This window comes from Crossiella sp. NPDC003009 (assembly GCF_053591555.1).
This window is the reverse complement of record NZ_JBSFUA010000055.1, coordinates 1-50517: the sequence shown is the minus strand read 5'-3', so window position 1 is coordinate 50517 and position 50517 is coordinate 1. Positions and strand designations below refer to the sequence as shown.

Genomic DNA, 50517 nt, shown 5'->3' with positions numbered 1-50517 from the left:
GCGCCCAACCCCCATTAAACCCACCCATCCGTTCCCTCTAGCACCGCCGGATGCCGGCCGGCTGAACCCCGCCCTGCCCTCCCCCCCCCACCACCAAACCCCGCCCACCCGCCAGGCCCGGCGGGGTTCCTCGGCGCGCCGCTAGCCGAGGAACCCCGCCAGCCACATCTCCAGGCATCCCGGGCGGCAGGTGCCTAGCGCCCCGGTCCGGGACACCGCTGTCCTCGGCATCTTGGCGACAGCCGTCCGCAGCATCCGGGCGACAGCCGTCCGCGGCACCCGAGCCGCAGCCATCCCCTGCCCTGGGCTCAGCGCCCCCGTCGCGCCAAGATCAATCGCAGCACGGCTCGCTCCAGCGCGTATCCGGCGTCCGCGGCGACGCCCTTCACGTCCGCGTTCAGCCCGGCCACCAGGTTCATCGCCTCGGCCAAGCCCTCGGGCTCCCAGCCGCGGGACTGGCCCAGCGCCTTCTTGACCTTCCACGGCGGCATGCCCAGCTGACCGGCCAGCGCGAACGGATCGGCTCGTCCGCCGGCCGAGACCCGCGCGATGGTCCGGACCGCGTCGGCCAGCGCGTCCGCGACCAGCACCGGCGGCACCCCGGTCTGCAGCGCCCAGCGCAACGCCTCCAGCGCCCCGGCTCGGTCGCCGGTCACCGCCTTCTCCGCGACCACGAACCCGGTCACCTCGGCCCGGCCCCGGTGGTAGCGGCGCACCGCCTGCTCGTCGACCGAGCCGCCGGTGTCAGCCACCAACTGGGAGGCGGCCGCGGCCAGCTCCCGCAGGTCCGATCCCACGGTCTCGATCAGCGCGGCCAGCCCGGCCGGGTCGACCCGCCCGCCCGCCCGGCGGAACTCTTCCTTGACGAAGGCCTCGCGGTCGGCGGGCTTAGTCAGCTTCGCGCAGGTCGTGATCTTGGCACCCGCCTTGCGCAGGGCGTCCGGCAGTTCCTTGGCGAGCTTGCCCCGCCCGCCGCCGCTGTGCACGACCACCAGCACCACGCCCTCGCTGGGCGCCTTGCAGTAGGAGCCGATCGCCTCCGCGATCTCCTTGCCCGCCTCCTGCGCGGCCTCCAGGACGATGACCCGGCCCTCAGCGAACAGGGAGGGACTCACCAGCTCGATCAGCTCCGGCGGCGTGAGGTCGGTCACCCGGACCTTGGTCAGCTCGGCCTGCGGATCGGCCAGCCGTGCCGCGTCGAACGACGCCTTCACGGCCCGCTCGACCAGCAGTTCCTCTTCCCCGATCACTAGGTGCAGCGGCTCGGGGGTGACGGCTGGGGCGCTCACACCGGCAATCCTTTCACGGGGGTCTGACAGCCCTGCGGCCTCCCGCATACTGGGCTGGCGGTAGCTCTCAGTGGCGACCGTGCCGTACGGTGAGCCACAGACAACTGAATACAGCTCATCCAGAGGGGTAGAGGGATCGGCCCTACGACACCCCGGCAACCGGCACAGGCTCAACGCGAATTCCGCGAGGGAGCAGGTGAACACGGTGCCAAATCCGCCCCGCGACAGCGGGAAAGATGAGGAGATACCTCGCGATGACGACCATCGAGGCGCCCAGCAGCGCCCAGCAGACCCTTGACCTCGGCCCGGCGCGCAGCCTGGTCTGCCGGGAGTGCGGCCACCAGGTCCCACTCGCCGCCGAGTTCGCCTGTGCCGAGTGTTTTGGTCCCCTTGAGGTCGGCTACGACTTCGGGACCGTCCGCCGGGAGGACATCGAGGCGGGCCCGCAGTCGATCTGGCGCTACCGCAACCTGCTCCCGGTGCCGTCCACTGTGGACGCCCACCCGAACACCGACCCCGGCTGTACCAGGCTGGTCCGCGCGGACCGCCTGGCCAAGGCGCTGGGCGTCCGCCGGATCTGGGTGAAGGACGACACCGGCAACCCCACCCACTCGTTCAAGGACCGCGTGGTCGCGGTGGCCCTGGCCGCCGCCCGCGAACTGGGCTTCAAGGTCCTGGCCTGCCCCTCCACCGGCAACCTGGCCAACGCCGTGGCCGCGGCCGCCGCCCGCGCCGGCTGGGAGTCGGTGGTGCTGATCCCGTCCTCGCTGGAGCGGGCCAAGATCCTCACCACCGCCGTGTACGACGGCGCCCTGATCGCCGTCGACGGCAACTACGACGACGTGAACCGCCTGGCCACCGAACTGGCCGCGGACCACGAGGACTGGGCGTTCGTCAACGTCAACGTCCGGCCCTACTACGCCGAAGGCTCCAAGACCCTGGGCTACGAGGTCGCCGAGCAGCTCGGCTGGCGGCTGCCGGACCAGATCGTGGTGCCCATCGCCTCCGGCTCCCAGCTGACCAAGGTCGACAAGGGCTTCCGCGAACTGGGCGAGCTCGGCCTGGTCGAGCAGAGCCCGTACCGCGTCTTCGGCGCCCAGGCCACCGGCTGCTCCCCCGTCGCCGCCGCCTTCAAGGCAGGCCACGACGTGGTGACCCCGGTCAAGCCGGACACCATCGCCCGCTCCCTGGCCATCGGCGCCCCCGCCGACGGCCCGTACGTGCTCGACACGGTCCGCCGCACCAACGGCGCCATCGAGAACGTCTCCGATGAAGAGGTGGTCGAGGGCATCCGGCTGCTCGCCCGCACCGAGGGCATCTTCGCCGAGACCGCGGGCGGCGTGACCGTCGCGACGGCCAAGAAGCTCATCGAGACCGGCCAGCTCGACCCGGACGCCGAGACCGTCCTGCTGATCACCGGCGACGGCCTGAAGACCCTGGACGCGGTGCAGGACCGGATCGGCCCCCGCGCCACCGTCCCGCCGTCGGCCGCGGCGGTCCGCGAGGCCCTCGGCCTCTGATCCCACGCTTCGCCGCACGGCGTGCCGGCCGGTTCTTGCGACCGGGTGGCACGCCGTGTGTGTTCGTGGCGGACGGCGTGGGGCTGCGGCGGATCGGCTGGGTCATCTGGGTGTCCGGGATTTTTCTTTGCCGTGGCGGGAAATCACCGGGCCCTGCGGGCTGGGGGCGATGGCCAGGTCGCCGTCTTGGTCGGTGCGCAGAACCTGGGTGCCCTGGGTGTGGAGGGCGTCCAGGATCAGCGGGCTGGGGTGGCCGTAGTCGTTGTCCGCGCCGACGCTGATCAGCGCGACCCGGGGCCGGACGGTGGCCAGGAACCTGGGCAGGCTGTAGCGGGAGCCGTGGTGGGGGACCTTGAGGATGTCGGCGGACAGCTCGGATCCCTTGTCCGCCAACAGGTCTGCTTGACCGGCTAGTTCGATGTCGCCGGTGAGCAGGACCCGGCCCGCGGTGGTGTGCGCGCGGATGACCAGTGAGGCGTCGTTGAGAGCGGTGCCGCTGGCGCGTTCGCCGGTGGCACCCAGCGCCGTGGGGCTGCGGGGGCCGAGGACGTCGACGGTCAGTGCGGGCCAGGTGGTGCTGGTGCCCGGGTGGAGCTCGATCACGGGCACGCCCGCGACCTCGGTGGCACGGCGAATTTCCTTGACCGCCCAAGGTGGTTGCTGAACAGAGCTGATGCCGACCGCGCCCACCGAGTGCTCGGCGAGGACCTCGGCCAGGCCGCCGATGTGGTCGGCGTGCAGGTGAGTGAGAACCAGCAGCGGGATCCGGTCGATGTCCAGGTCGCGGAGGCAGGCGGTGATGGAGATCGGGTCGGGACCCGTGTCGATCAGCACCGCGCGGCCCGGATCGGCGGTGGCTAGGACGATGGCGTCGCCCTGGCCGACGTCACAGGCCACCACGGCCCAGCCGGGCAGCGGCCAGCCGGGGCGCAGCACCCGGATGGGCACCAGGACCAGGATCGCGAGCAGGGCCGCCGCCAGGAACAGGACGCGGAACCGGCGTCGCCGTAGCAGCAGGGCGAGCACGAGCAGGACGCCGATGAGAAGGAAGGCGCCGCCGGCACCGCTGGGCCAGGGCAGGGTGGACATGGGCACCGCGGCCGCGTGGTGGGCGACGGTGACCAGCCACCACATCGCCGGACCGGTGACGTGGACCAGGAGTTCGGCGGCGCCGGGATGGATCACCGACAGGACGGCGGCCAGCACACCGAGAACCGTGGCCAGGGCGACCACTGGAGCGGCGAGCAAGTTGGCCACCACGGCCGTGAGGCTGAGTTCGCCGGTCATGCCGACCACCACCGGGGCGGTGAACAGGTGGGCCGCGGCGGGGATGGCCAGCGCTTCGGCCAGACCGCCGGGGACGCCGCGTTGACGCAGGTTGTCCGACCAGCGTGGGGCCAGCAGGACCAGGGCCGTGGTGGCCAGTACGGACAGCAGGAAACCCAGGTCGCCGGCGAGTTCGGGATCGGCGAGCAGCAGGATCGTGATGGTGCCCGCCAGGGCGGGGATCGCGGCTCGCTCCCGTCCGGAGGTCAGGGCGTAGAGGCCGATGGCGGCCATGACCGCGGCGCGGAGGACGCTCGGCTGGGGCCGGGCCAGGATCACGAATCCCAGTAGTGCCAAGGCCGCTGCCGCTGTCGCCGTGCGGGGACCGGCACGGAGGGCTTGGCACAGCAGGAGAACCGCGCCGCAGACGATCGCCAGGTTGGTGCCACTGACGGCCAGCAGGTGCGACAGGCCCGCGGCACGGAAATCGGCGACGACCCTGGGTGCGAGGGTCGTGGTGTCGCCGACCACCAGGGAGGGCAGCAGGCCCGCCTGGTCAGTGGGCAGGACGGAGCTGGCCTGGCGGAGGCCGGTGCGGATGTCGGTGGCGGCGCGTTGCCAGAACGGTGGCGTGCCAAGGAGTTCTGGCGCGTTGTGCACTCGGAGCACGGCGGCTGTCAGGTCGCCGGGGCGGGCCGGGGCCAGTTTTCCGGTGGTGCGCAGGCGTTGGCCGGGTGAGACCTCGGACCAGGAGTCGTGCAGGGCGAGCAGGAGGACGGCGCCGCCGGTGGACACCTGGTCGCCGACGGCGTGCGCGGACTCGAGGTCGAGGGTGAGGACGGTGCCGTTGCTGTTGGTGGGGCGGCCGCCGTAGGCCGGGGTGCGCATGGGGCGGGGGTCGCCGGTGATAGTGCCGGTAAGGGTCGCGGTGGCGCCTCGTTCGGCGAGGGCGTGCAGGGGGTGGGTGGCGGTGGCATGGGTTCTGAGGGCGATGCCGATGGCGGCGGCTCCGGCCAGGGCGCAGGCGGTGAGGGTTGCGGCGGCCAGGCGGTGGCGGAGGGATCGGTGGAAGCGGCGGGGCTGGGTGGCGGCCTGGGGTGTCGAGACCGAGGCGGGGGTTGCGGGGTGGGTGGGTTTGCGGGGGCGAGGAAGGAGGCGTGCGGCGGTGACCGCGGCCGCGGTGAGCAGGATCGCGGTCACGGTGGCGGAGAGCCAGCCGGTGTGGAGGCCGAGCAGGGTTACCGCCCAGGTGGCCAGGGCGGCGGGGACCAGGCGTAGGTCCGGGCCGGAGGGTGGGGGCGGCTCGGAGGCTGGGAGCTCGGGTGGCACCGGACGTGACACTTCGGGCGGCTCCGGGGCTGGCGGCTCGGTTGGCACCGGAGGTGACACTTCGGGCGGCTCCGGGGCTGGGGGCATGGGTGGGCCCGGAGGTGACACTTCGGGTGACCCCGGGGCCGGGCACGCGGGTGGGCCCGGAGGTGACGCTTGAGGCGGCTCCGGGGCTAAGGCCTCGGGTGAGCCCGGGGTCACGGGATGTGGTGGCTCCTGGGCTGGTGATGGGTCGCGGAGAACAAGTCGTTCGCGCGGTGCGCTGCTGCTTCCCCCCTTTCCGCGCCTTGTCGCCGTGGGTACGGGTGCACGCTCTCCCCTTTCTCGTGCGTCGGCCACGGCGATCTGCCGCGTCGGACGACTCGTTCTCCGCATGTGTGTCCCTGCCTCGGTGCTCGGTCCCGTTGGTTTGGTCCCTGCTCGGGACCGGCGCCCTGGGTCAGAGGCTCACCAGCTCGCGGAGCCGGGCGAGGCGGGACTCTCCAATACCCTCGATCTCCCGCAGCTGGTCGATCGAGGTGAAGCGGCCGTGCTTGGTCCGCCACTGGACAATGCGCTGCGCCGTCACGGGACCCACTCCTGGCAGTGCGTCGAGGGCGGCGGTGGTCGCGTTGTTCAGGCTGACTTTGGCGGTGCCACCGGGAGGCAAGCCCTGGCTGTCCGGGAGCTGCTCGGGTGGTGGCGGGATACCGACGTGCACTTGCTCCCCGTCGGTCAACCGGCGGGCCAGGTTCAGGCCGTTGAGGTCGACGTTCGGGTGTGCGCCGCCTGCCGCCTGGACGGCATCGGCGACGCGAGCCCCTTCGGTGAGGGTAACCAGCCCGGGTCTGGTCACCCTCCCGACCACGCTGACCACCAATGTGGCGCCGGCGCCCGTGGTGGCTGGGGGTTTGGTGGTCGGAGGGGCGGCGGGACCGGCCGACTGGGACAGCTCCGGAGCGGTCTCCCTGGCCGGCCGGTCCTGCCACACCAGCAGCGCGGTCGTCGCGACAGCCAGGACTGCGACGACCGCCACTGCCAGTGCCGCCGGTCGGCCGGGGTCCCACCTGACTCCCCTCGGACTCCTTGGCAGGAGCCGGGAAAGCCACTTCGGGGTGCGGGACAACGGCCGGGCCGGCAGTTGGTGGCCTGACTCGTCCAGCTGGATGACCTTGATGCCATCCAGTTCGGGGGGCGGGTCGGGGCCGGGTCTTGCGCGTGCGGCGGCGGCCAGTTCGGACAACCGGTTCCGGGCGAGGTCGCGTCGGGTGCTGGTTGCCGCAGTGAGGAAGCGCCACATGGGATCGACGCTAGGGGCGGGGAGGAGGGGGATCCAGCGGGGGCGGGGGTGGCTGTGGATAGGTGGGGTGTTGTGGATAAGTGCTGGTGGGGAGGGCGGAGGGAGCGGTGGTGGGGGTGCGGGTGGTGTAGGGTGCCGCGCTTCGCTGGGAGGCGGGAGGCGGGAGGCGGGAGGCGGGAGGCGGGAGGCGGGAAGCGGGAGGCGGGAAGCGCGAAGGCGGGAAGCGCGAAGGCGGGAAGCGGGAGGCGGGAAGCGCGAAGGCGGGAAGCGCGAAGGCGGGAAGCGCGAAGGCGGGAAGCGCGAAGGCGGGAGCGGCGGACCGAGGCCGAGGCTGCGGTGGAAGAGCGCTGGGCCGCTGACGATTGAGGGTGGAGCGGTGGTGGCGTTAGGCGGGCTGGCGGGGCAGGACGACTACGCCCAGGACGCCGGGGCCGGTGTGGGCGCCTACTACCGCGCCTACTTCGGAGATGACGCAGCCGTCGCAGCCGGGGATGCGTTCGTCCAGGCGGCCGGCCAGTTCCGCGGCGCGCTGTGGGGAGCCCAGGTGGTGGACCGCTACCTCTACCGGGCCTTGGCCCGCTGCTTCGGTGGCCAGGTCGACCAGGCGGGACACGGCGCGGCTGGTGGTGCGGACCTTTTCCAGGGGCAGGATTCGGCCGTTTTCCACGTGTAGCAAGGGTTTTACCGCCAGGGCAGTTCCTAGCAGGGCGGCGGTGGGGGTGATGCGGCCGCCGCGGCGGAGGTGTTCCAGGGTTTCCAGGCAGAAGAAGGTTCTGGTGTGGGTGGCGGTGTGGGTGGCGACCGCTTCGACCTCGGCTGGGGTGGCGGACTGGGTGGCGGCTTTGGCTGCGGCCAGTACCGCGAAGCCCAGGCCCATGGCGGTGGAGCGGGAGTCGACGACGCGGACCCGGTCCGAACCCACCTCCAGCGCGGCCAGGCGGGCGGCGTCCCAGGTGCCGGAGAGTTCGCGGGACAGGTGGATGGAGACGATGCCGGTGGCGCCGGTGGCCAGGGCTTCGCGGTAGGCGGTGGCGAACTCGGCGGGAGTGGGGCGGGAGGTGGTGACGGTGCGGCGTTCGGCCAGGGCCGCCGCCAGTTCGCTGGGGCCGATGTCCTTGCCGTCCAGGCCGCTTTCGCCGTCCACCGTGACGTGCAGGGGCACCTCGTGGATGCCGTGGCGGGTCGCGAAGCCCTCCGGCAGGTACGCGGTGGAGTCGGTGAACACGGCGACGGACACGGGGACGCAGCCTACGGAAGCATCGGGCGGAGCAGGGCGGCCAGTGCCGAGCCGACCTCGGCGTGTGCGGAATATCCCCAGTGCATGCCGTCCGGGTTGCCCGCGCCGCCGAAGATGTGCGGGCGGACCAGGGCCGGCAGGTCGAGCAGGGGGACCTCGGTGCGGGCGGACCAGGCGCGCAGGGCCGCGGCCGCGGGGGCGTGGCCGGTGTGCACGTGGCCGTAGTCGGGTGAGTTGTGCACCGACGGGAGGATGCCGACCACCGGGAGCCCTGGGCGGATGGCGCGGACGGCACGCAGGCAGCGGTCCAGGTAGGCCACGGTGAGGTGCGGGGGCAGGGCCACCGGGTGGCCGCGGAGCATCCTGGCCAGGTGCGGCTGGGCGGCCAGGTAGCTCGACCGGGCGAACCGGCGGAGGGGGTCCGGGCGCAGGTGGCGCAGGCCCTCGCGCAGGTAGGTCGGCAGCGGGCTGGGCAGCGTGTCCATGCTGCCCAGCGCGAGCACCAGGGCGTCGGCGCTGGGCAGCACCGACCACAGCCGGGGGTCGCCGGTGAGCGCCCACCAGCCGTGCCGGGCGGTCCAGCCGAAGCCGGCGAACAGCTCCGCCGCGCGATCCAGCCCGGCCGCGGCAATGTTCGGCCACAGCCGGGGATCGTCGGCGGGCAGCGCGTGTTCCGGGCCGTGGAAGGCCAGCGAGTCGCCCAGGACCAGCAGGCGTCCCCGGCTCAACCAGTCGCCCCCACGTTGTGGCTGATCAGCCGCCACTTGGTGTCGTCGGCGCGGCGGGCGAGCACGGTCCAGTGGCAGTTGTGCAGGCCGCCGAGGGACGGCCAGACCTCCACCGGCAGCGCCAGCAGCCTGGCGATCAGGCCGGTGATCAGGCCGCCGTGCGCGCACAACAGCGCGGTGCCGTCGGTGGTCAGGTCCAGTTCGGAGACGACCTCGACCGCGCGCGCGGCGACCTCCAGCCGGTTCTCACCGCCGGGCGGGGCGAAGGTGGGGTCGGCCCGCCAGCGATCCAGCGCGCCGGGCCAGTCGGCCTCGACCTCCGCGCCGGACATGCCCATCCACTGGCCGACGTCGGTCTCCCGCAGCCGCTTGTCCATCCTCGGCGTCATCCCGGTGGCCGCGGTGAACGCCGCCGCGGTGTCCGCCGCCCGCCGCAGGTCCGAGGTGACCAGCAGGTCCGGTTCCAGCGCCGCCACCAGGGGCGCGGCCCGCTTGGCCTGGGCCAGGCCGATGTCGTTCAACTCGACGTCGAGCTGGCCCTGGAGCCGGCCGGAGGCGTTGTGGCCGGTCTGCCCGTGCCGCCACAGGATCAGCCTGGACAGGGTCACGCCTGGACGTCCTCGTCCGCGGGCTGGTGCGCCACCACGTCGTCGAACTCGATCCGGGGACAGTCCTTCCACAGCCGCTCCAGGCCGTAGAACGAACGCTCCTCGGCGTGCTGGATGTGCACCACCAGGTCCACGAAGTCCAGCAGCACCCAGCGCCCCTCGCGGGCGCCTTCCCTCCGCACCGGCTTGCTGCCGGCCTCGCGCATCTTCTCCTCGACGCTGTCCACGATCGCCTGCACCTGGCGCTCGTTGGGCGCCGAGGCGATCACGAAGACGTCGGTGATCACCAGCTGGTTCGACACGTCCAGCACCACGATGTCGTGGGCCTTCTTGTCGGCCGCCGCGAGCGCGGCGACGTGGGCCAGCCGGCGGGCCTCCTCGGTCGCTGACACGTTGCTCCTCCCCGTGCGACCTTCGGGGTCCGCACAGGTCACTCAGGGTACCGGGCGGTCAGGGCGCCGGGTCGCGGTAGAGGTTCCGCTTCGAGATGTACTGCACCACACCATCGGGCACCAGGTACCAGACCGGCATGCCCTTGGCCACGCGCTCCCGGCAGTCGGTGGAGGAGATGGCCATCGCGGGCACGTCGACCAAGCTGACCGCGCCGCGCGGCAGGTGGTCGTCGTCGAGCTGGTAACCAGGCCGGGTGACCCCGACGAAGTGGGCCAGCTCGAACAGCTCGTCCGCCCGCCACCAGCCGAGGATCTGCTCCAGCGCGTCCGCGCCGGTGATGAAGAACAGCTGATCGTTCGGATGCTGTTGGTGCAGGTCGGAGAGGGTGTCGATGGTGTAGGTGGGCCCGGTGCGGTCCACGTCGACCCTGCTCACCGAGAACCGGGGGTTGGACGCGGTGGCGATCACCGTCATCAGGTAGCGGTCCTCGGGCGAGGACACCACGTGATGTTCCTTCTGCCACGGCCGCCCGGTCGGCACGAAGATCACTTCGTCCAGGTCGAACCGGGCCTGCACTTCACTGGCGGCGACCAGGTGCCCGTGGTGCACGGGATCGAAGGTGCCGCCCATCACGCCAAGTCGACGCCCGGACATAACAGGTCAGCGTAGTTGGCACTGGTCACAAAAGGCAGATCGGGAGAGCCGGGCCACAGCGCCGCCCGCAGGAGGCCCGCCGGTCGCTCTCCCCGACCGGCGGCCCTCCGCGCGACCGGCGGCGGTGGCTGGGGGTCCCGGCCGCCGGGTCGCGGGCTGCTCCCCCGTGGGAGCCCGCGGCAAGGAGACGCTCGATCGGGTGACGTGTGACGCGGTTGGCCGAGAAGTTTCGCGTTCACTCGTTCGGCCCTGCTTACGTCCGAAGGCCGGGACAATACTGTCCGCCATGAGGACATGGACCCCGTTGCACGGCCAGCCCTACCAACCGGTTCCGTACTCCCCCGCGCGGATCCCGGCCGAGCAGGCGCTGAAGATCTCCACCGAGTTGCGGGACCGGATGGACGAGCGGCGCACGGTGCGCAGCTTCGCCCCGGACCCGGTGCCCGAGGAGCTGGTGCTCAACGCGATCGCGGTGGCCAACACCGCGCCCTCCGGCGCGCACCAGCAGCCCTGGACCTTCGTGCTGGTCGAGGATCCCGAGGTGCGGGCGCGCATCAGGGCGGCCGCGGAGGCGGAGGAGAAGGTCTCCTACGACGGCAGGCTGGGCGAGGAGTGGCTCGCCGCGCTGCGGCCGCTGGGCACGGACGCGGTCAAGCCGCACCTGACCGACGCGCCTTACCTGATCGTGGTGTTCCAGCAGCGGTTCGGGCTGCGCGCGGACGGCACCAGCTACAAGCACTACTACGGTGACGAGTCGGTGGGCATCGCGGTGGGCATGCTGCTGACCGCGTTGCACCTGTCCGGGCTGGCCGCGCTCACCCACACGCCGAGCCCGATGCGTTTCCTGGGCGAGGTGCTGGGGCGGCCGCGCAACGAGAAGGCGTTCGCGGTGATCCCGGTCGGGTACCCGGCCCGCGAGGCGCAGGTACCCGACCTGGTACGGAAATCGATGGACCAGGTGCTGGTCCGGATCTGATCAGTCGGCGGGCGCGAGGACCTTGCCGCTGCCGACCTCGGTCACCTGGATCGCCTCGGCCGGGCACTGGTCGGCCGCGTCGGTCACCACCTCGGCCGGGTCGATCTCGGGGTGCACGGGTTCGGCGTAGCCCTCGATCAACTTGAAGAACTCGGGCGCCGCGCCCGCGCACATCCCGGACCCGATGCAGTCGTGGGTCACCTGGACCCGCCAGCGTTCACTGCTCACCACATGCTCCCGTCACCAGGCGATCGGCAGGGACAACGGGCCGCGTGCCAGCAGCCCCGCCTTCCACGGTATCGCTTCAGCCGGGACGGCGAGCCGGAGGTCCGGGAACTGCTCCGCGAGCTGCCGCAGCACCAGCCGCAGCTCCATCTTGGCCAGCAGCGCGCCGAGGCAGTGGTGCACGCCGTGGCCGAAGCCGAGGTGCGGGTTGTGCTCGCGGTCCAGCCGCACCTCATCGGGGTCGGTGAACACCTTCGGGTCGCGGTTGGCCACGGCGAGCTGGATCAGCACCGTCTCGCCCGCGCGCACCAGCACCTCGCCGATCCGCACGTCCTCGGTGGCCACCCTCGGGAAGCTGCCGGAGGTGCGCAGCGGTGTGGTCCGCAGCAGCTCCTCCACCGCGCTGGGCACCAGGTCCGGGTTATCCCGCAGCTGAGCGAACAGCGCGGGCCGGTGCAGCAGCACGTAGGTGAAGTTGGCGATCTGGCTGGCGGTGGTCTCGTACCCGGCGATCAGCAGGTTCACCCCGACCCTGACCAGCTCCTCCTCGCTGAGCCGGTCGCCCTCGTCGCGGGCCAGCACCAGCGCGCCGAGCAGGTCGTCAGTGGGCTCGGTGCGCCGCCGCTCGATCAGCGCCCGCAGGTAGTCCTCCAGCTGGTCGCGGGCCTGGTTGACCTGGTCAGCGGTGTACTTGGTGGTCGCGCCCATCACCTCGGTGAAGGCCCGGAAGTGGTGCTCGTCCTGCGCGGGCACGCCCAGCAGGTGCGAGATCACCGTGATCGGCAGCGGCAGTGCGACGTGCTCGACGAAGTCCGCCGGCGAGCCGTGCGCGACCAGGTCGTCGAACAGCCCGGTGACGATCCGCTCGGTGTCCGGGCGGAGCTTGTCCACCCGCCGCATGGTGAACTCCTTGGCCACCAGCCGCCGCAGCCGGGTGTGCTCCGGCGGGTCCATGGTCAGCATCATGCCGCGCCGCAGCGGCCACGGCGTGACCCGAGGGGTCTCCGGCGCGGTGGCCGCGTCCCCGCTGAAGCGCGGGTCCACCAGCACCTGCTTCACCTCGGCGTACCCGGTCACCAGCCAGGCGTCCGCCGGTTCGCCGTCCCGGCCACCGTAGGGCAGGCGCACCTTGGCCACCGGCTCATCCCGTTGCAGAACAGCGTATTCCGGGTACAGGTCGAGCTTGACCGCCTCCCCGAACGGGTAAGCGGGGCAGGTCCTCGGTTCGACGCTCATCTCCCCCTCCTCACCAGGTCACCGGCAGCGACAGCGGCTGCCGGGCGAGCAGTCCGGGCTTCCACGGGATCTCCTCGGCGGGCACCGCCAGGCGCAGGCCGGGGAACCGGCTGACCAACGCGGTGAGCACGAGCTGTAGTTCCAGCCGAGCGAGCAGCGCACCCAGGCAGTGGTGCACGCCGTGGCCGAAGGCCAGGTGCGGGTTGTGCTCGCGGGCCAGGTCCCGCAGCTCCGGATCCGCGAACACCCTCGGGTCGCGGTTGGCCTGGCCGACGTTGATCAGCACCGCCTCGCCCGCGCGCACCAGCACCCCGCCGACCTCGATGTCCTCCTTGGCCACCCGGGGAAAACTGCCTGCCGAGCGCAGCGGGATGACCCGCAGCAGCTCCTCCACCGCGGTCGGCACCAGGGCCGGATCGGCGGCCAGCCGCTGGTACAGCTCGGGCTGGGTCAGCAGGGTGTAGCTGAAGTTGCCGATCTGGCTGGCGGTGGTCTCGTGCCCGGCGATCAGCAGGTTCAGCCCGACCCGGACCAGCTCCTGTTCGCTGAGCCGGTCGCCCTCGTCGCGGGCCAGCACCAGCGCGCCGAGCAGGTCGTCGGTCGGGTCGGCGCGGCGCTGGGCGACCAGCTCGGCCAGGTAGCCCTCCAGCTCGCCCCAGGCGTGGTTGATCTCCGCCGGGGTGTGCGCGGTGGTCGCGGTGAGCACGTCGGAGAAGCTGCGGAACCGGTGCCTTTCGGCATACGGGACGCCGAGCAGCTCGCAGATCATGGTAATCGGCAGTGGCAGCGCCAACTGCCGCACCAGATCGGCGGGTTTGCCGTGCGCGACCATCGTGTCCAGGAACTGCGCGACGTGTTTTTCGGTGTGCGGGCGGAGCTTTTCCACCCGGCGCATGGTGAATTCCTTGGCCACCAGCCGCCGGACCCTGGTGTGCTCCGGCGGGTCCATGGTCAGCAGCGGGCCGGGGCGCAGTGGCAGCGGCTCGACCCTCGGCGTCGCCGGGTCCATCGCCAGCGCCATGCTGAACCGGTGGTCACCGAGGACCTGGCGCACGTCGGCGTGCCGGGTGGCCAGCCACGCCTCGGCCGGCTGACCGTCCCGGCCGCCGTACGGCAGGCGGATCCGGCTCATCGGCTCCTCGTCCTGGAGCCGGGCGTACATCGGATGAAGATCGAGTCGAACGGTTTCCCCGAATGGGTAAGTCCGTGCCATGACTGGAAGTTAGAGACCGCCTGATTTAACGGTCAACGAAGGAAAGCCACGCTTCAGAATTTCGGTAATGGCCGTCCACTAATTCACTCAGGTGGTATGCGCGCGGCTCACTCCGCGGTCTTCTCCAGCAGCGCGGCCACGCCGAGGCGCACGTAGCGCTCGACCACCGCGGGATCGGCGTCGGCGAACTGCTCCGACTGGAGCACCGAGCGGGCCAGCCCGATGCCCATCAGCCAGGACAGCACCAGCGCGGCGCGCAGTTCGGCGTCCGGGCCGTCGGTCAGCCCGGTCAGCGCGGCCAGGTACTTCGCGCCGACCTCCCGGCGCAGGAACGCGGCGGCCTCGTCGTGCCCGGCCGAGCGCAGCAGCGCGGCGAACGCGCGGGCCTCCGCGTCGACCTCCTTGTCCAGCAGCTGGCGCAGCATCCGGACCGGGATGTCCTTGGCCGGACCGGCCAGCAGCTCCTGCGAGCTGCCCGCGACCACCTCGCGGAACAGGTCCTCCTTGGAGCCGAAGTAGCGGAACAGCAGCGCCTGGTTGGCCCCGGCGCGGGCGGCGATGTCGCGGACCGTGGTGCGTTCGAACCCGCGCTCGGCGAACAGCTCGGCGCCCGCGGTCAACAGCGCGGCGCGGGTGGCGGCGGCATCGCGGCGGCGTGGCTTGGCAGGCTCGGTCACCCGGACATTCTGAGTGACCGAGCTGGAAAAAAGGTGCATTCCGACCTGATCGGTAGGTCAGGAGACGCCGCGCACGTGCCCTTCGCCGAAGACCAGCCACTTCGAGGAGGTCAGCTCGGCCAGGCCCATCGGACCGCGGGCGTGCAGCTTCTGGGTGGAGATGCCGATCTCCGCGCCCATGCCCAGCTCGGCGCCGTCGGTGAAGGCGGTGGAGGCGTTGACCATCACCGCGGCCGCGTCCACCCGCGCGGTGAACTCGCGGGCGGCGCGCAGGTCGCCGGTGACGATGGCCTCGGTGTGCCCTGACCCGTGCTCGTTGATGTGCGCGATGGCCTCGGCCAGCGAGTCGACCACCTTGGCCGCGATGTCCAGGCTGAGGAACTCGGTGTCCCAGTCCTGTTCGGTCACCGGCACGGTGGCGACCCCGGCCAGCGCGGCGAAGCGCTCGTCAGCGTGCAGGGTGACCCCGGCCGAGGACAGCTCGCGGGCCAGCTGCGGCACCACCTTGTCCGCGATCGCGCTGTGCACCAGCACCGTCTCGGCGGCGTTGCACACGCTGACCCTGCGGGTCTTGGCGTTGAGGGTGATCCGGGTGGCCATGTCCACATCGGCGGCGGCGTCGAGGTAGACGTGGCAGTTGCCGACCCCGGTCTCCAGGGTGGGCACGGTGGCCTCGGTGACCACGGCGGAGATCAGCCCGGCGCCACCGCGCGGGATGACCACGTCGACCAGGCCGCGCGCGGTGATCAGGTGCCGCACCGAGGCGCGGTCGTGGCAGGGCAGCAGCTGCACCGCGTCGGCGGGCAGGCCGTGCTCGGCGAGCACGTCGCGCAGGATGGCGACCAGCGCGGTGTTGGAGCGCTCGGCGGTGGAGGATCCGCGCAGCAGCACCGCGTTGCCGGACTTCAGGGCCAGCCCCGCGGCGTCCACGGTGACGTTCGGGCGGGCCTCGTAGACCATGCCCAGCACGCCCAGCGGCACCCGCACCTGCCTGGTCTCCAGGCCGTTGGCCAGCACCCCGCCGCGCAGCACCTCGCCGACCGGGTCCGGCAGCCCGGCGACCGTGCGCAGCCCGTCCGCGATGCCCTCGATCCGGGCCGGGTTGAGCGCGAGCCGGTCCAGCAGCGACTGGGTCAGGCCCGCCGCCTTGCCCGCTTCCAGGTCGGCGGCGTTGGCGGTGAGCACCTCCTCAACGCGGGTGGTCAGCGCCTCGGCCATGGCGTGCAGGACGGCGTCCTTGACCGCGCGGGTGGCCACCGCGAGCTCGCCTGCGGCGACTCTGGCCCTGCGGGCGGCGCCGAGCACCTGCTCGCGCAGCTCATCGATGGCGGGGACGGCTTCCTGCTCGGTGCTGCTGCTCACCGGTCAAGCCTACGGGGCGGCATCAACTGAGTTCGCGGGGCCGCCGCGCCGCTGTCGGGGGCATGCGGCAGGGTGGGGGTGTGGACGAACAGGTCTTGCGCGAACTGGCCGAGGAACGCCTGAGAGCACTGGCGGGCCCGGAGGCCCGGCTGCGCGAGGACCAGTGGGCGGCGATCCGCGCGCTGGTGGTCGACCGCAGGCGCACGCTGGTGGTGCAGCGCACCGGCTGGGGCAAGTCGGCGGTGTACTTCGTGGCCACCGCGCTGCTGCGCGAGCTGGGCGAGGGCCCGACGGTGATCGTCTCGCCGCTGCTGGCCCTGATGCGCAACCAGGTCGCCGCGGCCGCGCGGGCCGGGGTGCAGGCGGCCACCATCAACTCGGCCAACGCGCAGGAGTGGAACACGGTGCAGGAGGCCGTCGCCATGGGCGAGGTCGACGTACTGCTGGTGAGCCCCGAACGGCTGAACAATCCCGACTTCCGTGACTCCGTGTTGCCAGAACTGGTGCAGGACACCGGCTTGCTGGTGGTGGACGAGGCGCACTGCATCTCCGACTGGGGCCACGACTTCCGCCCGGACTACCGCAGGCTGCGCACGCTCATCGGCGAGCTGCCCGAGGACATCCCGGTGCTGGCCACCACCGCCACCGCCAACGACCGGGTGGTGCACGACGTGGCCGAGCAGCTCGGCCTCGGCGACCAGCAAGCCCTGGTGCTGCGCGGGCCGCTGGACCGGGAGAGCCTGCGGCTGTCCGTGGTCCGGCAGCCGAACGCGGCGCAGCGGCTGGCCTGGCTGGCCAAGACCCTGCATGAGCTGCCCGGCTCCGGCATCGTCTACACGCTCACCGTGGCCGCGGCCACCGAGGTGTCGGCCTTCCTGCGCGAGCACGGGCACACCGTGGCCGCCTACTCCGGCCAGACCGACCCGGCCGAGCGGCAGCAGGCCGAGGAGGACCTGCTGGGCAACAAGGTCAAGGCGCTGGTCGCGACCTCCGCGCTGGGCATGGGTTTCGACAAGCCGGACCTCGGCTTCGTGGTGCACCTGGGCGCGCCGCAGTCGCCGATCGCCTACTACCAGCAGATCGGCCGCGCCGGTCGTGGGGTGCGGCGGGCCGAGGTGATCCTGTTGCCCGGGGCGGAGGACCGGGACATCTGGAACTACTTCGCCTCGATGGCCTTCCCGCCGGAAGCCCTGGTGCGCCAGCTGCTGGACACCCTGCAGTCCGCGGGCGGCACGCTGTCCACCGCGGCGCTGGAGCCCAGGGTGGAGCTGAGCCGCAGCAGGCTCGAGGTGGTGCTCAAGGTGCTCGACGTGGACGGCGCGGTGCGCCGGGTGCGCGGCGGCTGGGAGGCCACCGGGCAGGAGTGGCGCTACGAGGCCGACCGGTACGCCAGGGTGGCCAAGGCCCGCGAGGCCGAGCAGCAGGCGATGCTGGACTACCAGTCGACCACCGGCTGCCGGATGGAGTTCCTGCTCCGCCAGCTGGACGATCCGCAGGCCGCGCCGTGCGGGCGCTGCGACAACTGCACCGGCCAGAACTGGTCCGTCGAGGTGCCCGCGGAGGCGGTGGCCGAGGCCGGCGCGCGGCTGCGGCGGCCGGGGATCGAGCTGGCCCCGCGCAAGCAGTGGCCGACCGGCATGTCGGCCATGGGCATCGAGCTGAGCGGCCGGATCGCGGGCGAGGAGTCCGCCGAGACCGGGCGGGCGCTGGGCAGGCTCACCGACATCGGCTGGGGCAACCGGCTGCGCGGGATGTTCGCCGCCGGCGCGCCGGACGAGCCGGTCAGCGACGAGGTGTTCAACGCCTGCGTCACGGTGCTCGCCGACTGGAAGAACCACTGGTCGGCCCGCCCGGTCGGGGTGGTCGCGATCGAGTCCCGCACCCGTCCGCAGCTGGTGGCCAGCCTGACCAAGCGACTGGCCGCGATCGGCAGGCTGCCGTTCCTGGGCCGGGTCGCGGTGGACGCCGGGGTGCGCCGATCCGGCGCGAACAGCGCGCACCGGGTGGCCGGGCTCACCGCGGCGCTGCGGCTGCCCGACGACCTGGTCGCAAATCTGTCCACTGTGGACGGTCCGGTGCTGCTGGTTGACGACTTCACCGACTCCGGCTGGACCATGGCGGTGGCGGCCAGGCTGATCCGCCGCGCGGGCGCGAAGGGAGTGCTGCCGTTCGCGCTGGCCAGCACTAGCTGATCACCGGAACCGGCGCTTCAGCGGCGGCACCGCGGCCGCGGTGCGCAGCACGGTGCGGAACATGAGGCGGCCGAACCGGTTGGCGGAGACGAACTGGCCGGCCGCGCGCAGTGAGTCGCGCACGGCCTGGAAGCCGTAGTCGCGCATCTGGTGCTCGTAGTCGCCCACCGCGTCGAGCAGGCCGCGCTCACCGCGGTGCGCGGCGATCAGGTTGTGGCACAGCACGTTGGCGTCGCGCAGCGCGATGTTGGCGCCGATGCCGCGGAAGGGCGTCATGCTGTGGATGGCGTCGCCGATCAGGGTGATGTTGGTGGCAGGCCAGGGATCCACCGGCACTGAGGTGCGGATCGGCAGCAGGGACACCACCGCCAGGTCGGTCTCGGCGACCAGCCGCCGCAGCAGCGGGTGCCAGTCGCCGATCAGCTCGCCCGCCCGCGCGCGCAGCCCGGCGGGATCCAGTTCGGCCAGCCCGGACTCCTTGGTGGCCAAGGCCCACATCAGGTAGCTGCTGGTGTTGTCGAACAGCGCCGCGTCCACCGCGTAGGTCTCGTCGTTGCCGCCGATGCCGGTGACCCGGTCGCCGTCGAGCTCGTGCGGGGCCAGGAACATGCCGTGGTCCCTGGTCGCGGTGACCAGCTTGGGCCCGGCGAGCAGGAGCTCGGGCAGCCAGGCCCGGTTCGCCGGGGTCAGTGGCAGCTTGCCCACGATGCCGCGCACGCCGGTGTCCACCCGTCGCGCGTGCGGCAGGAACTGGCGGCGCACCTTGGAGTTGCCGCCATCCGCGCCCACCAGCAGGTCGGCGGTGGCGGTGCTGCCGTCGGCGAAGTGGCAGGTGACCTCGCCATCCGGCGCGCGCTGGTAGCGCTCGAACACCTTGCCGTGCCGGACGATCCCGTCCAGTCCGGCGGAGAGCACCTGGTGCAGGGTGATCCGGCTGGCCGAGTGGTGCGCGTCCTGCGGGGCGGGCGGTGTGGCCGGGCCGTCCAGTAGCAGCAACGGTTCCATGTTCTCGGTGAGGAACCCGAACCCGCCGCCGTCGCGGCCCGCGGTGTCCAGGAAGGCCTGCCAGATCTCCGGCGGCAGGCAGCCGTACAGCGCCCGCGCGCCCTCCGGGTGGATGTGCACCCGGTAGCCCTGCAACCGTTCGGTGCGCGAGGGCGAGCGCTCGTACACCGCCACCTCCACCCCAGCCCGGTGCAGGCCCTGGGCCAGGCACAACCCACCGGTCCCGCCGCCGACCACCGCGACTCGAAACGCCATGACCATCTCCCCACTCGTCGATCTCTCGGTGTCACCGATAATCAACCAGTTGGATGATTAAGTCAAACGACTGGCTGATTAGTCGGAGCGGAGTGATCGGTTACCGTGGCCGGGTGGCAGATCCGCAGGAGCCCCAGCGCAGGTCACGCCGCTCCCCCGCGGCGGGCGAGCGGCAGCGCGACGCCGAGCGCACCAAGGCCAAGATCGTGGCCGCGGCCATCACCGAGTTCTCCGCCAAGGGCTACGCCGCCGCCAGGGTCAGCGAGATCGCCGCCCGCGCCGGGGTGAACAAGCAGCTGATCTCCTACTACTTCGGCGGCAAGGAGGGCCTCTACCTGGAGGTCAACCGGAGCTGGGACACCGAGAGCAGGCCACTGGCCGCCCCCGGCCTGCCACTGACCGAGGTGGTCGCCGGGTTTGTCCGGCACAGCGGCCAGAACCGCGACTACGGCCGGATCATGGTGTGGGAGAACCTGTCCGAGGACTTCCCGGACGATCCGAACCAGCGTGAGTTCTTCCAGGCCAGGGTCGCCGAAATGCGCCGCCGCCAGGACGAGGGCGAGATTCCGGCCGACATCGACCCGGACTGCCTGCTGCTGGCCTTGATGGCGGCCGCCAGCGCCAGCCTCACCCTGCCCAGGGTGGCCAAGATGATCAGCGGCGAGGACCCGGACTCACCGGAGTTCACCGCCCGCTACGCCGAGCAGCTGACCAGGATCGTGCGCCACATCCAGGGTTAGAACGGCACCAGGTCATCGGCGTGCACGACCTCGCGCCGCTGCTCGGCTGGCAGCTCGTGGCTGGACCGGCCGATCAGCGCGGGCAGCTCAGCCGCGTCGAACCCGGCCACGCCCCTGGCCACCACGTGACCGCGCAGGTCCAGCAGCTCGACCACGTCCCCGGCCTCGAAGTCGCCGTCCACGCCGGTGATCCCGGCCGCCAGCAGCGAACGGCGGCGGCCGACCACCGCGGCCACCGCGCCGTCGTCCAGGTGCAGCCTGCCCGCCGCGCCCGCGGCGTGGCCGAGCCAGAACCGGCGGGCGGACAGGCGGGGTCCGGTGACCGCGAAGGCGGTGCCCACCTCGGCCGGACCGAGCGCGCGCGCCGCGTCGGCGGCCGCGGTCAGCAGCACCGGGATGCCGGCGGCCGAGGCCAGCCGGGCCGCGGCGAGCTTGGAGGCCATGCCCCCGGTGCCCAGGCCCGAACCGGCCGCGGTCACGTCGACACCGTCCACATCGGACGATCCGGCGATCTCGCGGATCAGCTGAGCCCCTGGCTGCTGGGGGTTCCTGTCATACAAACCGTCCACATCGGACAGTAAAACGAGCGCGTCCGCGCCGACCAGGTGCGCCACCAGCGCGGCCAGCCGGTCGTTGTCACCGAAGCGGATCTCGTCGGTGGCCACCGTGTCGTTCTCATTCACCACCGGCACCGCGCCCAGCGCGAGCAGCCGGTCGAAGGTGCGCTGCGCGTTGCGGTAGTGCGCGCGCCGCACCACGTCGTCCGCGGTGAGCAGCACCTGTCCGACCACCAGCCCGAAGCGGGCGAAGGAGGCGGTGTAGGCGTGCGCGAGCTGGAGCTGGCCGACGCTGGCCGCGGCCTGCTGGCTGGCCAGGTCCCTCGGCCGCCGCCGCAGCTGCAGCGGGGCCAGCCCGGCCGCGATGGCGCCGGAGGAGACCAGCACCACCTGGCTGCCCGCCCGCTGCCGGGTGGCCAGCGCCTCCACCAGGGCGTCCAGCCGCGCCGGATCCAGCCCGCCCTCGGCCGTGGTCAGGGAGGACGAGCCCACCTTGACCACGATCCGCCGGGCGGCCGCGATCTGGCTCCGCGCCTGCGACTGCGTTGCCACCGGAGTTCTCACTCCTTGTCGTCAGCTTCCTCGTCGCCGAAGTCCTCGACGTCGACCAGCCCGCGCCGGACCCGCTTGGCGTGCTTGCGCTCGGCCGCGCCGATCCGGTCGCTGGGCTCCAGCCGGGTGTCCGTGCCACGGCCGCTGGTCGGCCCCATCGCGGCCACGCCTGCCGGGGTGGAGGGCTCCCAGTCGAAGGTCATGTCGCCGATGGTGACCGGGCAGCCCGGCACCGCGCCCAGCTTGGCGATGGCCTCCTCGACACCCAGCCGGTTGAGCCGGTCGGCGAGGTAGCCGATGGCCTCGTTGTTGTCGAAGTTGGTCTGCCGCACCCAGCGCTCCGGCCGCTCGCCGCGGATGATGAAGCCGCCCTCCCGCTCCGGGTCCGCGACCACGGTGAAGTCCTTCTCGTCCACCGCCCGGGGACGCAGCACGATCCGGGTGGCTTCCTGCTTGGGCTGGGCGGCCCGGTAGGCCTGCACCTCGGCGGCCAGCGCGAAGCTCAGCTCGCGCAGGCCCTCGCGGGTGGCGGTGGAGACCGGGAACACCTTCAGGCCGCGCGCCTCGAACTCGGCGGTGACCATCTCGGCCAGCTCCCTGGCGTCCGGCACGTCGATCTTGTTCAGCACCACGATCCGGGGCCGGTCCTCGAGCTTGGTGCCCAGCGACGGGGTGTAGCGGGCCAGCTCGTTCTCCAGCGCGTCCACATCGGACACCGGGTCGCGGCCGGGCTCGAAGGTGGCACAGTCCACCACGTGCACCAGCACCGCGCAGCGTTCGATGTGCCGCAGGAAGTCCAGGCCGAGGCCCCGGCCCTCGCTCGCGCCGGGGATCAGGCCGGGCACGTCGGCCACGGTGTAGACGGTCTCGCCCGCGGTGACCACACCCAGGTTGGGCACCAGCGTGGTGAACGGGTAGTCAGCGATCTTGGGCCGGGCCGCGGACAGCACCGCGATCAGCGAGGACTTGCCGGCTGACGGGAAGCCGACCAGGCCGGCGTCGGCCACCGACTTGAGCTCCAGCACCAGGCTGCGGGTCTCGCCCGGCTCGCCCAGCAGCGCGAAGCCCGGCGCCTTGCGGGCCCGGTTGGCCAGCGCGGCGTTGCCCAGCCCGCCGCGGCCACCCTGGGCCGCGATCAGCCGGGTGCCCTCGCCGACCAGGTCCGCGACCACCTCGCCGTCCTCGGTCATCACCACGGTGCCGTCCGGCACGTGCAGCTCCAGGTCGGCGCCTGCCGCGCCGTCCTGGTGCGACCCCTTGCCGAACTTGCCGTTGCCCGCGCGGGCGTTGGGCCGGAAGTGGAAGTCCAGCAGCGTGTGCACGTTGCCGTCCACGACCAGCACGACATCGCCGCCACGGCCGCCGTTGCCACCGTCCGGTCCGCCGAGCGGCTTGAACTTCTCCCGGTGCACCGAGGCGCACCCGTTGCCGCCGTCACCGGCCGCCGCGTTGATCACCACGCGGTCGACGAACCGAGACACTGCTCCTCCAACTTTCCTGTACTGCCTGTACACGACGCGAGGGGCGGGCCGGATATTCCTCCGGCCGCGCCCCTCGCCAAGGTCGTGCTGTGTCTCGAGACGAAGCCTCAGGCCTCGACCGGGACGATGTTCACGGTCTTGCGACCACGCTTGATGCCGAACTTGACCGCACCGGCGGACAGCGCGAACAGCGTGTCGTCCTTGCCGCGGCCAACGTCCACACCCGGGTGGAACTTGGTGCCGCGCTGACGGATGAGGATCTCCCCGGCCTTGACGACCTGGCCACCGAAACGCTTCACGCCCAGGTACTGGGGGTTCGAGTCGCGGCCGTTACGGGAGCTGGATGCGCCCTTTTTATGTGCCATGGCTAGTCAGATCCCTTACTTCGCGATGCCGGTGACCTCGACCTTGGTCAGCCGCTGGCGGTGACCCTGGCGCTTGTGGTATCCGGTCTTGTTCTTGAACTTGTGAATGCGGATCTTGGGGCCCTTGGAGTGCTCCACGACCTTGCCGGTCACGGCGATCTTGCCCAGGGCGTTCGCGTCGGTGATGACGTCGTTGCCGTCCACGACGAGCAGCGCGGGGAACGAGACCTCAGCGCCCGGCTCGCCGGTCAGCTTCTCGACCTCGACGACGTCGCCGACAGCCACCTTGTACTGCTTGCCGCCGGTCTTGACAATCGCGTACATAGGTCCGGAAGTCTCCTGCTACTCGGTGTCGGTGTTTCCTCGCAGTCAGCACCCGGACCCACAGGTCCCAATCCTGACTGATCGGGCGCGCCTTACGCCCTGGGTGATGCTCCTGGGCGGGCTGCGCTTCATGACCGAAGGCCATGATTCAGCCCGCCTGACGGCGGGCCGTACATCAGGTTACGGCCCCGCCGTCAATCGGGTCAAACCGGGGTGGCTCAGCCCTCTTTGATGCCGGTCACGGGCGGGCCCGCGGCCCGTCGGACGGCTCGCCGGGGCTGGCGCCGCTTGGCGGTCGCGGGGACCGTCACCGGCTCCCGCTGCTCCTCGTGCTGACCGCCGTGACCGTTGAGCGCTGCGCCCGCGGGCTCCTGGGCGGCCACCGCGGGCTGCTCAGGGGCCTGCTCGGCCGCCGGGGCGGGCTGCTCGGCCTTGGCGGCTTCGCGCTTGGACTCCCGCCGCTTGGCGGACTCCTTCTTGGCCGGCTCGGCCTTGGCCTGCTCCGGCCGCTCCGCCTCGCTCTTGGCGGGCGCGGTGCGCTCGGTCTCGGCCTGCGGCGTGGTCACCGGCGCGGTCTCGATGTGCGTCTCGGCGGCGACCTCGGCCGCGGGCTGGTCCTGCCCACCGCCGCGGTTGCGCTGCCGGGACCGGCGGCCTTCCTTGCCGGAACCAGCGCCTGCGCCGGACCCCGAGCCGGAGCCCCCGCTGGGCGCACCAGCCGCGGCCCCGTTGCCATTCCCGTTGCCGTTGCCGTTACCGCTCTTGCCGTTGCCGTTCTTGGCCCCGCCGTTGCCGCCGCCGTGCGAGTGCAGCGGCTCGGTGGAGACCACCAGGCCACGCCCACGGCAGTGCTCACAGGTGGCGCTGAAGGCCTCCAGCAGCCCGGTGCCGACCCGCTTGCGGGTCATCTGCACCAGGCCGAGCGAGGTGACCTCGGCCACCTGGTGCCGGGTGCGGTCCCGCCCGAGGCACTCGGTGAGCCTGCGCAGCACCAGGTCGCGGTTGGACTCCAGCACCATGTCGATGAAGTCGACCACGATGATGCCGCCCACGTCCCGCAGCCGGAGCTGGCGGACGATCTCCTCGGCCGCCTCCAGGTTGTTGCGGGTCACCGTCTCCTCGAGGTTGCCGCCCGACCCGGTGAACTTGCCGGTGTTCACGTCGATCACGGTCATCGCCTCGGTGCGGTCGATGACCAGGTAACCGCCGGAGGGCAGCCAGACCTTGCGGTCCAGCGCCTTGGTGATCTGCTCGGTGATCCGGTGCTCGGTGAACACGTCGTTGGCACCCACGTGCTTGCGCAGCCGGGAGGCCAGGTCGGGAGCCACGTGCTGCACGTAGTTCTCGATCACCTCGCCCGCCTGGGCGCCCTGCACGATCAGCGCGGAGAAGTCCTCGGTGAACAGGTCGCGGATGACCTTGATCAGCAGGTCCGGCTCCTCGTAGAGCAGCTGGGGGGCCTGCGCCTTGGGCACGTCCGCCTTCTCCTTGATGATCTCCCACTGCGCACGCAGCCTGCCGACGTCACGGCCGAGGGCGTCCTCGCTGATGCCCTCCGAGGCGGTCCGGATGATCACACCGGCGTCCTCGGGCACGATCCGCTTGAGGATGTCCTTGAGGCGCTTGCGCTCGGTGTCGGGGAGCTTGCGGCTGATGCCGGTGGCCCCGCCGCCCGGCACGTAGACCAGGAAGCGGCCCGGCAGGCTGATCTGGGTGGTCAGCCGGGCGCCCTTGTGCCCGACCGGGTCCTTGGTGACCTGCACCAGCACGCTGTCGCCGGTGGAGAGCGCCTGCTCGATCTTGCGCGCCTTGCCCTCCAGCCCGGCGGCGTCCCAGTCGACCTCACCGGCGTAGAGCACCGCGTTGCGGCCCTTGCCGATGTCGACGAAGGCGGCCTCCATGCTGGGCAGCACGTTCTGCACCCGGCCGAGGTAGACGTTGCCGACCAGCGAGCCGCTGCCGGAGGAGGTCACGAAGTGCTCGACGAGCACCCCGTCCTCCAGCACCGCGATCTGGATCCGGTCCTCGCGCTCGCGGACCACCATCTTGCGGTCCACCGCCTCGCGGCGGGCGAGGAACTCGGCCTCGGACAGGATCGGCGCGCGGCGGCGACCGGCCTCCCGGCCGTCCCTGCGGCGCTGCCGCTTGGCCTCCAGCCGGGTCGAGCCCTTGACGCTGCGCACCTCGTCGTCGGAGGACAGCGGTCCGGGCGGGGCGTCCTGGCGGTTCTCCCGCACCTCGCGGACGTGCACCACGGTGTTCGGCGGGTCGTCGGCGCGCGGCGAGGGCTCGTCCTCGCCACCGGCCTTGCGGCGACGGCGACGGCGACGGCGGCGGGTGCCCCCGGCCTCGTCGTCCTCGTCGTCGTCCTCGGCCACCGGCTCCTCGGCCGACGCGGCGGGCTGCTCGTTCTCCTCCAGCCCGTCCTCGTCCTCGCCGTCCTCGGCGGCGCCACGGCCACGACCACGGCCCCTGCGGCCACGGCGACGGCGACGGCGGTTGCCCGCCTCGTCGTCGTCGGCGTCGCCACCGGCGTGCTCGTCGTGCTGGTCCTCGTCCTCGGCCTCAGGCTCCTCAGCGGGCGCGGCCACCGGCTCCGGCGCCCGCTTGCGGGCAGGCGCGGGAGCGGGCTGGGTCGGGGCCATGAACAGCGGCTGCGGCGCGGCGAAGACCGGGGCGAGCGGGGCCGCTACCGGCTCCGGCTCGGCCTCGGCGACCGGCGCGTCCAGCGTCGTGTCGTCGAGGTCGACCTGGTCTTCGTCGGGCAGCAGCGCTTCGGCGACCCGTTCGGCCACGTCCCTGCTGATGCTGGACTGGGCACTGCGCACGGTCTCGCCGAGCTGCTCGAGCGTCGCCATGACGTCCCGAGAGCTGGCGCCGAGCAACTTGGCCAGCGCGTGTACCCGCAGCTTGGGGGGCAGACCTGCCAGTTCCCCGGATGCGGTGCTATCCCCGCCGGTGTGGCCGGCAGGGCTTTCCATGTTCGACATGCAGCTCCTCCGCCCCCGGGCGCGTCCAACTCGGACGCGGCCGCGCAGGGGCCTTTCTGTTCAGTCACCGCCGCGCCGCTTGGGCAGCCCGGCAGGAATCCTCCACAACCCCCTGTGTCCCCGCACGTGTGTCCGGGCGCCAGGCGGTCAGGTCATTTGACGACGTTCTGCGCCGTCTTCCACTGACCTACCGCGGTGCGTCGAGCACCGGCGGGGTTGCCTCCCGGTCAGGGGCGAGCGGATCAGTGAGGTCACCGCGGTCGTCAAGCCGTCCTTGGGCCAGTCGGCTCGCTTTCGCGGGTACCGGTGACACGAGGTCGGCGACGACGCGCAGCGCGCTCAGCACGTCATCCGGCCGGACGGTAGGTGTTGTCTGCCGTACGACCGCTGTGAGTATCCCACACCGAAGGCCGGGTTGCGGCCCATCACCCACATGGGTGGTTGTCGTCTCAACTTCCGAATCCACTCGAAGATCGACCACCGCGGCCCTGGCGTCGATCATCCGGCGGCCGTCCTTGGTCAGCCGTTCGACCTCGACCACGTCCCTGGCCAGCAGTTCCTCGGCCGCCTTCGCCAGCTCGGCCGGGTCCACCCCGGCCAGCTCGATCCGCCACCGGCTGGCCTCGATCCGCTCCGGCAAAGTGCCCGGACCAGCTTCGACGGCCTCCAGCACGTCCAGTCCGGGCGGCAGCGCCGCGTCCAGCTCGGCGCGCAGCACCTCCGGGTCGACCCGCTGCACCACCTGGATCTCCACGTACTCCGCCTCGCTGGCCACCCCGGTCGGCGCGGCGCCGATCCAGGAGACCTTCGGGTGCGGGCTGAAGCCCTGCGAGTAGGCCATCGGCACCCCGGCCCGCCGGAGCGCGCGCTCGAAGGCGCGAGCGACGTCACGGTGTGAGGTGAAACGCAGCCTGCCCCGTTTGGCGTAGCGCAGGCGCAGCTTCTGCACCGCGGACGCGGAGGGGTTGGGCTGGTGCTGAGTGGACAGGTCTGCTCCTCGGGCGGGCTGTTGCGGTCTGACTGGTCGAAGAGGCTACCGGCCCAAGCCGGTCGACACGCTTGTCTGGCCGGTCCACCATGGCTACCGTCCGGGCGGAATCGGTAAGTGGGCACCCCCGAGAAGCCCCAATTGCCGAGACGACGAACACGATGACGGAGGTCCCCCCGTGCCTCTGCCCCTACGTGTCCGGTTGAGCGTGTCCCTGCTGGCCGCGCTGACCGGGGCCGGGCTGGTCACCGTGCCCGCTGGCGCCACCCCCGAGGCGCCGGAGCGGGCCGGTGAGTCGGCCGCGCCCTGCCGGACTGGGCTGACGCTGCGCTACCTGGTGCTCTTCGACGCGGGCACCGCGCCCGCCGAGGCGGACGCCCAGGTCAAGACGCATTGCGGCAGCACGATCGCCTACTACCCGGAGATCGGGGTCGCGGTGGCCACCGCGGCCGATCCGGACTTCGTCAGCCGGATCGGCGCCGACCGCGCGGTGAGCGCGGAGGCGCAGATCAGGGCCGCGCGCAAGAAGTCGCCGGCCCGCGGCCCGGCAGGCCCCCGGCTGGCACTGGCCCCTGACCGGCGCCCGGCCGGCGCGGACCGCGCCGACGAGCAGTGGGACATGGCCGCGATCCGCGCGGACAAGGCCAACCAGATCGCGCTGGGCAGCAAGGACGTGCTGGTCGGCGTGCTCGACTCCGGCATCGACGCCGAGCACCCCGACTTGGCGGGCGCGGTCGACCCGGCCGCCTCCGCGAGCTGTCTCACCGGCCGGGCTGACCAGCGGCGTTCCGCCTGGCTGCCCACCGAGTCCCCGCACGGCACGCACGTGGCCGGGACCATCGCCGCGGCCAAGGACGGCAAGGGCATCACCGGTGTCGCGCCCGGGGTGCGGCTGGCCTCGGTGAAGGTCGTCGAGGACGACGGCTACGTCTACCCGGAGTCGGTGGTCTGCGGTTTCATGTGGGCTGCGGCCAAGGGCATGCGGGTGGTCAACAACAGCTTCCTGGTCGACCCGTGGGTGCTGACCTGCCGGGACCGCACTGGTCAGCGGGTCGTGCACGAGGCGGTCAGCCGTGCGGTGCGCTACTCGGTCGGCCGGGGCGTGCTCGCGGTGGCCGCGGTCGGCAACGACGCGGTGGACCTGGCCAACCCCGGTGCGACCGCGGCCAAGCTCGGGCTGCCCGGCGGCCGGGTGGACAACCGGTGCGAGGCGCTGCCCGCCGAGTTACGCGGCGTGGTCGCGGTGTCCTCGGTCGGCGCGGAGTCGGTCAAGGCCAGCTACAGCTCCTACGGCCTGGGTGTGGCGCAACTCACCGCGCCCGGCGGTGACCACCGGCAGACCCCGCAGGGCGCGGAGAACGGCTGCGTGTTGTCCACGGTCCCGCACGGCGGTTACGGCTACCTGTGCGGCACCTCGATGGCGACCCCGCACGTGACTGGGGTGGCCGCGCTGCTGGCCTCCCGCTACCGCTCGGCGACCCCGGCTCAGCTGACCAGGCTGCTCGGCCAGCAGGCGGTCTCGCTGGCCTGCCCAGCCGACTACGACCTGAACTCCGACGGCGCGCAGGACGCCACCTGCAACGGCTACGCCGGCTACAACGGCTTCTACGGCCACGGCATGGTCGACGCGCTCGCCGCGGTCCGGGACTGACCCCCGAACGGCTCGAGTTTCCGCGCGGCTCTGGGAAAGCAGGGTGCACCGTGATCAACTGTGCCCGTTTTTCCACGCTCGCGAGGAGGTTCGGATGTCGAAGCTCGGCCGCCTGGGGGCGGCGACGCTGGCCGTGACGACCGGGGCGGTGCTGCTGGCCGCCGCACCGGCCGCGGGAGCCGCGCCGGCCGGAACGCCGTGCGCCACCACCGGCACGTCGTACCAGTACGTGGTGGTGGGCAGGCCGCACACCAGGGAAGCCAAGGTGCGGCGGGAGATCACCGGCAACTGCGGGACCCTCGACCACTACTACCCGGAGATCGGCGTGGCGGTGGCCACCTCGGCGGACCCGTCCTTCGACCGGCGGGTCGGCCTGGACAAGGCCTACAGCGCGAAGAAGGCCAAGGACGCGCTGGGCGGTCTCGGTCGCAGCCGGGTCGAGAAGCTGGAGACCCTGCGCTCCACCGTTGCCGCTGATGAGGACTTGTCCGCGCAGTCCTGGGACATGCGCGCGATCAAGGCCGACCAGGCCAACAAGGTCAACCCCGGCTCGCGGGCCGTGGTGGTCGGCGTGCTCGACTCCGGCGTCGACCCGAAGCACCCCGACCTGGTCAAGGCGCTGGACCCGAAGCTGTCCGCGGGCTGTGAGACCGGCAAGCCGGTCAACGAGGTCGGGGCCTGGTCGCCGCTGGGCTCCGCGCACGGTACGCACGTCGCGGGCACCATCGCCGCCGCTGACGACGGCAAGGGCATCACCGGCGTCGCGCCCGGCGTGCGGCTCGCCTCGGTCCGGGTGATCAACGACGAGGGCATGATCTACCCGGAGTCCGCGGTCTGCGGGTTCATGTGGTCGGCGGCGAAGAAGTTCACCCTGACCAACAACAGCTGGTTCGCCGACCCGTTCTTCTTCTGGTGCCAGGACAAGCCGGGCGAGCAGGTCGGCTTCGAGGCCATCCGCCGCGCGGTCGCCTACGCGCACCGCGCGCAGGTGCTCACCGTCGCGGCCGCGGGCAACTTCGCGCTGGACCTGACCAACCCGACTTCCGACCCGGCCGCCGAGCACCCGGTGGACCGCAAGTGCAAGCTGCTGCCCGGTGGCCTGCCCGGTGTGGTGTCGGTGTCCGCCACCGGCTACGACGGCTCGCTGTCCAGCTTCAGCGACTACGGCCGCGAGGCGATCACGGTGAGCGCGCCCGGCGGTGACTTCTCCCCCGAGCCGCCGCCCGGCCAGGGCCCCGGCTGCCCGCTCTCCACGGTGCCCGGTGGTCAGTACGGGTCGATGTGCGGCACCTCGATGGCCTCCCCGCACGCGGCGGGCGTGGCCGCGCTGATCGCCTCCAGGCTGCCCTGGCGGTCCGCGGACCACCTGCGGTTCCTGCTGGCCGCCGAGGCCGACCCGAAGCCCTGCCCAAGCGGTGACGAGCGCTGCACCGGCTCCCGCTTGAACAACTCGTTCTTCGGGTCCGGGCAGGTCAACGCGCTGCGCGCGGTCCGCTGAGCCATCCGGCCGCTGCGCCGGTCGGTCTCCGCCTTCTAGGTTCCTTCTCCGGAAGAGTCACCTAGTTGGGGAGGCAGTGTGTCGGCTACACGTCGATGGACCACCGCATTGGCGGCGACGGCCTTGATCGGCGGCGCGCTGGGGGCGACCCCGGCCGCCGCCGATCCGGCCGGAGCGCCCTGTGACCCCAGCGGCACCAGCTACCGGCATGTCGTGCTGTTCACCCCTGGCACGCCGGAGTGGGCGGCGACCAGGGAGATCACCCGGAAGTGCGGCAGCACGGACGCCTACTACCGGGAGATCGGCGTCGCGGTGGCCACCTCGGCCGACCCGAGCTTCGAGTCCCGGTTCACCCTGGAACGCGCCTACAGCGCCGAGAAGGCCGCCAAGAGCATCGCCGCGCGCTCCCGGATGGTGGAGACCACCGCGGAGGTCAGCGCCCGCGGTGCGGCCGAGGACCTCTCGCCGCGGTCCTGGGACATGCGCCAGATCAAGGCCGACGAGGCCAACAAGATCAACCCCGGTTCCCGGCGAGTCGTGGTCGGCGTGCTCGACTCCGGCGTGGACGCCGACCACCCCGACCTGAAGGCCGCGGTCGACCCCGCGCTCTCCGCGGGCTGCACCACCGGCCGCGCGGACCAGGACAAGCCCGCCTGGATGCCGAGCAACTCCTCGCACGGCACGCACGTGGCGGGCACCATCGCCGCGGCCAAGGACGGACAGGGCATCACCGGCGTCGCGCCCGGTGTGCGGCTGGCCTCGGTGAAGGTGGTCAACGACGACGGCATGATCTACCCGGAGTCCGCGGTGTGCGGGTTCATGTGGGCGGGCGCCAAGGGCTTCGAGGTCACCAACAGCAGCTGGTTCATGGACCCGTGGATGTTCTGGTGCAAGGACGTGGCGGGCGAGAAGGTCGGGCACGAGGCGGTCCGGCGCGCGATCGCGTACTCGGTGCGCAAGGGCTCGCTGCACGTGGCCGCGGTCGGCAACAGCGCGGTCGACCTGGCCAACACCACCAAGGACCCGGCCAAGCCGCACCCGGTGAACGAGAACTGCGACGAGGCGCCGGCCGAGTTCGCCGGGGTGGTCGGGGTTTCGGCCACCGGGTACGCGAAGAAGCTCTCCGGCTACTCCAGCTACGGCAAGGGCGTGGTGGACGTGACCGCGCCGGGTGGCGACGGCGCGCAGCCGCCACCCGCCGGTGAGGGCTCGGGCTGCCCGCTGTCCACGCTGCCGGGTGGCCGCTACGGCACCGCCTGCGGCACCTCGATGGCCTCGCCGCACGCGGCCGGCGTGGCCGCGCTGCTGGCCTCGAAGTACCGGGGCGCGCCGCCGCAGGCGCTGACCTGGCTGCTGGGGCACCAGGCGGACGAGCTGTCCTGCCCGGCTGGTGACGCCCGGTGCACCGGCGCGGCCAAGGACAACGCGTTCTTCGGCAAGGGCCTGGTGAACGCGCTCAAGGCAGTCAGCTAGCCGATGCCAAAGGCCCCGGTTCTCCTTGTCTGACAAGGGAACCGGGGCCTTCGTGTTGGCTCAGCCCTGGCTGAACGCCGGGTTGCGCACCGGGCTGCCGGTGCCGACCGGGGTGATCGGCAACAGCACCTTGCCGGTCGGGCCGACCTGGATGTCGGTGTTCATCGCCGGGCACACGCCGCAGTCGAAGCACGGGGTCCAGCGGCAGTCGTCCTGCTCACGCTCGTCGAGCGCGTCCTGCCAGTCCGACCACAGCCATTCCTTGTCCAGGCCCGAGTCGAGGTGGTCCCAGGGCAGGACCTCCAGCTCCTCGCGTTCCCTGGTGGTGTACCAGGCCAGGTCGAGGCCTACCTGCTCCAGCTCGACCTTGGCGGCGTCCACCCAGCGGTCGTAGGAGAAGTGCTCGCCCCAGCCGTCGAACTGGCCGCCCTCGCGCCACACCCGCTCGATCACCCGGCCCAGCCTGCGGTCACCCCTGGAGAGCAGTCCCTCGATCAGCGCGGGCTTGCCGTCGTGGTACCGCATGCCGATGTTGCGGCCGATCGAGCGGTCGGTGTTGATCTCGTCGCGGAGCTTGCGCAGCCGGTCGTCCACGGTGTCCGGATCGCACTGCGCGGCCCACTGGAACGGGGTGTGCGGCTTGGGCACGAACCCTCCGATGGAGATCGTGCAGCGGATGTCCTTGCGCCCGGACGCCACCCGCCCGGCCTTGATGACCTCCTTGGCCATCCGGGCGATCTGCAGCACGTCCTCGTCGGTCTCGGTGGGCAGGCCGCACATGAAGTACAGCTTCACCTGCCGCCAGCCGTTGGCGTAGGCGGTGCTGACGGTGCGGATGAGGTCTTCCTCCGACACCATCTTGTTGATCACCTTGCGCAGCCGCTCGCTACCGCCCTCCGGGGCGAAGGTGAGCCCGGAGCGGCGGCCGTTGCGGGAGAGCTCGTTGGCCAGGTCGACGTTGAAGGCGTCCACCCTGGTGCTGGGCAGGCTCAGCCCGGTCTTGGTGCCCTCGTAGCGGTCCGCGAGGCCCTTGGTGACCTCGGCGATCTCGGAGTGGTCCGCGCTGGAGAGGGACAGCAGGCCGACCTCTTCGAAGCCGGTGCTGGCCAGTCCGCGCTGCACCATCGCGCCGATGCCCTCGATGGAGCGTTCCCGCACCGGGCGGGTGATCATGCCGGCCTGGCAGAACCGGCAGCCGCGGGTGCAGCCGCGGAAGATCTCCACGCTCATCCGTTCGTGCACGCTCTCGGCCAGCGGGACCAGCGGCTGCTTCGGGTACGGCCACTCGTCGAGCTCCATCGTGGTCCGCTTGAACACCCGGTAGGGCACCCGGTCGCGGTTGGGCACCACGCGCTGGATCCGGCCGTCTGGCAGGTACTCCACGTCGTAGAACCGCGGGATGTACACCCCGCCGGTCTCGGCGAGCCTGGTCAGCACCTCGTCCCGGCCGCCGGGGCAGCCCTCGGCCTTCCAGGTGCGGATGATGTCGGTGACCTCGAGCACCGCCTCCTCGCCGTCGCCGAGCACGGCGGCGTCCAGGAAGTCGGCGATCGGCTCCGGGTTGAACGCCGCGTGCCCGCCGGCCAGCACGATCGGGTGGTCCTCGGTGCGGTCCTTCGCGTGGATCGGGATCCCGGCCAGGTCCAGCGCGTTGAGCAGGTTGGTGTAGCCCAGCTCGGTGGCGAAGCTGACCCCGAGCACGTCGAAGGCGCCGACCGGCCGGTGCCCGTCCACGGTGAACTGCGGCACGCCGTTCTCGCGCATCAGCTTCGCCAGGTCGGGCCAGATGGCGTAGGTGCGCTCGGCGAGCACGTCAGGCTGCTCGTTGAGGATCTCGTAGAGGATCATGATGCCCTGGTTGGGCAGGCCGACCTCGTAGGCGTCCGGGTACATCAGGCACCACCGGACCACGGCCTCTTCCCAGGGCTTGACGGTGGCGTTCAGCTCCCCGCCGACGTACTGGACGGGCTTGGACACCTGCGGAAGCAGCGGTTCAAGCTGGGGGAAGACAGACTGCACACTCACGCGACCAGGGTAACGCCCATCGGCCCGTGCCTCCGCCCGGCCAATCCCAAGATCGCTACTTATCCACAAGTGACCAGTTGTCCACAGCCCGGCCGACACCCGCTGGCCCCACCCACCACCACCCGGCCAAGCTGCCCTCATGCCCGCCCACAACACCGCCACCACCACCCCGAACGGCCTCCTCCCCCGCCCGCTTGACCTCTCCGGCGCACGCCGCGGCGGCCATCCGCCCCGAGGCCCGCACGGGTGCCACCAGGAAGTCCGCCCGACCCCTCGCCTGCGCGCCCGCGCGGCCCTGCTGGCCACCGGCACCAGGACCGCGGTGGCCAGCCACCACACCGCCGCCCGCCTGCACGGCCTCGTCCTGCCCTCGACCGAGGGCCCGGAGCACGTCACCGTCCCCCGCACATACCGCTACCTGCGAAGACACGACCTGCGCTCGCACACCCGCACCCTGCCCGACCACCACGTCACCAGGGTCAACGGGCTGCCCTGCACCACCGTGCCCAGAACGGTCCTGGACCTGGCCCGCGAGCTCCCCCGGTTACCCGCCATCTGGCTCATCGAGGACGCCCTGCACCGCCGCCTGGTCACCCGCCCCGACCTGGAGACCTGCCTGGCCGAACTGCCCCGCTCCCCCGGCGACCGCGACCTGCGCGCGCACCTGGCCGCCGCCACCGGCACGACGGGCACGTTCCTCCAGTGCGCGGCCAGGATCGCCCTCGCCGACGCCGACCTGCCCCCGTTCACCCCGAGCTACGACCTGGTCGCCGACGGCGTCACCCTGTGCACGGCCGACGGCGCCTACCCGGAACACCGGCTCGCCCTGGAGTTCCAGGACCCGGCCCGCGCCCCGCACTGGCGCTGGCTACCCCTCGGCTGGCGCCTCAGGACCTTCACCTGGCGCGACCTGGTGCACGAGCCCGCCCGCTTCACCACCGCGGTCAGCGAGCACCTGAGCGCCCGTCAGGAACCGGACTGAGCTCATCGCAGCAGCAGCTTGTCCAGCCGCCGGGTGGTCACCCACATGCCCACCGCCGCGATCACCACGAAGTACCCGAGGTGGCCCAGCATGCCGATGCCGACGTGCCCCGTGGTGAGTCCGCGCATCAGCTCGACCGCGCGGTAGAGCGGCAACCACTCCACGATCCACTGGAGCGGCCGGGGGTAGACCGACAGCGGGTAGAAGGTGCTGCAGAACAGGAACATCGGCAGGATCGCCAGCTGCACCAGGTCGAAGTCCTGCCAGGACCGCATGAACGTGGTGCAGGCCATGCCGGCCGCGGCGAAGGCGAAGGCCACGAACAGGGCCACCGGCAGCGCCAGCAGCGCCCACGGCGAGGAGATGAGGTCCATGCCCAGCATCACCAGCAGGAACCCGGCGGAGTACAGCCCACCGCGGATCACCGCCCAGGTGATCTCCCCGACCGCGACGTCCAGCGGCCCGAGCGAGGTGGCCAGCACCGCGTCGTAGAGCTTGGCGTACTTGAGCTTGAAGAAGACGTTGTAGGTGGCGTCGTTGATGGCGCCGTTCATCGCCGAGGAGGCCAGCAGCGCGGGCGCGAGGAACATCGCGTAGTCCATCGGCTGCCCGTCCGGACCGGCCACCTGCCCCACCATGCTGCCGAAACCGACGCCCAGCGAGAGGAGGAAGAACAGTGGTTCCAGTACGCCTGACACCAGGTTGAGCCAGGACCGCCGGTTCACCAGCAGCGCCCGCTCGACCATCATCCGGCCCCGCCCGGCGTAAAGCCCCGCGGGCAGGATGCGCAACAGCGGCCCAGCCGACCGCTCGGCCACCGGGTGCCCACCGGCCAAGCGCTCACCAACCAGCAGGCCCCCACCCGCCCGGTCACCAGCCGCGCGACCACTGCCCCGGCCGTCGCCGGTCCGGTGGCCACTGCCGCTCGGCTGCTCGCCACTGGCCCGGGTGTCGCCAGCCGTGCGGTCACTCCCGCCCGACTGCGCGCCACCAACCCGGGTGTCGCCGGTCGCGTGGCCACTCCCACTCGACTGCGCACCACCGGTCCGGGCGTCACCGGTCACGCCACTCCCGCGCGACTGCTCGCCACCGACTCGGGAGTCGCCAGCCGTCTGGCTGCTCCCACGTGACCGCTCGCCACCAGCCCGCGTGTCGCTGGCCGCGTTGCCGCCAATGCTCGACTGTGCACCGCTGGTCTGGGCGTCGCCAGTCACGCGACCACTCCCGCCCGACTGCGCGCCACCGGCCAGGGTGTCGCCAGCCGTGTGGCCGCTCCCACCCGACTGCGCGCCACTGGCCCGGGTGTCGCCAGCCGTGTCGCTGCTCCCGCGTGACCGCTCGCCACCAGTCTGGGCGTGGCCAGTCTCGTGGCCGTTCCCACCCGACCGCGCGCCATCGGACTGGGCGTCGCTGGTCGTGTGGTGGTCCGCGATGCCGTCCGTTGTCCTGTCGTCGTTCGTCATGTCAGTTCGCCAGCCTTCGGCGGAAGTTGCGGGCAGCCAGCGCGCCGCCGCCGGCCAGCAGGGCGAGCAGATAGGCGGTGTGGCCCACCGCGGGCCACAGCTCCAGGCCGCCGAGGACGGTGCCTCGGGCGAGTTCGGTGCCGTGCCACAGCGGGGTGATCCAGGCGACCGGCTGGACCAGGTCGGGCAGGCGGTCCAGCGGGAAGAAGGTGCCTGCGAACAGGGTCATCGGCATCAGCACGAACCGGAAGATGTTGCTGAGGGACTGGCCTTCGTCGTCGACCGTGGCGACGTAGGCGACCAGTGGCGCCGCGAAGGCCATGCCGGCCAGCGTGGCGAACAGCAGGGAAAGCAGCACCAGGGGGCTGCGGACTCCGCCGAAGAACGCGGCCACCACCAGGTAGATGCCGCCGGAGAGCAGCAGCCGGGCCGCTGTCCACAGCAGTTGTCCGCCGACGATCTGATAGGGGGTGATGGGTGAGGCGTTGATGCCCCAGTAGACCCGCTGCCACTTGAACGACGACAGCACCGGGAAGGTCGACTCACCGGTGGCGTTCTGCACTGCCGCGACCACGAGCAGCGCGGGCGCCAGGTACTCCAGATAGGACACGCCGCCCGGCACCGACCCCGGCTTGACCTGGGAGCCGATGCCCAGGCCGAGGGCGAGCAGGAACAGCAGCGGCTGTCCGACGCTGGAGAAGAAGGTGGCTCGCCAGTTGCGCTTGTACCAGGTCCACTTTCCTTCCACCACAAGCAAAGCGGCCCGCCACGCGCCGACCGGCCGTCCCGTGGCGCGACGGCGCGACCGGGTGCCGATCGGCTCTGCGGCCGACTCGGTGGCCGGGTGAGCGGAGGCGGCGGGCGCCGGGTGGGCGGAGCCGGTGGGCGCCGGGTGTGCGGAGTCGCTCATCAGTCCACCAGCGTTCGGCCGGTGAGCCGGAGGAACACGTCCTCCAGCGAGCTGCGGCGGACCAGGCTGGACACCGGGCGGATGCCGCGTTCGACCGCGGCGGCCAGGGCCGTCTCGCCGTCCGCGGTGTAGAGCAGCAGGCGGTCGGGCAGGATCTCCACGCGGTCGGCCAGGTCGGCGACCGTGGGCGCGGCCTCGCTCTGGTGGCCGGGGGCGAAGCGGAGCTCGAGGACCTCGCGGGTGGAGTGGGCGGCGATCAGGTCGGCCGGGGAACCCTCGGCGACGATGTGGCCGTTGTCCATCACGACCAGGCGGTCGCAGAGCTGCTCGGCCTCGTCCATGTAGTGGGTGGTGATGATCAAGGTGACGCCTTGCTGCTTGAGCCGGAACAGCCGGTCCCACAACAGGTGCCGGGCCTGCGGGTCCAGGCCGGTGGTCGGCTCGTCGAGCAGCAGCAGCTCGGGGTCGTTGACCAGGGAGCGGGCGATGGTGAGTCGTCGCTTCATGCCGCCGGAGAGGGACTCGACCTCGGCGTCGGCGCGGTCGGTGAGCTTGGCGAAGTCCAGCAGCTCGGTGGCCTTGTCCCGCACGTGCGCACGGGAGAGGCCGAAGTAGCGGCCGTAGAGCTGGAGGTTCTGCCGGACGGTGAGCTCGTTGTCCAGGTTGTCCTGCTGCGGCACCACGCCGATGCGGGCGCGGATCCGGGGGCCGTGCACGTCCGGGTCGAGGCCGAGCACGGACAGCTCGCCGCCGCTGCGCGGGGACACGCAGGCGATCATCCGCATGGTGGAGGACTTGCCGGCGCCGTTGGGTCCGAGGAAGCCGAAAGCCTCACCCGCGCCGACCTTCACGTCGATGCCGCGGACCGCCTCGAAGTCGCCGAAGCGTTTGCTGAGCCCGTTCGCCTCGACCAGCCAACCGTCGCCGTTCACGCAGGCGACGGTAACCGAGGACACCGACAGAACAGAACGAGTTTTCCGCTGGACACAGCGAGGGCGCCCCCGCTGACCTGCGAGGACGCCCTGCTGAGTGCTACCTGGCCGGACTCAGCCTGCGAGGTTGGGGAACCAGAGCTTGATCTCGCGGGCGGCGGACTCCGGGGAGTCGGAGCCGTGCACGAGGTTGAACTGGGTCTCCAGGGCGAAGTCGCCGCGGATGGTGCCGGGGGTGGCCTTCTCGACCGGGTCGGTGCCACCGGCGAGCTGACGGAAGGCCGGGATGGCGCGGGTGCCCTCGACCACCGCGGCCACCAGCGGGCCGGAGGTGATGAAGTCAAGCAGGCTGCCGAAGAACGGCTTGCCGTCGTGCTCGGCGTAGTGCTGCTCGGCAACGCCGCGCTCGACGTTGCGCAGCTCCAGCGCGACCAGCTTCAGGCCCTTGCGCTCGATGCGGGAGATGACCTCGCCGACCAGGCCACGGGCAACGCCGTCGGGCTTGACCAGGACCAGGGTGCGCTCGCTCACGACGTACTTTCTCCTTGTTCGGGGTACCGGCGCGGTTCGGGGTGCCGGCTGGAGGATGCTCGCGCGCAGGGTACCTGGCGCGGCTCGCTCAGCCCCGCCCGCTCCCCCGCTTCGCGCTCCGGCGCAGCTGGATGATGCGCGCGTACCCGGGCACCGCGACCAGCAGCACGCCCAGGATCGCCGCCAGCAGCAGCGCCACGCCCAGCGGCAGCGTGCCCGCCACGCCGAAGTAGGAGATCTGCACGTCCTGGCCGTTCTCCAGGATGAACACCAGCAGCAGCAACAGCACCACGGCCGCCACCACGAACACCGTCCACAGCCCGCCGAGGCGGTTCCGCTTGGGCTCGGTGACGCCCTGCGCGCCTCGCTCGGTGACGGTCCGCTCGGTGCCGGCGCGCTCGGTGGCACGGCGGCGGCCCGTGCGGGGGTCGGCGGCCGGGTCGGGGCGCTGGTGCTCTCCGGTGCGGTGACCGGGGCTTTCGGGGGTGTGGGCTTCGCTCATCGTGGTGCCTGCCTTCCAGCGCGGGATCTCCCCAGGTACTTCGGCTACCCACGGCGAGGACTCGATTCACCAGTTGGGCGAAACAGCCCTCCGGTCAGCGCGTCAGCACCGCCACCGTCCGGCCCGGCACCCTGGCCTGGTCGCCGCTGACGCTGGTCTGCCGCACCACCGGATCCCCGCCGCCGGCCTGGATCTCGTGCAGCCGCCACCCGCCACCGGCAGGCAGCGCGATCTCCTGCGCCGCCGGATCCGGGTTGATCAGCACCAGCACACCTCGCCGCGCCGGATCGAGGTCGGGGCCGACCGTGTCGTCCAGGTGCGCGACCACCACGCCCGGCGCGGACCTGAGGTCCGGGAAGGACAGCTTCTGCTGCACCAGGGCCTGCTCGGGCAGGGTGAACAGCGGGGAGGACTGGCGCAGGCGGAGCAGGTCCAGGGTGCGATCCAGCGCGGTGCGCAGGTCGGCGGGGGCGGGTTTCAGGGCCGGGTTGGCCAGCAGGGGTTTGGCGTAGGGCCACTTGTCGCGGTTGTCGTGCGCGGGCGGCAGGCCGGAGCCGAAGACCGAGCCGCGCAGGGCCGGGTCGTAGCGGTTGAACCAGTCGCCGGAGTCGTAGCTGTTGCGGTCCAAGGACTTCGAGCGCAGGAACTCGGTGCCCGCGTGTACCAGGGGCTGGCCCTGGCCGAGCAGGGCGGGGGCCAGCGCGACGGTCTGCATGCGCACGCGGTCGGCCATCGAGGTGCCGGGCGGCAGCTTGTAGGCCAGCGCGTCGTAGAGGGCCTCGTTGTCGTGCGCGTCCACGTAGGTGATCGACTCGGCGGGACCGGCGGTGTACCCGGCGCGGGCGCCGTTGTAGCGGACCTCGCGGCCGGTGACCTCGGCCCCGCCGGTGCCGCGGAAGCGGAAGTCGGCGGCGTTGCCGGCCAGGCCGAGTTTGACCAGGTCCGCATAGTTGGTCAGCCGGGCCTGCTGTTCGGCCGGGGTGCCGTTGGCCGGGCTGCCGTTGGGATCGCCCGCCAGGCCGGAACCCAGTCCCTGCACCCTGGGGTCGGCGTCGAACGGGCCGCCGCCGCGGACGCCGTCGCGCAGGCGGTCGTTGAAGGTGCCGACGCCGGTGCCCGCCATGTTCGCCTGGGTGGCCTGCTCGAACCGGGCGTTGCCGCCGACCTCGCCGAAGTCCCAGCCCTCGCCGTAGATCCGGATGTTGCGCCCGTCCACCCCGTCGGCGGCCACGGTCAGCCGGTCCAGCGCGGCGCGCACCGCGAGGATGTTGGCCTTGGGGTGGTGGCCCATCAGGTCGAACCGGAATCCGTCCACTTTGTACAGTCGCGCCCAGCGCAGCACCGAGTCGACCACCAGCTTGCCCATCATGGCGTTCTCGGTGGCGGTGTTGGCGCAGCAGGTGGAGTTGGCCACCGAGCCGTCCTCGGTGAGCCGCTGGTAGTAGCCGGGCACCACCCGGTCCAGCACCGACTTGGGGTCGTTGCCCGCGGCCGCGGTGTGGTTGTAGACCACGTCGACCACCACCCGGTTCCCGTTGGCGTGCAAGGCCTGCACCATCTCCCGGTACTGCCGGGCGCGGGCCTGGCCGGACTGGGCGCCGGGGGTGGCGTAGGAGCCCTCCGGCACGTCGTAGTGCCACGGGTCGTAGCCCCAGTTGAACCCGTCCTTGGCCGCGGTCTTGGCCACGCAGTCCTGCTGCTGCTCGGAGTCCGCGGGCAGGCTGGGCAGGTCGCAGGCGGGTTTCTGCTGGTCGGCGCGGCGTTCCGGGATGGTGGCGATATCGAAGGTGGGCAGCAGGTGCACGGTGTCCATACCGGCCTCGGCCAGCGTGCGCAGGTGCCGCATGCCGGTGGAGTCGCGGTGGGTGAACGCCTTGTAGGTGCCGCGATCCGCCTCGGGCACGCTGGCGTCGCCGATGGAGAAGTCGCGCACGTGCAGCTCGGTGATGGCGTGCCTGGCCGGGTTCGGGCCCAGGCCCTTGGCCACCTCGCGGTCCCAGCCGGGTGGGGCTTCGCGCAGGTCGGTGAGCTGGGAGTGGGTGGAGTCCACGGTCAGCGCGAGCGAGTACGGGTCGGTGACGACCGCGGTCTCCACCTTGCCGGTGCGCGGCTGCCAGGCGGTGACCTCGTACTGGTAGTAGCGGTCCAGCCAGTCGCCGAACCCGGTCCACGCTCCGGAGGCCGGATCACGGTGCAGGGCAACGGTCTGGCTCGGTTGCGCGGTCGCGGCGGGCGGGGTGCGGTCGAACAGGCGCAGCCGCACCGACTTCGCGGTGGGCGCCCACAGCCGGACGCCGGCCGGCTGGGCCAGTGGGCCGTAGGTCAGCCCGGCCGCGGCCGGCGCGTAGTGCTCGTCGAGCACCCCGGCCAGCTGCACCCCGGTGGCGTGCCGGAGCGCGCCGCCCGCGTCCCGGTGCACCGCGACCACCTGCCCGCGCACCGCGTCCCGCCCACTGTCCACATCGGACGCTCGCAGCCGGTACACCGGTTTTCCGCGCAGATGCGGGAACTTCGCGGCCAGCTCCGCGGGCAGTCCGCCGGGATCGGGCGCGAGTCGCAGCACCCGGCCGCCCTGCACCTGCCCGGCCACCACCGCGATCCGCCCGTCCGCGTCGTGCCGCAGCTCGTAGCCGTCGGTGTCGGCAGGCGGCACGTCCCACACCACCCGGTCCTTGCTGACCCAGATCGCCTTGGCCTTGCTCAGATCCGCGTCCGCGGGGGCCGCGGCCGAGGGCGGCAGCACGTAGGAGACCGAACCGTCCGGCCGGGTGACCCCGCTGGCGTACCACACCTCGTGGCCGGTGGCACCCAGCTGGATCCGCTGGTCCGGCCCCGGGTCCTTGGTGTCGCCGCGGTGCAGCAGGTAACTGAGCCCGGTGGCGCCCTCGGCCAGCGGCACCGACCAGGTCAGCCCGAACCCGTCCCGGCGATCCGGTCGCTGGGACTCGTTCCAGGACGGGCTGGGCGTGGCCGAGCCGCCCCAGTGGTACAGCGTCCAGTCCTCGTAGTCACCGGCCGGCCGGTGGTAGTGCAGCACGATCCGCCGCTCGGCCGCGGCGCGGCTGGCGTGCACGGCCTGGTCCCCTTGCCGCAGCCAGGCTTCCGCCCCGCGCGCGGGTTCGATCCGGCCGCTGACATCGGTCGTGCCGTCCTTGAGCACGGTCAGCTCGACCGGCGCGCCGGTGCCGTTGACCCGCACGGCAGCCCGCACGCCGTAGTCGTCCCTGCTGTCCAGGGGGATCTCGGTCGGCTGGTCCGCCGCGATGCCGCCGCCGAGCCGCAGTCGCACGCCGCCGTAGTCGCCACCGGGCCGGTGGTAGCGGACCTCGACCGCGCCGGTGGCCGCGGCCTGCCCGGGGAACACCGGCGCCTGCCCCTGTTTCAGCCACACCTGCGGCGTGATCGAGGGATCGACGAAGCGATCACTCGCCACGTCCTTCTCCTCGCCCTTGTGCACCAGGAAGCCGACCTGTTTCGCGCCCGGCTTGAGCCGCACCCAGGCGAAGCGGCCGTAGCCGGTCTCGCCCGCGAACGGCAGCGGCCGCTCCCACGCGGTGGGTTCGGCGACCTCGCCCCACACGTGCAGTCCCCAGCCGTCGTAGTCCCCGGCAGGCCGGTTGTAGTGCACCACCAGCCAGTCCGGACTCGGCTGCGCTCCCGTGCCATCGCCCGGCGCGGCGACCAGGGTCACCTCGGCGCCGTCCGCGCTCAACCGACCGGCGGCCTCCTTGACCACGGTGCGCAGCTCGACCCGTGCCCCGGCCTTGGCTCCCGGCAGCGCGACCAGGTCGGCGAAGACCCGGTACGGCGCGGCGTCGTCGGTGCCGAGCACGGTCCAGTCCCGCTGCCCCGCCACCCGCGCGGCGAAGGTGGCCTGCGCGTAGGGCGCGGTCACCTGGTCCGCGCGCAGTTCGACCCGCTCGCGCAGCGCGGTGCCTGCCGGCGGCACCACCAGCGTGGGCTGCGCGGAAACGGTGGGCGGCACCGGAATCCGGCCGGTCGAGCGCAGCACCAGCGCGGACAGCGGCGGGACGGTGACCCGCACCGCGCCGTCCGCACCGCTGACCGGCGCGGTCTCGCCGCCCCAGACCGCGCGGAAACCCAGTCCTGGCGCGGACACCGGCACCGAGACCTCGGCCGCGCCGGTACCGGCGTTGGCCACCACCACGTGCTCGACCTGGGTTTCCCGGTCGATCCGGCTGAAGGCCAGCACATCCCGCTCGGCCAGCCGCAGCACCTGGTTGCCCCGCCGCCACACCGGGTCACCGTCCACAAAGGACGCCAGCTGGCCGAGGTGCCGGTACAGCGGGTGACCCGGGTCGAAGTTGTCCGCCGCCGGGGTGGCCCCGGTGCCGATCTGGTCCTGCCCCAGCCACTCCGGCACCTTGCTGGGGAACATGTCCTGCCGCGCGTCCTTGTCCCCGCCGGTGCCCGCGAACCCCTGCTCGTCGCCGTAGTAGACCACCGGGTTGCCGCGCCAGAAGTACATCAGGCTGTGCGCCAGCCGCAGCCGGTCGAGGGCCTCCGGATCGGCCATGCCGGGCCGGTCCTGGCGCAGCATGCCCGCGATCCGGCCCATGTCGTGGTTGCCCAGGAAGGTGGGCAGCGAGGAGGCGTTGGAGTCGGCGTCGGTGTAGCGGTCGTCAGCCAGCAGCACCTCGGCCAGCCGGTCCGCGCCCTGCCCGGCGGCGAAGGACCGCGCGCCGCCCTGGAACGGGAAGTCCAGCACGGACTGGAGTTTCCCGCCGGTGGTGTACTTGGAGGTGATCGCCGGGTCGCCGTCGTAGACCTCGCCGAAGACGAAGAAGTCCTTCTTCCCCTTGCGTTGCGCGTACTCCCGCACCCTGGGCGCCAGCGCCTGCCAGAACTCCAGGTTGACGTGCTTGACCGTGTCCACCCGGTAGCCGTCGATGTCCAGGGTGTCGATCCAGCTGGTGAAGATCTCGGTCATCCCGTCGACCACCCTGGGGTGCTCGGTCATCAGGTCGTCGAGCCCGTCGAAGTCGCCGTAGGTGGAGGACTCTCCGGCGAAGGTGGAGTTGCCGCGGTTGTGGTAGAGCGTGACGTCGTTGAGCCACCTGGGTTTCTTCGCCCCGGCGTCCCCGCCGCGCAGCACCGGCTCGTACGGGAACGAGCGGCGCGCGTCCAGCCTGGGGAAGTCCTTGCCCCCGGCCAGTGCGGCCACGTCGATGGGCCGCCCGTCCGCGTCCAGGTAGGGCTGGGCGCCGATGCCGCGGTAGTCGTGCTTGCCGCCCGCGTAGTCGATGACGTCGGCGGTGTGGTTGGCCACGATGTCGAAGAAGACCTTCATGCCGCGCGCGTGCGCGTCCCTGATCAGCGCGCGCATCTCGTGCAGGGTCCCGAAATGCGGGTCCAGCTCGGTGTAGTCGGTGGTCCAGTAGCCGTGGTACCCGGCGGAGGCGGTGCTGCCGCTGCCCTGCACCCAGCGGTTGCGGAACATCGGCGTCAGCCACACCGCGGTGGTGCCCATGCCGCGCAGGTAGTCCAGTTTTGATCGCAGCCCGGCCAGGTCGCCGCCGTGGTAGTAGCCCTTGTCCGCCGGGTCGAAGCCGTGCTGGGACCGGTCTCCCGGGCTGCCCGCGGTGTCGTTGCGGGGATCGCCGTTGGCGAAGCGGTCCGGCAGCAGGAAGTAGAACCGCTGCCCGGTCAGGTCACCGCGCAGCGCGTCCCGGCCGAGCCGCCGGTCGCCCTCGCGCACGCCCGAGGGCAGATCCGCGACCGCGCCGATCGCCAGCGGGGCAGCCGGCGGCAGCGCGGTCGCGGTGCCGGTGAACGCGGGCAGCGCGGTCACGACCAGCGCCGCGCTCAGCAGGACTCCGACGGATCTCCGGCTGCGCCGCACGGCGACCTCCTTGTCGCAAGTTTTTGCAAACCCATACGGGCGGGTCGGCAGAAAACCACGCGGACCCAGCCAAGGCAATACTCCATTTACCTGCAAGTATTTTCAGTCACCGGCACCCGGAGCACCCGGGCCGCCCAGGACGGCAGCCACCAGTTCCACCGGCCCAGCATGGCCACGGTGGCGGGCACCAGCACCGAGCGGATCAGCGTGGCGTCGAGCAGGATGCCCAGCGCCACCCCGGAGGCGAAGATCGCCACGTCCAGCTCACCGCCGGCGGCCATCGCGGCGAAGGAGCAGAACAGGATCAGCGCCGCGCTGGTGACCAGTCGCCCGGTCCGGCCAATCCCTTCCACCACAGCCCTTTCCGTATCACCGGTGCGGTCGTGTTCCTCGCGCATCCTGGCGATCAGAAACACCTCGTAGTCCATGGTCAGCCCGTACAGGAAGGCGAAGATGGTCACCGGCACGAAGGTTCCGATGGCCCCGTCCGGCCGCAGCCCGAGCAGCGCCTCGGTGCCCCAGCCCCACTGCCACAGCAGCACCATCGCGCCGAGCACCGCGCCGAGGGAAAGCAGGTTGAGCAGGATCGCCTTGAGCGGCAACAACAGCGAGCGGAACGCCCTGGCCAGCAGGACATAACTGAGTAATGCGAGCACGGCCAGCATCCACGGGAACGCGGTGTAGGTGACCCGCACGTAGTCCATCTGCTGCCGCACGTTGCCGCCGACCAGCGCACCCGGCATCGCCGCCACCACCCGCTCGATGGTGGCCTCCCCCGCCGCCGAGCCCCCTTCCGCCACCGGCAACACGGTGAGCAACGCGGCCCCGTCCCGGTGCACCGGCGCGGTCACCGCGTGCACGCCGGGCAGCCGGCCGAGGGTGGCGCGCACCGGTTCGACGGCGGTGCCGGGCGAGAGGTACACGTCGAACGAAGTGAGCACACCGGACGGAATCCCGTTGCGCTCCAACACGGTCAGCCCGTCCCGTCCCGGCCCCTCGGTGGCGAGGTGGTCAGTGGTCGGCACTCGCAGGTTGAGGTCCAGCGCGGCCGCGGACAGCGCGAGCAGCGCCCCGGCCGCCAGCACCGCGGCCACACCCCGGAACCGGACCACCAGCCGAGCCCAGGAGAACCAAGCCCGGCCCTCCGCCCGCGCCGACCCTGGCTGCGCGCGGGCCAGCAGCAGCGGCAGCACGGTCAGCGACACCGCGGCGCTGGCCAGGGTCACCAGCATCCCGCCGACGCCGAGGCTGCGCAGCAACGGAATCGGCAGCACCACCATGGTGAGCAGCCCGATCGCCACCGCGCCCGCGCTGAACAGCACCGCGTGTCCGGCGGTGGCCATCGCGCGGTGCACCGCCTCGTCCCCGGCCATACCCTTGGCGCGTTCCTCCCGCCAGCGGCTGACCAGGATCAGCGCATAGTCGATGCCGATCCCGATGCCGAAGAGCGGCAACATGATCAGCGTGGTCTCGTGGATCTCGATCACCAGGCTCGCCGCCAGCAAGCCGAGGAAGGACACCGGGATCGCGATCGCCGCGGTCAGCAGCGGCACCAGGGCCAGCGCGGAGCGGAACACCCAGGCCAGCACCAGGACCGCGGCCCCGATGGTGATCAGCAGCTTGATCGGCACGTTCAGCCCGCCGGTGTCCGCGCCGGTGGCCAGCGCGTCCAGTCCGGTGACCCGCAACTCGGACCCCTCGGGCAGGTGCGGGCGCATGGCGGCGTCGATGGCGGGTTCCAGCCCGGCGCCCTCGCCCAGCGCGCTGCCGGGCAGGCCGCCCTGTTCCACCGGGCCGCCGAAGACCAGGCCGAAGGTGGTTCGCCGATCCGTGCCGACGAACCCGCGGTCGCCGGTGTCGGCGTAGGAGGCCACCCGCGCTCCGGTCGCGGCGGTCACCGCGCCGAACGCGCGGGCCAGTTCGGCGCGGGCAGAGTCGGCCGTGGCGCCCTCGGGCAGGGTCACCACCGGTACGACCGGGCGTTCGTAGCCGCCGGTGCCGAAGGTGGCGGTAATGCGTTGGTTGGCCTCATAGCCGGGCAGTCCGGGGTAGGCGTTGCGTTCGGAGACCTGGGGCAGCAGCAGCGCGATCGCCGCGCCACCGGCGAGCAACAGGGTCAGGGTCAGCAGGCCGACGAGTCGTCGCCTGGCCAGCACCCAGCGCGAAAGAGCTTCCATAGTTCCAGGCCAACAGGCAGATCTTCGGTGGCTCTGCGTGCGCGCTGAGAGTTCTCTGTCAATCGGGCGAACCGGGTGCCCGCACCGTTCCACTGCCACACACTGGGCTGGTGAGCCGACCGCCCATCCGCGTGCTCGTCGTCGAGGACGAGCGATATCTGGCCGACCTGGTGTCCATGGCGTTGCGCTACGACGGGTTCGAGACCGCCGTGGCCGGCACTGGGCAGGAGGCGCGGGCGCTGACCACGAGCTTCGCGCCGGATCTGATCATCCTGGACGTGATGTTGCCGGACACCACCGGCGTGGACTGGTGCCGGGCGCTGCGCCGGGACGGCCGGGACGTGCCGGTGGTGTTCCTGACCGCGAAGGACGCCACCGAGGACAAGATCATCGGCTTGACCGCGGGCGGCGACGACTACCTGACCAAGCCGTTCAGCCTCGCCGAGCTGGCCGTGCGGGTGCGCACGGTGCTGCGCCGCGGCCGCATCCGCGCGGCGGACCCGTTGTCCCTGGCCGATCTGGAACTGGACGAGGACGCGTACCTGGTGCGCAGGCACGGCGAGGTGGTCGATCTGACGCCGACGGAGTTCAAGCTGCTGCGCTACCTGCTGGCCAACGCGGGCCGGGTGCTGTCCAAGCAGCAGATCCTGGATCACGTGTGGCAGTACGACTTCAACGGCGACGCCGCGGTGGTGCAGACCTACATCTCCTACCTGCGCCGCAAGATCGACCGCCGTGAGCCGCAGCTGATCCACACCGTGCCGCGAATCGGCTACGTGCTGCGCCTGCCCCGTGGCGAGTCCTGATGTCCCTGCGCAGACGGCTGGTGCTGACCGTGCTCGGCCTGCTGGTGATCGGGCTCGGCACCTCGGTCGGTGCGATCTTCGGCGCGTTGCAGGACTGGGCCGGTGACACGCAGGACGACGTGCTTTCGGCCGTGGCCAAGGACTTCCGGGCCGATCTGCGCACCCAGGGTTCCTCGCCTCGGCTGGTCGCGGACGGCCAGCCCGGCACGGTCACCGGGTTGTGGCGAGCGGCGGCGGCACGCGGCCAGGCACCGTCGTTCTTCCAGCTCCGCGAAGTTCACGGCGCGGTCCTGGACACCGCGTCCTTCGGTGACCGGCCGGAGCTGCCGGAGTCGCTGGTCGAGGGGCTGTCGAGCGTGCCGGGCTGGCTGGTGCACACCGAACGGCTGGCCGAGCGCGGCCCGATCCTGGTGGTGGCCATGCGGACCGCGGCCACCGACGAGCTGATCAACCGGGCGGCCAACGTGGCGATCATCTCCAGCCTGGTCGCGCTGGCCTTGCTCGCCTTGCTCTCCGCGCCCGCCGTGCGCCGCGGGTTGCGGCCGCTCGCCGCGATCTCGGCGACCGCTGCGGCCATCGGCTCCGGGGACCTGAGCAGGCGGGTGGCTGGCGCGGGCGAGCGCACCGAGGTCGGGCGGCTGGGCACGGCGCTGAACGCGATGCTCGCCCAGTTGGAGACGGCCTTCGCCCAGCGCAGCGCGGCGGTGGAGCGGCTGCGGCGGTTCGTCGCGGACGCCTCACACGAGCTGCGTACCCCGATCGCCACCATCCGGGGCTATGCCGAGCTGTTCCGGCGCGGTGCGGCCGGCAGGCCGGATGACCTGGCGCTGGTCATGCGGCGGATCGAGTCCGAGGCCGAGCGGATGGGCGTGCTGGTGGACGAACTGCTGCTGCTGGCCCGGCTGGACCAGGGCCGCCCGCTGGAACGGGAGCCGGTGGAGCTGACCGCGCTGGTCGCGGACGCGGTCGCCGACGCGAACACCGCGCCAGGCCACGACTTCCGGCTCGACGCCGGCGGCCCGGTGACCATGCTCGGCGACGCGGACCGGCTGCGGCAGGTGCTGGGCAACCTGCTGGACAACGTGCGCAAGCACACCCCGCCCGGCACGGCCGCGACTGTGCGGGTCACGACCGAGGCCGGGCGGGTGGTGCTGACCGTCGCCGACACCGGCCCCGGAATCGGCGAATCGGCCAGGGCCAAGGTGTTCGAGCGGTTCTACCGCGGCGAGTCCGCCCGCGCCGAACACGGCGGCGCCGGACTCGGCTTGTCCATTGTGGACTCCGTAGTCGCCGGGCACGGCGGATCGGTCAGCGTCCACAATGGACCTTCCGGTGGAGCGGTGTTCCGGGTGTCCCTGCCGTTGGACTGAGCGCTCAGCCACGTTCGGGTTCCAGGGTGGTCGAGAACAGCGAGCGGGCGTCCTGGTCGCGCAGGTGCACGGTCAGCCTGCCGCTCGGGCCGTCGATCTTGACCTGGCCGAAGTGCTGGAACCCGGCCATCGGCGAGGTGTTCGGCGCGGGCGGCGCGTTGACGAAGACCGCACGGGGGCCGAAGGTCGGGTCCAGCTTGTTGGGGCCGAACGCGCCCGCGTGCAGCGGCCCGGAGACGAACTCCCAGAACGGGCTGAACTCGGTGAAGGCGGCCCGTTCCGGCGCGTAGTGGTGCGCCGCGGTGTAGTGCACGTCCGCGGTAAGCCACACCACGTTGCGCACCCGGCGGCGGTGGATCTCCCGCAGCACCAGCGCGAGCTCGGCCTCCCGGCCCGCTGGCGCGCCCGGCTGCCCGTTGGCCACGCCCTCGATGTTCGCGCCGTCCGGCACGACCAGCCCGATCGGCAGGTCCGCGGCGATGATCTTCCAGGTGGCCCGGGACCGGTCCAGCTCCCTGGTCAGCCAGCGGGTCTGGGCCGCGCCGAGGATCGGCTCGAACGGCGCGGTGCCCGGGGTGTTGGCGCCCTTGTAGGTGCGCATGTCCAGCACGAAGACGTCCAGGTGCGGACCGTAGGAGACCTTGCGGTAGACCCGGCCGTCCACCGCGTCCGCCTTGCGCACCGGCAGCCACTCGTGGAAGGCCTGGAAGGCGCGCTGGGCCAGCACGTCCACCCGCTTCTCGGTGTAGCGGGCGTCGTCCAGGATCTCGCCCGGGTACCAGTTGTTGGTGACCTCGTGGTCATGCCAATTTACGTCAACGCACAACGGAATGTCCACCAAGAGCCGGGACGCAATCAGCTAGCGGGCATGACCAATCCAGACGCCGGCACGC

Annotated in this window: 38 protein-coding genes, 1 pseudogene and 1 riboswitch; of the genes and pseudogenes, 10 read left to right on the top strand and 29 right to left on the bottom strand. The window is 72.0% G+C overall.

Annotation, left to right across the window (positions count from 1 at the left end; genetic code table 11):
• Window positions 1-308: 308 nt before the first annotated feature.
• Window positions 309-1289: a DNA polymerase III subunit delta gene (holA, locus tag ACWDY5_RS35965; protein WP_283663569.1), complete on the bottom strand. Its 981-nt coding sequence runs from the start codon at window positions 1287-1289 to the stop codon at window positions 309-311.
• Window positions 1290-1401: 112 nt separating this feature from the next.
• A riboswitch (SAM riboswitch) is annotated at window positions 1402-1532 on the top strand.
• Between the two features lie 11 nt (window positions 1533-1543).
• Here holA and thrC point away from each other — a divergent pair.
• Window positions 1544-2809, top strand: coding sequence for a threonine synthase (gene thrC / locus ACWDY5_RS35960; protein WP_252486385.1), 1266 nt, complete (start codon window positions 1544-1546; stop codon window positions 2807-2809).
• A gap of 102 nt (window positions 2810-2911) precedes the next feature.
• On the opposite strand, the gene ACWDY5_RS35955 is transcribed toward thrC, so the two are convergent.
• The 7 genes from ACWDY5_RS35955 to nadD all read right to left on the bottom strand — a co-directional run bounded on the left by ACWDY5_RS35955 (window position 2912) and on the right by nadD (window position 10303).
• Complete coding sequence (locus ACWDY5_RS35955) at window positions 2912-5404, bottom strand: DNA internalization-related competence protein ComEC/Rec2 (RefSeq protein WP_449726586.1); 2493 nt, start codon at window positions 5402-5404, stop codon at window positions 2912-2914.
• Between the two features lie 439 nt (window positions 5405-5843).
• Window positions 5844-6683, bottom strand: coding sequence for a helix-hairpin-helix domain-containing protein (locus ACWDY5_RS35950; RefSeq protein WP_449726585.1), 840 nt, complete (start codon window positions 6681-6683; stop codon window positions 5844-5846).
• A gap of 385 nt (window positions 6684-7068) precedes the next feature.
• The gene (locus tag ACWDY5_RS35945) at window positions 7069-7920 is read right to left on the bottom strand and encodes a DegV family protein (RefSeq protein WP_449726584.1); all 852 of its coding nucleotides are present in this window, start codon (window positions 7918-7920) and stop codon (window positions 7069-7071) included.
• An 11-nt stretch (window positions 7921-7931) separates the two neighbouring features.
• Complete coding sequence (gene octT, locus ACWDY5_RS35940; protein WP_449726583.1) at window positions 7932-8648, bottom strand: diglucosylglycerate octanoyltransferase; 717 nt, start codon at window positions 8646-8648, stop codon at window positions 7932-7934.
• Window positions 8645-9256: a histidine phosphatase family protein gene (locus ACWDY5_RS35935; RefSeq protein WP_449726582.1), complete on the bottom strand. Its 612-nt coding sequence runs from the start codon at window positions 9254-9256 to the stop codon at window positions 8645-8647. Before ACWDY5_RS35935 ends, octT begins: the two co-directional genes overlap by 4 nt.
• The gene (gene rsfS, locus ACWDY5_RS35930) at window positions 9253-9648 is read right to left on the bottom strand and encodes a ribosome silencing factor (RefSeq protein ID WP_449726581.1); all 396 of its coding nucleotides are present in this window, start codon (window positions 9646-9648) and stop codon (window positions 9253-9255) included. Before rsfS ends, ACWDY5_RS35935 begins: the two co-directional genes overlap by 4 nt.
• A gap of 58 nt (window positions 9649-9706) precedes the next feature.
• A complete protein-coding gene (gene nadD, locus ACWDY5_RS35925) occupies window positions 9707-10303 on the bottom strand; it encodes a nicotinate-nucleotide adenylyltransferase (RefSeq protein WP_252486020.1) in 597 nt (198 codons plus the stop codon).
• A 286-nt stretch (window positions 10304-10589) separates the two neighbouring features.
• On the opposite strand from nadD, the gene ACWDY5_RS35920 reads away from it, so the two are divergent.
• On the top strand, window positions 10590-11279 hold the full coding sequence (locus ACWDY5_RS35920; RefSeq protein ID WP_449726580.1) for a nitroreductase family protein: 690 nt from the start codon (window positions 10590-10592) through the stop codon (window positions 11277-11279).
• Here ACWDY5_RS35920 and ACWDY5_RS35915 read toward each other — a convergent pair whose 3' ends face one another.
• The 5 genes from ACWDY5_RS35915 to ACWDY5_RS35895 all read right to left on the bottom strand — a co-directional run bounded on the left by ACWDY5_RS35915 (window position 11280) and on the right by ACWDY5_RS35895 (window position 15992).
• Window positions 11280-11507: a ferredoxin gene (locus ACWDY5_RS35915; RefSeq protein WP_449726579.1), complete on the bottom strand. Its 228-nt coding sequence runs from the start codon at window positions 11505-11507 to the stop codon at window positions 11280-11282. It abuts the gene before it with no gap.
• A gap of 12 nt (window positions 11508-11519) precedes the next feature.
• Window positions 11520-12740, bottom strand: a complete 1221-nt coding sequence (locus ACWDY5_RS35910) for a cytochrome P450 (RefSeq protein WP_449726578.1) — start codon at window positions 12738-12740, stop codon at window positions 11520-11522.
• A gap of 10 nt (window positions 12741-12750) precedes the next feature.
• Window positions 12751-13902 (bottom strand): cytochrome P450, encoded by a 1152-nt coding sequence (locus ACWDY5_RS35905; RefSeq protein WP_449726577.1) that lies wholly within the window; start codon window positions 13900-13902, stop codon window positions 12751-12753.
• 158 nt (window positions 13903-14060) lie between these two features.
• On the bottom strand, window positions 14061-14630 hold the full coding sequence (locus ACWDY5_RS35900) for a TetR/AcrR family transcriptional regulator (RefSeq protein ID WP_449726576.1): 570 nt from the start codon (window positions 14628-14630) through the stop codon (window positions 14061-14063).
• Between the two features lie 57 nt (window positions 14631-14687).
• Window positions 14688-15992 carry a glutamate-5-semialdehyde dehydrogenase gene (locus ACWDY5_RS35895; protein ID WP_449726575.1) on the bottom strand — a complete coding sequence of 435 codons (1305 nt, stop codon included), beginning with the start codon at window positions 15990-15992 and terminating at the stop codon, window positions 14688-14690.
• A 62-nt stretch (window positions 15993-16054) separates the two neighbouring features.
• Here ACWDY5_RS35895 and ACWDY5_RS35890 point away from each other — a divergent pair, with 62 nt between their 5' ends.
• Entirely contained in the window at window positions 16055-18184 is a 2130-nt protein-coding gene (locus tag ACWDY5_RS35890; RefSeq protein WP_449726574.1) for a RecQ family ATP-dependent DNA helicase, read from the top strand.
• On the opposite strand, the gene ACWDY5_RS35885 is transcribed toward ACWDY5_RS35890, so the two are convergent.
• The gene (locus ACWDY5_RS35885; RefSeq protein ID WP_449726573.1) at window positions 18185-19444 is read right to left on the bottom strand and encodes an FAD-dependent oxidoreductase; all 1260 of its coding nucleotides are present in this window, start codon (window positions 19442-19444) and stop codon (window positions 18185-18187) included.
• A 113-nt stretch (window positions 19445-19557) separates the two neighbouring features.
• Between ACWDY5_RS35885 and ACWDY5_RS35880 the strand changes: the two genes are divergently transcribed.
• Window positions 19558-20184, top strand: coding sequence for a TetR/AcrR family transcriptional regulator (locus ACWDY5_RS35880; protein ID WP_449726572.1), 627 nt, complete (start codon window positions 19558-19560; stop codon window positions 20182-20184).
• Here ACWDY5_RS35880 and proB read toward each other — a convergent pair.
• The 6 genes from proB to ACWDY5_RS35850 form a co-directional block, all read right to left on the bottom strand.
• The gene (proB, locus tag ACWDY5_RS35875; protein WP_449726571.1) at window positions 20181-21293 is read right to left on the bottom strand and encodes a glutamate 5-kinase; all 1113 of its coding nucleotides are present in this window, start codon (window positions 21291-21293) and stop codon (window positions 20181-20183) included. The two genes, ACWDY5_RS35880 and proB, sit on opposite strands and share 4 nt — an antisense overlap.
• Window positions 21294-21301: 8 nt before the next feature.
• On the bottom strand, window positions 21302-22774 hold the full coding sequence (obgE, locus tag ACWDY5_RS35870; RefSeq protein WP_449726570.1) for a GTPase ObgE: 1473 nt from the start codon (window positions 22772-22774) through the stop codon (window positions 21302-21304).
• Window positions 22775-22881: 107 nt separating this feature from the next.
• Entirely contained in the window at window positions 22882-23139 is a 258-nt protein-coding gene (rpmA, locus tag ACWDY5_RS35865) for a 50S ribosomal protein L27 (protein WP_185002165.1), read from the bottom strand.
• A 15-nt stretch (window positions 23140-23154) separates the two neighbouring features.
• Window positions 23155-23463: a 50S ribosomal protein L21 gene (gene rplU / locus ACWDY5_RS35860; RefSeq protein ID WP_185002164.1), complete on the bottom strand. Its 309-nt coding sequence runs from the start codon at window positions 23461-23463 to the stop codon at window positions 23155-23157.
• A gap of 218 nt (window positions 23464-23681) precedes the next feature.
• Window positions 23682-26453 (bottom strand): translation initiation factor IF-2 N-terminal domain-containing protein, encoded by a 2772-nt coding sequence (locus tag ACWDY5_RS35855; protein WP_449726569.1) that lies wholly within the window; start codon window positions 26451-26453, stop codon window positions 23682-23684.
• 187 nt (window positions 26454-26640) lie between these two features.
• Complete coding sequence (locus ACWDY5_RS35850) at window positions 26641-27402, bottom strand: TIGR03936 family radical SAM-associated protein (RefSeq protein ID WP_252486033.1); 762 nt, start codon at window positions 27400-27402, stop codon at window positions 26641-26643.
• Between the two features lie 247 nt (window positions 27403-27649).
• Here ACWDY5_RS35850 and ACWDY5_RS35845 point away from each other — a divergent pair, with 247 nt between their 5' ends.
• From ACWDY5_RS35845 to ACWDY5_RS35835, 3 genes are all read left to right on the top strand, one after another.
• Complete coding sequence (locus ACWDY5_RS35845) at window positions 27650-29092, top strand: S8 family peptidase (protein WP_449726587.1); 1443 nt, start codon at window positions 27650-27652, stop codon at window positions 29090-29092.
• A 94-nt stretch (window positions 29093-29186) separates the two neighbouring features.
• Window positions 29187-30590 carry a S8 family peptidase gene (locus tag ACWDY5_RS35840; RefSeq protein ID WP_449726568.1) on the top strand — a complete coding sequence of 468 codons (1404 nt, stop codon included), beginning with the start codon at window positions 29187-29189 and terminating at the stop codon, window positions 30588-30590.
• A gap of 78 nt (window positions 30591-30668) precedes the next feature.
• A complete protein-coding gene (locus ACWDY5_RS35835; RefSeq protein WP_449726567.1) occupies window positions 30669-32063 on the top strand; it encodes a S8 family peptidase in 1395 nt (464 codons plus the stop codon).
• Window positions 32064-32123: 60 nt separating this feature from the next.
• On the opposite strand, the gene ACWDY5_RS35830 is transcribed toward ACWDY5_RS35835, so the two are convergent.
• Window positions 32124-34088: a TIGR03960 family B12-binding radical SAM protein gene (locus tag ACWDY5_RS35830; protein WP_449726566.1), complete on the bottom strand. Its 1965-nt coding sequence runs from the start codon at window positions 34086-34088 to the stop codon at window positions 32124-32126.
• Window positions 34089-34227: 139 nt separating this feature from the next.
• Between ACWDY5_RS35830 and ACWDY5_RS35825 the strand changes: the two genes are divergently transcribed.
• The gene (locus ACWDY5_RS35825; protein WP_449726565.1) at window positions 34228-35070 is read left to right on the top strand and encodes a hypothetical protein; all 843 of its coding nucleotides are present in this window, start codon (window positions 34228-34230) and stop codon (window positions 35068-35070) included.
• 2 nt (window positions 35071-35072) lie between these two features.
• Here ACWDY5_RS35825 and ACWDY5_RS35820 read toward each other — a convergent pair whose 3' ends face one another.
• The 7 genes from ACWDY5_RS35820 to ACWDY5_RS35790 form a co-directional block, all read right to left on the bottom strand.
• Entirely contained in the window at window positions 35073-35906 is an 834-nt protein-coding gene (locus tag ACWDY5_RS35820; protein WP_449726564.1) for an ABC transporter permease, read from the bottom strand.
• Window positions 35907-36534: 628 nt separating this feature from the next.
• Window positions 36535-37443: an ABC transporter permease gene (locus tag ACWDY5_RS35815; RefSeq protein ID WP_449726563.1), complete on the bottom strand. Its 909-nt coding sequence runs from the start codon at window positions 37441-37443 to the stop codon at window positions 36535-36537.
• Window positions 37443-38375: an ABC transporter ATP-binding protein gene (locus ACWDY5_RS35810; protein WP_449726562.1), complete on the bottom strand. Its 933-nt coding sequence runs from the start codon at window positions 38373-38375 to the stop codon at window positions 37443-37445. Before ACWDY5_RS35810 ends, ACWDY5_RS35815 begins: the two co-directional genes overlap by 1 nt.
• 114 nt (window positions 38376-38489) lie before the next feature.
• Window positions 38490-38906 carry a nucleoside-diphosphate kinase gene (gene ndk / locus ACWDY5_RS35805; RefSeq protein ID WP_185002156.1) on the bottom strand — a complete coding sequence of 139 codons (417 nt, stop codon included), beginning with the start codon at window positions 38904-38906 and terminating at the stop codon, window positions 38490-38492.
• A gap of 88 nt (window positions 38907-38994) precedes the next feature.
• The gene (locus ACWDY5_RS35800) at window positions 38995-39408 is read right to left on the bottom strand and encodes a LapA family protein (RefSeq protein ID WP_449726561.1); all 414 of its coding nucleotides are present in this window, start codon (window positions 39406-39408) and stop codon (window positions 38995-38997) included.
• Between the two features lie 94 nt (window positions 39409-39502).
• Window positions 39503-45271, bottom strand: a complete 5769-nt coding sequence (pulA, locus tag ACWDY5_RS35795; protein WP_449726560.1) for a pullulanase-type alpha-1,6-glucosidase — start codon at window positions 45269-45271, stop codon at window positions 39503-39505.
• An 86-nt stretch (window positions 45272-45357) separates the two neighbouring features.
• Window positions 45358-47448: an MMPL family transporter gene (locus tag ACWDY5_RS35790; protein WP_449726559.1), complete on the bottom strand. Its 2091-nt coding sequence runs from the start codon at window positions 47446-47448 to the stop codon at window positions 45358-45360.
• 110 nt (window positions 47449-47558) lie between these two features.
• Between ACWDY5_RS35790 and ACWDY5_RS35785 the strand changes: the two genes are divergently transcribed.
• Both ACWDY5_RS35785 and ACWDY5_RS35780 read left to right on the top strand, forming a co-directional pair.
• Window positions 47559-48254, top strand: coding sequence for a response regulator transcription factor (locus ACWDY5_RS35785; protein WP_449726558.1), 696 nt, complete (start codon window positions 47559-47561; stop codon window positions 48252-48254).
• Window positions 48254-49624, top strand: a complete 1371-nt coding sequence (locus ACWDY5_RS35780; protein ID WP_449726557.1) for a sensor histidine kinase — start codon at window positions 48254-48256, stop codon at window positions 49622-49624. The genes ACWDY5_RS35785 and ACWDY5_RS35780 overlap by 1 nt, the downstream gene beginning before the upstream one ends.
• Window positions 49625-49628: 4 nt before the next feature.
• On the opposite strand, the pseudogene ACWDY5_RS35775 reads toward ACWDY5_RS35780, so the two are convergent.
• Window positions 49629-50438 (bottom strand): annotated as a pseudogene (locus ACWDY5_RS35775) (alkaline phosphatase D family protein); the annotation flags it as partial.
• Window positions 50439-50517 lie beyond the last annotated feature (79 nt).

Coding starts and splice junctions, on each gene's coding strand:
- thrC (WP_252486385.1), top strand. CDS start 1,544: ATGACGACCATCGAGGCGCCCAGCAGCGCCCAGCAGACCCTTGACCTC.
- ACWDY5_RS35950 (WP_449726585.1), bottom strand. CDS start 6,683: ATGTGGCGCTTCCTCACTGCGGCAACCAGCACCCGACGCGACCTCGCC.
- nadD (WP_252486020.1), bottom strand. CDS start 10,303: ATGTCCGGGCGTCGACTTGGCGTGATGGGCGGCACCTTCGATCCCGTG.
- ACWDY5_RS35920 (WP_449726580.1), top strand. CDS start 10,590: ATGAGGACATGGACCCCGTTGCACGGCCAGCCCTACCAACCGGTTCCG.
- ACWDY5_RS35910 (WP_449726578.1), bottom strand. CDS start 12,740: ATGAGCGTCGAACCGAGGACCTGCCCCGCTTACCCGTTCGGGGAGGCG.
- ACWDY5_RS35905 (WP_449726577.1), bottom strand. CDS start 13,902: ATGTACGCCCGGCTCCAGGACGAGGAGCCGATGAGCCGGATCCGCCTG.
- ACWDY5_RS35890 (WP_449726574.1), top strand. CDS start 16,055: ATGCGGCAGGGTGGGGGTGTGGACGAACAGGTCTTGCGCGAACTGGCC.
- ACWDY5_RS35885 (WP_449726573.1), bottom strand. CDS start 19,444: ATGGCGTTTCGAGTCGCGGTGGTCGGCGGCGGGACCGGTGGGTTGTGC.
- rpmA (WP_185002165.1), bottom strand. CDS start 23,139: ATGGCACATAAAAAGGGCGCATCCAGCTCCCGTAACGGCCGCGACTCG.
- rplU (WP_185002164.1), bottom strand. CDS start 23,463: ATGTACGCGATTGTCAAGACCGGCGGCAAGCAGTACAAGGTGGCTGTC.
- ACWDY5_RS35855 (WP_449726569.1), bottom strand. CDS start 26,453: ATGTCGAACATGGAAAGCCCTGCCGGCCACACCGGCGGGGATAGCACC.
- ACWDY5_RS35840 (WP_449726568.1), top strand. CDS start 29,187: ATGTCGAAGCTCGGCCGCCTGGGGGCGGCGACGCTGGCCGTGACGACC.
- ACWDY5_RS35825 (WP_449726565.1), top strand. CDS start 34,228: ATGCCCGCCCACAACACCGCCACCACCACCCCGAACGGCCTCCTCCCC.
- ACWDY5_RS35815 (WP_449726563.1), bottom strand. CDS start 37,443: ATGAGCGACTCCGCACACCCGGCGCCCACCGGCTCCGCCCACCCGGCG.
- ACWDY5_RS35800 (WP_449726561.1), bottom strand. CDS start 39,408: ATGAGCGAAGCCCACACCCCCGAAAGCCCCGGTCACCGCACCGGAGAG.
- ACWDY5_RS35790 (WP_449726559.1), bottom strand. CDS start 47,448: ATGGAAGCTCTTTCGCGCTGGGTGCTGGCCAGGCGACGACTCGTCGGC.
- ACWDY5_RS35780 (WP_449726557.1), top strand. CDS start 48,254: ATGTCCCTGCGCAGACGGCTGGTGCTGACCGTGCTCGGCCTGCTGGTG.